This window comes from Streptomyces sp. MH60 (genome assembly GCF_002939385.1).
Classification (GTDB): Bacteria; Actinomycetota; Actinomycetes; order Streptomycetales; family Streptomycetaceae; genus Streptomyces.
This window is the reverse complement of sequence record NZ_MULI01000009.1, coordinates 1-56,443: the sequence shown is the minus strand read 5'-3', so window position 1 is coordinate 56,443 and position 56,443 is coordinate 1. Positions and strand designations below refer to the sequence as shown.

At 72.0% G+C, this 56,443-nt stretch carries 50 protein-coding genes and 1 pseudogene (1 of these 51 cut by a window edge); 23 read left to right on the top strand and 28 right to left on the bottom strand.

What is annotated here, in order from left to right; translation table 11 throughout:
* Positions 1–2,538, top strand: the 3' portion of a protein-coding gene (locus BZZ08_RS09230; RefSeq protein ID WP_104631675.1) for an ATP-binding protein. Its footprint begins 87 nt before the window's first position; the window shows 2,538 of its 2,625 coding nt (coding positions 88–2,625); the start codon falls outside the window, past its left edge; the stop codon is at positions 2,536–2,538.
* An 82-nt stretch (positions 2,539–2,620) separates the two neighbouring features.
* Here the strand turns inward: BZZ08_RS09230 and nucS are convergent, their stop codons facing one another.
* Positions 2,621–3,292 (bottom strand): endonuclease NucS, encoded by a 672-nt coding sequence (gene nucS, locus BZZ08_RS09225; protein WP_059301477.1) that lies wholly within the window; start codon positions 3,290–3,292, stop codon positions 2,621–2,623.
* Between the two features lie 279 nt (positions 3,293–3,571).
* Between nucS and BZZ08_RS09220 the strand changes: the two genes are divergently transcribed.
* Positions 3,572–3,964 (top strand): SCO5389 family protein, encoded by a 393-nt coding sequence (locus BZZ08_RS09220; protein ID WP_030187319.1) that lies wholly within the window; start codon positions 3,572–3,574, stop codon positions 3,962–3,964.
* 82 nt (positions 3,965–4,046) lie between these two features.
* Here BZZ08_RS09220 and BZZ08_RS09215 read toward each other — a convergent pair whose 3' ends face one another.
* Positions 4,047–5,075, bottom strand: coding sequence for an LLM class flavin-dependent oxidoreductase (locus BZZ08_RS09215; RefSeq protein ID WP_104631673.1), 1,029 nt, complete (start codon positions 5,073–5,075; stop codon positions 4,047–4,049).
* A gap of 255 nt (positions 5,076–5,330) precedes the next feature.
* Between BZZ08_RS09215 and BZZ08_RS09210 the strand changes: the two genes are divergently transcribed.
* Positions 5,331–5,663 (top strand): ATP/GTP-binding protein, encoded by a 333-nt coding sequence (locus tag BZZ08_RS09210; protein ID WP_104631672.1) that lies wholly within the window; start codon positions 5,331–5,333, stop codon positions 5,661–5,663.
* 7 nt (positions 5,664–5,670) lie between these two features.
* Here BZZ08_RS09210 and BZZ08_RS09205 read toward each other — a convergent pair whose 3' ends face one another.
* The 7 genes from BZZ08_RS09205 to mce form a co-directional block, all read right to left on the bottom strand.
* Positions 5,671–6,540: an ABC transporter permease gene (locus tag BZZ08_RS09205; RefSeq protein ID WP_104631671.1), complete on the bottom strand. Its 870-nt coding sequence runs from the start codon at positions 6,538–6,540 to the stop codon at positions 5,671–5,673.
* Positions 6,537–7,790 carry an ABC transporter ATP-binding protein gene (locus BZZ08_RS09200; protein ID WP_104631670.1) on the bottom strand — a complete coding sequence of 418 codons (1,254 nt, stop codon included), beginning with the start codon at positions 7,788–7,790 and terminating at the stop codon, positions 6,537–6,539. Before BZZ08_RS09200 ends, BZZ08_RS09205 begins: the two co-directional genes overlap by 4 nt.
* 134 nt (positions 7,791–7,924) lie before the next feature.
* Complete coding sequence (locus tag BZZ08_RS09195) at positions 7,925–8,695, bottom strand: ABC transporter permease (protein ID WP_198601372.1); 771 nt, start codon at positions 8,693–8,695, stop codon at positions 7,925–7,927.
* Between the two features lie 2 nt (positions 8,696–8,697).
* Entirely contained in the window at positions 8,698–9,690 is a 993-nt protein-coding gene (locus BZZ08_RS09190) for an ABC transporter ATP-binding protein (protein ID WP_198601371.1), read from the bottom strand.
* A 109-nt stretch (positions 9,691–9,799) separates the two neighbouring features.
* Positions 9,800–10,732, bottom strand: coding sequence for a cellulose-binding protein (locus BZZ08_RS09185; protein WP_052840645.1), 933 nt, complete (start codon positions 10,730–10,732; stop codon positions 9,800–9,802).
* Between the two features lie 207 nt (positions 10,733–10,939).
* Positions 10,940–14,920 (bottom strand): polarized growth protein Scy, encoded by a 3,981-nt coding sequence (gene scy / locus BZZ08_RS09180; protein WP_104631669.1) that lies wholly within the window; start codon positions 14,918–14,920, stop codon positions 10,940–10,942.
* A 234-nt stretch (positions 14,921–15,154) separates the two neighbouring features.
* Positions 15,155–15,595, bottom strand: coding sequence for a methylmalonyl-CoA epimerase (gene mce, locus BZZ08_RS09175; RefSeq protein ID WP_104631668.1), 441 nt, complete (start codon positions 15,593–15,595; stop codon positions 15,155–15,157).
* A gap of 149 nt (positions 15,596–15,744) precedes the next feature.
* Between mce and BZZ08_RS09170 the strand changes: the two genes are divergently transcribed.
* From BZZ08_RS09170 to BZZ08_RS09160, 3 genes are all read left to right on the top strand, one after another.
* Positions 15,745–16,950: an acetyl-CoA C-acetyltransferase gene (locus BZZ08_RS09170; RefSeq protein ID WP_104631667.1), complete on the top strand. Its 1,206-nt coding sequence runs from the start codon at positions 15,745–15,747 to the stop codon at positions 16,948–16,950.
* Positions 16,951–16,993: 43 nt separating this feature from the next.
* A complete protein-coding gene (gene meaB / locus BZZ08_RS09165; RefSeq protein ID WP_104631666.1) occupies positions 16,994–17,950 on the top strand; it encodes a methylmalonyl Co-A mutase-associated GTPase MeaB in 957 nt (318 codons plus the stop codon).
* Between the two features lie 255 nt (positions 17,951–18,205).
* Complete coding sequence (locus tag BZZ08_RS09160; RefSeq protein WP_104631665.1) at positions 18,206–19,525, top strand: MFS transporter; 1,320 nt, start codon at positions 18,206–18,208, stop codon at positions 19,523–19,525.
* Here the strand turns inward: BZZ08_RS09160 and BZZ08_RS09155 are convergent.
* Positions 19,434–20,177, bottom strand: coding sequence for a PepSY domain-containing protein (locus BZZ08_RS09155; RefSeq protein WP_104631664.1), 744 nt, complete (start codon positions 20,175–20,177; stop codon positions 19,434–19,436). The two genes, BZZ08_RS09160 and BZZ08_RS09155, sit on opposite strands and share 92 nt — an antisense overlap.
* A gap of 124 nt (positions 20,178–20,301) precedes the next feature.
* Between BZZ08_RS09155 and BZZ08_RS09150 the strand changes: the two genes are divergently transcribed.
* Positions 20,302–20,970 carry a response regulator transcription factor gene (locus tag BZZ08_RS09150; RefSeq protein ID WP_104631663.1) on the top strand — a complete coding sequence of 223 codons (669 nt, stop codon included), beginning with the start codon at positions 20,302–20,304 and terminating at the stop codon, positions 20,968–20,970.
* Complete coding sequence (locus BZZ08_RS09145; RefSeq protein ID WP_104631662.1) at positions 20,967–22,382, top strand: sensor histidine kinase; 1,416 nt, start codon at positions 20,967–20,969, stop codon at positions 22,380–22,382. Before BZZ08_RS09150 ends, BZZ08_RS09145 begins: the two co-directional genes overlap by 4 nt.
* A gap of 25 nt (positions 22,383–22,407) precedes the next feature.
* On the opposite strand, the gene BZZ08_RS09140 is transcribed toward BZZ08_RS09145, so the two are convergent.
* The 4 genes from BZZ08_RS09140 to BZZ08_RS09125 form a co-directional block, all read right to left on the bottom strand.
* A complete protein-coding gene (locus BZZ08_RS09140) occupies positions 22,408–22,884 on the bottom strand; it encodes a MarR family winged helix-turn-helix transcriptional regulator (RefSeq protein WP_003973592.1) in 477 nt (158 codons plus the stop codon).
* Between the two features lie 101 nt (positions 22,885–22,985).
* A complete protein-coding gene (locus BZZ08_RS09135) occupies positions 22,986–23,762 on the bottom strand; it encodes an AIM24 family protein (RefSeq protein WP_104631661.1) in 777 nt (258 codons plus the stop codon).
* Entirely contained in the window at positions 23,759–24,409 is a 651-nt protein-coding gene (locus BZZ08_RS09130) for an AIM24 family protein (protein ID WP_104631660.1), read from the bottom strand. Before BZZ08_RS09130 ends, BZZ08_RS09135 begins: the two co-directional genes overlap by 4 nt.
* Position 24,410: 1 nt before the next feature.
* On the bottom strand, positions 24,411–25,043 hold the full coding sequence (locus BZZ08_RS09125) for an AIM24 family protein (protein WP_104631659.1): 633 nt from the start codon (positions 25,041–25,043) through the stop codon (positions 24,411–24,413).
* 184 nt (positions 25,044–25,227) lie between these two features.
* Between BZZ08_RS09125 and BZZ08_RS09120 the strand changes: the two genes are divergently transcribed.
* From BZZ08_RS09120 to BZZ08_RS09100, 5 genes and pseudogenes are all read left to right on the top strand, one after another.
* Positions 25,228–25,572 carry a DUF3817 domain-containing protein gene (locus tag BZZ08_RS09120; RefSeq protein WP_104631658.1) on the top strand — a complete coding sequence of 115 codons (345 nt, stop codon included), beginning with the start codon at positions 25,228–25,230 and terminating at the stop codon, positions 25,570–25,572.
* Positions 25,569–25,862 (top strand): MTH1187 family thiamine-binding protein, encoded by a 294-nt coding sequence (locus tag BZZ08_RS09115; RefSeq protein WP_030402694.1) that lies wholly within the window; start codon positions 25,569–25,571, stop codon positions 25,860–25,862. Before BZZ08_RS09120 ends, BZZ08_RS09115 begins: the two co-directional genes overlap by 4 nt.
* An 88-nt stretch (positions 25,863–25,950) precedes the next feature.
* Positions 25,951–26,460 (top strand): MarR family winged helix-turn-helix transcriptional regulator, encoded by a 510-nt coding sequence (locus BZZ08_RS09110; protein WP_104631657.1) that lies wholly within the window; start codon positions 25,951–25,953, stop codon positions 26,458–26,460.
* A gap of 88 nt (positions 26,461–26,548) precedes the next feature.
* A complete protein-coding gene (locus BZZ08_RS09105; RefSeq protein ID WP_059301499.1) occupies positions 26,549–26,890 on the top strand; it encodes a DUF3817 domain-containing protein in 342 nt (113 codons plus the stop codon).
* 12 nt (positions 26,891–26,902) lie between these two features.
* Positions 26,903–28,549, top strand: a pseudogene (locus BZZ08_RS09100) (acyl-CoA mutase large subunit family protein); the annotation flags it as partial.
* Positions 28,550–28,634: 85 nt separating this feature from the next.
* On the opposite strand, the gene BZZ08_RS09095 reads toward BZZ08_RS09100, so the two are convergent.
* Positions 28,635–29,291: a TetR/AcrR family transcriptional regulator gene (locus tag BZZ08_RS09095; RefSeq protein ID WP_104631656.1), complete on the bottom strand. Its 657-nt coding sequence runs from the start codon at positions 29,289–29,291 to the stop codon at positions 28,635–28,637.
* A gap of 253 nt (positions 29,292–29,544) precedes the next feature.
* On the opposite strand from BZZ08_RS09095, the gene BZZ08_RS09090 reads away from it, so the two are divergent.
* The 4 genes from BZZ08_RS09090 to BZZ08_RS09075 all read left to right on the top strand — a co-directional run bounded on the left by BZZ08_RS09090 (position 29,545) and on the right by BZZ08_RS09075 (position 33,949).
* Positions 29,545–30,522 carry a tetratricopeptide repeat protein gene (locus BZZ08_RS09090; RefSeq protein WP_198601369.1) on the top strand — a complete coding sequence of 326 codons (978 nt, stop codon included), beginning with the start codon at positions 29,545–29,547 and terminating at the stop codon, positions 30,520–30,522.
* Between the two features lie 639 nt (positions 30,523–31,161).
* Complete coding sequence (locus tag BZZ08_RS09085; protein WP_104631654.1) at positions 31,162–31,794, top strand: DUF6230 family protein; 633 nt, start codon at positions 31,162–31,164, stop codon at positions 31,792–31,794.
* A gap of 117 nt (positions 31,795–31,911) precedes the next feature.
* A complete protein-coding gene (locus tag BZZ08_RS09080) occupies positions 31,912–32,565 on the top strand; it encodes a DUF6114 domain-containing protein (protein ID WP_104631653.1) in 654 nt (217 codons plus the stop codon).
* Positions 32,555–33,949 (top strand): hypothetical protein, encoded by a 1,395-nt coding sequence (locus BZZ08_RS09075; protein ID WP_198601368.1) that lies wholly within the window; start codon positions 32,555–32,557, stop codon positions 33,947–33,949. The genes BZZ08_RS09080 and BZZ08_RS09075 overlap by 11 nt, the downstream gene beginning before the upstream one ends.
* A gap of 76 nt (positions 33,950–34,025) precedes the next feature.
* Here the strand turns inward: BZZ08_RS09075 and pyk are convergent, their stop codons facing one another.
* From pyk to pta, 3 genes are all read right to left on the bottom strand, one after another.
* Positions 34,026–35,456: a pyruvate kinase gene (gene pyk, locus BZZ08_RS09070; RefSeq protein ID WP_104631652.1), complete on the bottom strand. Its 1,431-nt coding sequence runs from the start codon at positions 35,454–35,456 to the stop codon at positions 34,026–34,028.
* Positions 35,457–35,530: 74 nt separating this feature from the next.
* Positions 35,531–36,751 carry an acetate kinase gene (locus BZZ08_RS09065; protein ID WP_104631651.1) on the bottom strand — a complete coding sequence of 407 codons (1,221 nt, stop codon included), beginning with the start codon at positions 36,749–36,751 and terminating at the stop codon, positions 35,531–35,533.
* Positions 36,748–38,841 carry a phosphate acetyltransferase gene (pta, locus tag BZZ08_RS09060; RefSeq protein WP_104631650.1) on the bottom strand — a complete coding sequence of 698 codons (2,094 nt, stop codon included), beginning with the start codon at positions 38,839–38,841 and terminating at the stop codon, positions 36,748–36,750. Before pta ends, BZZ08_RS09065 begins: the two co-directional genes overlap by 4 nt.
* A gap of 177 nt (positions 38,842–39,018) precedes the next feature.
* Here pta and BZZ08_RS09055 point away from each other — a divergent pair, with 177 nt between their 5' ends.
* On the top strand, positions 39,019–40,044 hold the full coding sequence (locus tag BZZ08_RS09055) for an ATP-dependent 6-phosphofructokinase (RefSeq protein WP_052840620.1): 1,026 nt from the start codon (positions 39,019–39,021) through the stop codon (positions 40,042–40,044).
* 78 nt (positions 40,045–40,122) lie between these two features.
* Here the strand turns inward: BZZ08_RS09055 and BZZ08_RS09050 are convergent, their stop codons facing one another.
* From BZZ08_RS09050 to BZZ08_RS09030, 5 genes are all read right to left on the bottom strand, one after another.
* On the bottom strand, positions 40,123–40,836 hold the full coding sequence (locus BZZ08_RS09050; protein WP_104631649.1) for a helix-turn-helix domain-containing protein: 714 nt from the start codon (positions 40,834–40,836) through the stop codon (positions 40,123–40,125).
* Positions 40,837–40,916: 80 nt separating this feature from the next.
* Positions 40,917–41,783 (bottom strand): carbohydrate ABC transporter permease, encoded by an 867-nt coding sequence (locus tag BZZ08_RS09045; RefSeq protein WP_104631648.1) that lies wholly within the window; start codon positions 41,781–41,783, stop codon positions 40,917–40,919.
* Position 41,784: 1 nt separating this feature from the next.
* The gene (locus tag BZZ08_RS09040; RefSeq protein ID WP_104631647.1) at positions 41,785–42,729 is read right to left on the bottom strand and encodes a carbohydrate ABC transporter permease; all 945 of its coding nucleotides are present in this window, start codon (positions 42,727–42,729) and stop codon (positions 41,785–41,787) included.
* Complete coding sequence (locus BZZ08_RS09035) at positions 42,726–44,102, bottom strand: extracellular solute-binding protein (protein ID WP_198601367.1); 1,377 nt, start codon at positions 44,100–44,102, stop codon at positions 42,726–42,728. Before BZZ08_RS09035 ends, BZZ08_RS09040 begins: the two co-directional genes overlap by 4 nt.
* A 98-nt stretch (positions 44,103–44,200) precedes the next feature.
* Positions 44,201–44,419 (bottom strand): hypothetical protein, encoded by a 219-nt coding sequence (locus BZZ08_RS09030; RefSeq protein WP_104631646.1) that lies wholly within the window; start codon positions 44,417–44,419, stop codon positions 44,201–44,203.
* Between the two features lie 20 nt (positions 44,420–44,439).
* Here BZZ08_RS09030 and BZZ08_RS09025 point away from each other — a divergent pair, with 20 nt between their 5' ends.
* The gene (locus BZZ08_RS09025) at positions 44,440–44,979 is read left to right on the top strand and encodes a hypothetical protein (RefSeq protein ID WP_104631645.1); all 540 of its coding nucleotides are present in this window, start codon (positions 44,440–44,442) and stop codon (positions 44,977–44,979) included.
* A gap of 40 nt (positions 44,980–45,019) precedes the next feature.
* Here BZZ08_RS09025 and BZZ08_RS09020 read toward each other — a convergent pair whose 3' ends face one another.
* A complete protein-coding gene (locus BZZ08_RS09020) occupies positions 45,020–45,709 on the bottom strand; it encodes a response regulator (RefSeq protein WP_104631644.1) in 690 nt (229 codons plus the stop codon).
* Complete coding sequence (locus BZZ08_RS09015) at positions 45,706–47,376, bottom strand: sensor histidine kinase (RefSeq protein WP_104631643.1); 1,671 nt, start codon at positions 47,374–47,376, stop codon at positions 45,706–45,708. Before BZZ08_RS09015 ends, BZZ08_RS09020 begins: the two co-directional genes overlap by 4 nt.
* Positions 47,377–47,531: 155 nt before the next feature.
* Here BZZ08_RS09015 and BZZ08_RS09010 point away from each other — a divergent pair, with 155 nt between their 5' ends.
* The 4 genes from BZZ08_RS09010 (at position 47,532) to BZZ08_RS08995 (ending at position 52,217) form a co-directional block, all read left to right on the top strand.
* Entirely contained in the window at positions 47,532–48,926 is a 1,395-nt protein-coding gene (locus BZZ08_RS09010) for a cation:dicarboxylate symporter family transporter (protein ID WP_104631642.1), read from the top strand.
* A 168-nt stretch (positions 48,927–49,094) separates the two neighbouring features.
* On the top strand, positions 49,095–49,493 hold the full coding sequence (locus tag BZZ08_RS09005; protein ID WP_104631641.1) for a MerR family transcriptional regulator: 399 nt from the start codon (positions 49,095–49,097) through the stop codon (positions 49,491–49,493).
* Between the two features lie 11 nt (positions 49,494–49,504).
* A complete protein-coding gene (locus BZZ08_RS09000) occupies positions 49,505–49,819 on the top strand; it encodes a thioredoxin (RefSeq protein ID WP_104631750.1) in 315 nt (104 codons plus the stop codon).
* Between the two features lie 121 nt (positions 49,820–49,940).
* Positions 49,941–52,217, top strand: a complete 2,277-nt coding sequence (locus BZZ08_RS08995) for a HelD family protein (RefSeq protein WP_104631640.1) — start codon at positions 49,941–49,943, stop codon at positions 52,215–52,217.
* Between the two features lie 3 nt (positions 52,218–52,220).
* On the opposite strand, the gene glgB is transcribed toward BZZ08_RS08995, so the two are convergent.
* The 3 genes from glgB to BZZ08_RS08980 all read right to left on the bottom strand — a co-directional run.
* Complete coding sequence (gene glgB, locus BZZ08_RS08990) at positions 52,221–54,662, bottom strand: 1,4-alpha-glucan branching enzyme (RefSeq protein ID WP_198601366.1); 2,442 nt, start codon at positions 54,660–54,662, stop codon at positions 52,221–52,223.
* Between the two features lie 40 nt (positions 54,663–54,702).
* Complete coding sequence (locus tag BZZ08_RS08985; RefSeq protein WP_104631639.1) at positions 54,703–56,022, bottom strand: maltokinase N-terminal cap-like domain-containing protein; 1,320 nt, start codon at positions 56,020–56,022, stop codon at positions 54,703–54,705.
* Between the two features lie 97 nt (positions 56,023–56,119).
* Positions 56,120–56,443, bottom strand: a 324-nt coding sequence (locus tag BZZ08_RS08980) for an alpha-glucosidase C-terminal domain-containing protein (protein ID WP_198601365.1), incomplete at its 5' end; no start/stop codon positions are given.

Genomic DNA, 56,443 nt, shown 5'->3' with positions numbered 1-56,443 from the left:
ACCTCCGACTTCGGACAGCACGCGCCCGCGCTCGCCCGCACGGTGCAGCTGGTGTCCGGCGACTTCCTGCTCACCGTCAACCCCGTCGACGGCAGCGAGATCGAGGTCTGCCCGCCCGCCGAGCGGCCCGCCCGGCCCGAGAAGCTCACCGCGGCCGAACGCGCCGAGGCGGAGCGCGCCGCGCGGCCGCCCGTACCCCCGGGACCGGTCCGCACCGTCCTGGGCCTGCTGGCCCGCGAGGACGAACGCGAACGCCTGGTGCGGCTGCTCGCCCGCGGCCGCTCCGTCCGCCTCACCGGCCCCGCCGGCTCCGGCCGCACCAGCCTCCTCGACCTCGTCGCCGAGGACTGCGCGGGCCTCGCGCCCGACGGCGTCGTCCGGCTCAACGGCCACCACCGCACCGCCGACGACCTGCTCCACGACCTCTTCTACGCCGTCCACCGCGCATCCCTGCACCGTCCGGGCCGCACCGAACTCCTCGGGTACCTCCGCGAGGTGGGCGCGGTCGTCGTCCTGGACGACATCGAGTTCGGCGGCACCGCCCTCGACGAGCTCCTCGACGCCACCCCCGAGTGCGCGTACCTCTTCGGCGCGACCCCGGAGGTGGCCGCACCCTCCGCCGACTCGGCCGTCGAGGAGGTCTTCCTCGCCGGCCTGGACCGCTCGGACGGCGTGGAGCTGCTGGAGCGCGCCGCCGGGCGCCCCCTCACCGAGGAGGAGGCCAACTGGGCCGGCGACCTCTGGTTCGAGTCCGAGGGCCTGCCGCTGCGCTTCGTCCAGGCCGGTGCCCTGCTGCGCCGCCGGGACCGTGAGCGGGCCGGTGCCGACGCCGTCGACGAGTTCGGCGTCTTCGCCGACGCCCGCCCGGCCGACGACACCCCCTACGAGGCCACCGAGGCCGACGACGTGCCCCTGCCGTCCCTCGGCGAGGCCGCCGCGCCCGCACCGCTGCTCGCCTCCCGGCTGAGCGCCTCCGCCCGCGCCACCCTGGAGTTCGCCGTCGCGCTCGGCGGCGAGGTGCCGCACCAGGCGCACCTGCCCGCCCTGGTCGGCGACACCCACGCGGACGCCGCCCTCGGCGAGCTGACCGACTGCGGACTGGTCTCCCCGGTCGGCTCCCGCTACCGGCTGGCCGCCGGGGTGCTCACCCAGCTGGAGAGCGCCGGGTACACCGACGCCGTACGGGAGCGGGCACTGGCCGCCGCCCAGCACTACGCCTGGTGGGCCGGGCACCCCTCGGTCACCCCGGAGCGGGTCTGCGCCGAGGCCGACGCCGTCCTGGCCGCCCTCGCCGTGCTGGTGCCGACGACGACCCCGCCCGCGGACGACGCGGAGAGCCCCGCCGTCCAGCTGGCCCGCACCGCGGCGCCCGCGTTCGCCGCCGGACTGCACTGGAGCGCCTGGCAGCGGGCGCTGCGCTCCGGCACCGAGGCCTCCCGGCTCGCCGGTGACGTCGCCGAACAGGCCTACTTCCACCACGAGCTGGGCGTCCTCGCGCTGTGCGAGGACCGGCTGGACCGGGCGCGCGCCGAGCTGGAGGCCTCCATCGGGCTGCGCGGCGCGCTCTCCGACAAGCGCGGCGCCGTGGCGGGCCGCCGCGCCCTCGCGCTGGTCGCCGACCGCACCGGGGACACCCCGGGCCTGGGCAGCGGCGCGGGCGCGTTCGGCGCGGCGGCGCCCGTCGCCGGGTTCGGTGTCGTCGGCGCCGGGCTCGGTCCGACGGTGGGGGAGGAGGTGCCCGACGCCCGCAACGAGGAGTCGGTGTCGCCGTCCGCGGGTGTCCCCGCGCCCTTCCCGCCGCTCCAGCCGCCTCCCCAGTCCCCGACCCTCGTCACCCGCCGGGAACCGGAGGAGGAGCCGTCCCGCACGGTCGCGGGCGGCATCAAGGGCTTCGCCCGGCGGAACCTGGTGGCCGCGGGCGCGGGCGCCCTGCTCGTCGCCGTGCTCGGCACGGTGGTGACCCTGGGGGCCACGTCGGAGAACGACCCCGGTGACCCCTCCAACGAGGTCGGCGTCAACCCGTCGGCGAGCCAGGGCATCGACGACGGCAGCCTGGGCGCGGACCGGCCCTCGGACGACGGCAAGGACCGGGAGACGCCCGGCGGCCCGGCCGACTCGGGCCCGGACGGCACCCCGGGCACGTCGGACGACCCGACACCGACCGAGTCGGGGCGGCCCTCCGGCGGGCCCAGCGGCACCGGCGACACCACCGACCCCGGTGACGACGAGAGCCCGGACGACCCCGGGTCGCCGGACGAGCCCAGCAAGTCGCCGAGCGCGCCGACGACGAAGCCGACGTCGCCGAAGCCGACCGACACCGAGCCGACGGACCCCGGGACGCCCACCGAGTCCGACGACCCCACCACACCCGCCCCCACCGACACGGACACGCTGCCGCCCTCGACTCCGGAGACCTCCGACACGGCGAGCCGGGAGTCGACCCCCACCGCCGCCGGTTCCCCCGCGGACACCGCGACCGCCTCGCAGAGCGGCGCGGCGACCGGCGGACCGGGCACGGTGACGGGCCCGGTCATCTGACCCCGCGGGACGGGCGGCAGCGCGAAAGGGCCGGGTCCGCCGCACGGACCCGGCCCTCCTCCGCGTCGTACCCGACGCCCGCTCAGAACAGCCGCAGCTTGTCGTCCTCGATGCCCCGCAGGGCGTTGTAGTCCAGCACCTGGCAGCCGATGCCGCGGTCCGTGGCCAGCACGCGGGCCTGCGGCTTGATCTCCTGGGCGGCGAACACGCCGCGCACCGGGGCGAGATGCGGGTCGCGGTTCAACAGCTCCAGGTAGCGCGTGAGTTGCTCCACGCCGTCGATCTCGCCGCGCCGCTTGATCTCGACCGCGACGGTCCCGCCCTGGGCGTCCCGGCACAGGATGTCGACCGGGCCGATGGCGGTCATGTACTCACGGCGGATCAGGGTGTAGCCCTCGCCCAGGGTGTCGATGCGGTCGGCCAGCAGCTCCTGGAGGTGTGCTTCCACGCCGTCCTTGATCAGGCCGGGATCGACGCCCAGTTCGTGCGAGGAGTCGTGGAGGATCTCCTCCATCGTGATGATGAGCTTCTCGCCCGCCTTGTTGACGACCGTCCAGACGCCCTCCTCCTCGCCCGTGCCCTCCTTCAGGGTGCAGGGCGGCGACATCCAGTTGAGGGGCTTGTAGGCCCGGTCGTCGGCGTGGATCGAGACGCTGCCGTCCGCCTTGACCAGGATCAGCCGGGGGGCCGAGGGCAGGTGGGCGGTGAGCCGTCCCGCGTAGTCGACGGAGCAGCGGGCAATGACGAGACGCATGGTCGGCAACGCTACTCGACGGGCCCGGCCCGACGCGATTCGCCCGGACCCGGTCGCCGCGCACGCTGTCCCACTTCTCCCATTGGCCCCGTCTTGCGCACTGGCCGATTGTGGGCCTACCGGATGGTGTCCATCTGGGCATTCTCCTGGTGCGGTCACGATCGGTTGCTTACGGTATTGAACGGGAGGTCGCGAACTGTATACGCAGCGTGTTCGGAATCGCGCACTCCCTTCACTGTCCGGCAACCCCTGCTGGTCGGGGGTGCGAGAGGAGAACCCATGTCGCTCGACGTCTCACCGGCCCTACTCGAACAGGCCGAGCGAGGCGAGGTCGACGAAGCAGAATTCGTCGACTGCGTCCGGACCTCCCTGCCCTACGCATGGGAGATGGTCAGCTCCCTGGTGGCACAGCTGAAGGTCGACGGCGGAGCGTTCGCCGACAACCAGACGCCCCCGCCGGACGAGCAGGCGCGCGGTCAGCTCCTGCGTGCGCTCGCGAGTGACGCCATACGCGGTGCACTGCAGCGGCACTTCGGGGTGCGGCTGGCCTTCCAGAACTGCCACCGGGTGGCGGTGTTCCCGTTGGACTCCTCTGTCGACGAGACGCTGACCAAGTTCACGTCGGTGCGCAGCCAGTTGCTGAACCAGTCGCCGGAACTGCGCGACTGCTGACGGCCCCTAGAGCGCCCGCTTGCCGCTCCGTACGCGGGAGGTGCAGTTCTGTACCGGAGCGGCAAGCTCCCCGCCCGCCGGCTCAGCGGAGCTGGGGGAGTACCTCGGCCCCGAGCCGGCGTACGTTCTCCTCGGTCGCCGCCAGGTCTCCGGAGCCCTCGACGAGCAGGGCGAAGCGCGAGACGCCGGTCCGCTCGCCGGTCGCCGCGAGCCGGTCCGCGCACAGCCGGGGCGTGCCCACCGGGTGCAGCCCGCAGAGCAGTTCGGTGTACGCGTGCGGGTCGCGCATCCGCCGGGCCCGGCCGTCCACCGTGACATGGGCGCCCAGGCCCTGCCGCAGCCACCCCGGCATCGCCTTGAGCAGGGTCTCCGCCGCGTCCGTGCGCCGGTCCGCGATCTGGCAGACGCCGGCCGAGACGTGCGCCGCGCCGTGGACCTCCGCGGCCGCGCGTCCGGCCGCGCGGGCGTGCCGGCGCCACAGGGCGACCATCTCCGCCTTCTCCTCGTCGCCGACGTGCATCCCGAGGAGCATCGGCAGTCCCCGCTCGGCCGCCAGGCGCACACTCGACGGCGAGGTGCAGGCGACGACGACCTCCGGGCCCGGCTCCTCGGAGAGGGACTCCGAGGGCCGCGGCACGACCGGCACCTCGCGGAAGCGGTAGCGGTCCCCCGAGGCGCCGACGGCCGGTTCGCGCAGCCAGCGCAGCAGCAGGTCGAGCGACTCCGGAAAACCCTTCTCGTACGCCTCCAGACCCGCGCCGAACACCTCCAGGTCCACCCACGGACCGCCGCGCCCCACGCCCAGCGAGAAACGGCCGCCGCTCGTGACGTGCAGCAGCGCGGCCTGCTCGGCGAGCGCCACGGGGTGGACGGTGGGCAGCACACTGACCGCGGTGCCGACCCGCAGGCGCCGGGTGCGGCCCAGCAGCAGGGCGGCCAGGGTCACCGCCGACGGACACGTGCCGTACGGCACGAAGTGGTGTTCGGCCAGCCAGGCGGTGTCGAGCCCGGCCTCCTCGGCGACCTCGGCCGAGCGGACCGCGCGGTGCAGCGCTTCCCCCTGGCCCTGGCCCGGGAACTGGGCCCCCAACACGAAACTTCCTACGCGCATTGCCTTTTCCTGCTTCCTCGGCCCCGACGTGGAGCTCCCCCTGCCCGGCATAACCGCCTGACACGTGCCGAGGACACGGCCGGACGGAGGGATTTGCGGATTGTCTGCAGAATCGGCCGTTGTGGGGCGGCGCACGGGCCCGGACGGGAACCCCGCGCGGGGGACTTGCGGTGTTCCGCGCCGTACGCGTACCCGTGTCCGTGCCGCGTAGGCTGGATGCCGCCCTGCTTCCTGTATAGCTCCGTGAGGTGTCCCGTGTCCCCGCGTCGCAACCGACCCAAGGGAGCCGGTCCGTCCGGCCGGAGCGCCGAGGAGGACGGTTCCGGCCGTTACGGCGGCTGGCAGTCCTCGGAGAGCTGGCAGGGCGAGGAGTGGAGCGTACGGCACGTGGCGGGCGCGAGCGCGCAGGGCAAGTCGTACCGCTGCCCGGGGTGCGACCAGCTCATTCCCGACGGCGTCCCGCACGTGGTGTCCTGGCCCGCCCACTCGGGCGTCGACGACCGCCGGCACTGGCACAAGGCGTGCTGGAACGCGAAGGACCGCCGCACCACGCGGGTGCAGCGGTCCCGTAACGCGCCGAGGTTCTGACCGCCCTCTACACGTCCCGCTTCTCCAGCAGGGTGAAGGCGGCGGCGAGCGCGGCCGCGGTCACGCCGAGCACGATCCACAGCGGGTCCCAGCCCGAGGGCCCGGACTCGGAGAGCGAGTTGGCGTAGAAGATGCTCATCTGGTTCGGGATCGAGTACTCGAACAGCGCCTGCTGCACGTCCTTGAGCGACTCCGAGAACATGAACAGCGCGATCACCAGCGGCGCGAGCAGGATGCCGATCATGATGGTGATGGCGCCCGCCGAGTGCCGGATGATCGAGCCCATGGCCAGCGAGAGCAGCCCGAGCAGCGCGATGTAGAGCGAGACCCCGACGGTGCCCTTCAGCCACTCCGCGCCGGTCGGGTTCTGCGCGCCGTTGCCCTCCAGCATGGACACGTGGGCCAGCCCGACCAGCGTCGCGGAGACCAGCGTCACCACGAACGCCACCAGGAAGAACACGATGCCCTTGGCCGCCAGCACCCGGCCGCGGCTGGGGCAGGCGGTCATCGTCGTGCGGATCATGCCCGTGCCGTACTCCGAGGCGGTGGTCAGCACGCCGAGCGTGATCACGCACATGCTGCCGAGCAGCAGCCCGAAGAAGCCGAGGCTCAGCGCGCTCTCGCCGGCCAGGTCGGAGTCCGAGCCGGCCACCACCGCGCCGGTCAGCAGCCCGATGCCGAGGACCAGCAGGACGAACACGCCCAGCGTCCACATCGTCGAGCGCACCGACTTGATCTTCGTCCACTCCGAGGCCAGCGCGTGCACGAGGGTCGTGCGCACCACCGGGATCGGCGACGTGTAGGTCGGGTACGGCGAACCGGGCGCCGCGTGCCAGTCGGGCGCGGCCTGCTGCGTCGGGGGCTGGGGCGTGCTCATCGGGCGTCCTCGGGCTTGGTCGGGTCGGTGACGGGCGCGGCCGCGGGCGGCGCCGGTGCCGCGGCGGGCGCCTGGGGCACCGGCGGGGCCTGGGGCGCCTGCCGCGCCGCGTACGGGTTGGCCGGCGGACCGCCCGGCACCGTCCCGGGCGCCGCCGGTGCGCCGTACGGGCCCGCGGCGGCCTGACCCGGCGCGCCCTGCGACGCGGCGAAGGGCTGACCGCCCTGCTGGGGCGGCGGCGGGGCGTACCACCCGGGCTGGCCCTGTCCCGGTACCGGCATCCGCGGCTGCGCGCCGGGCGGCAGGGGCTGCTGGAGCCCGGCCTTCTGGTCGGCGGTCGACCGGTAGTCCACGGCGCCCTGCGTCATCCGCATGTACGCCTCCTCCAGCGAGGCCCGGTGCGGCGACAGCTCCCACAGCCGTACGCCGGTGTCGTGCGCGATGTCGCTGATCCGGGGGAGGGCGAGCCCGGTCACGCGCAGCGCGCCGTCCTGCTCGGGCATCACGTGCCCGCCCGCCTCGGTCAGCGCCGAGGTCAGCTTCTCGCGCAGCTGCGGATCGGTGTCCGGCGTCCGCACGCGGGCGAAGTCGGCGGAGTTGGCCGAGATGAAGTCCGTCACGCTCATGTCGGCGAGCAGCTGGCCGCGTCCGATGACGATCAGGTGGTCGGCGGTCAGCGCCATCTCGCTCATCAGGTGCGAGGAGACGAAGACGGTGCGGCCCTCCGCCGCGAGCGCCTTCATCAGGTTGCGCACCCAGTGGATGCCCTCCGGGTCGAGGCCGTTGACCGGCTCGTCGAAGAGCAGCACCTGGGGGTCGCCGAGGAGCGCGGCGGCGATGCCGAGCCGCTGGCCCATGCCGAGCGAGAAGCCCTTGGAGCGCCGCCTGGCCACGTCCTGGAGGCCCACCACGCCGAGCACCTCGTCCACCCGGCGGGCCGGGATCCCGGACAGCTGGGCGAGGCTCAGCAGATGGTTGCGGGCGGCCCGGCCGCCGTGCACCGCCTTGGCGTCGAGCAGCGCGCCGACGTGCCGCGCGGCGTTCGGCAGCCTGCGGTACGGGTGGCCGCCGATCGTCACGTGCCCCGCGGTGGGGTTGTCCAGGCCGAGGATCATCCGCATCGTCGTCGACTTGCCGGAGCCGTTCGGCCCCAGGAAGCCGGTGACGGCACCGGGCCGCACCTGGAAGGAGAGGTTGTACACGGCGGTCTTGTCGCCGTATCGCTTGGTCAGGCCGACAGCCTCGATCATGCTCCGCACCCATCGGAAGGTTCAGGGACAGCAGGGCACACGCCCCCGTAAGGGTTAGGAGGATATCCAGGCGCTGACGGTTCCGTTCAAGCGCGGGCAAAAAACGACGCCGTACGAAGACCGGACGGAGGGGGTCAGGCGTCCCTCCGCTTCAGCACCGCGTACCCGCCCACGAGCGCCGCGATCACCCACAGTGCCATGATCCCGAGGCCGCCCCACGGTCCGTACGGGACGTCGTCGTCGATCGGCGTGACCACCTGCATGATCTTGCTGCCGGCCTGGTCCGGCAGGAACCGGCCGACCTTCTCCGTCGCGGGGACGTTGCCCAGGATGTTGGAGATGAGGAAGAAGAACGGCATCAGGATGCCCAGCGACAGCATCGGTGAGCGCAGCATCGCCGCGACGCCCATCGAGAACATCGCGATGAGGGTCATGTAGAGGCCGCCGCCGAACACCGCGCGCAGCACGCCCGGGTCGCCGATCGACGCCTTGAGGTCGCCGAGCATCGCCTGGCCCAGGAAGAACGTGGCGAAACTGGTGACCATGGCCACCACGAGTGCGAGGGCGGTGGCCACCGCGATCTTGCTGAACAGGAAGGTGCCGCGCCGCGGCACGGCGGCCAGCGAGGTGCGGATCATCCCGGAGCTGTACTCGTTGCCCACGACCAGCACCCCGAACACGATCATCGCCAGCTGGCCGAGGCTGGTGCCGGCGAAGCTGATGAAGGTCGGGTCGAAGGAGAGCTGGTCCCGCCGGCTCATGTCGCCGAACTCGTTCTTCGACAGGGCCGAGATCAGCATGCCGAGGGCGATGGTGACGACCACGGCGAGGCCCAGCGTCCACACCGTGGACGCGACCGACCGGATCTTGGTCCACTCGGACCGGACGACCTGTGTCGCCGCCATGCTCAACCCCTCTTCCAGTCGCTGCCCCACGGCTGCTGCGGAGGCTGCCCCGATGGCTGTTGCTGCTGCGGAACCGCGCCGGGCGGCTGCCCGTCGTGCGCGTGGTACTCCACGGACTCCGCGGTCAGCTGCATGAACGCCTCCTCCAGGGAGGCGCGCTGCGGGCTCAGCTCGTGCAGCACGATCTGCTGTCGCGCCGCCAGCTCGCCGACCGCCTCCGACTTGTCGCCGTCCACTTCCAGGGCCCCGTCGCCCGCCTCGACGACCGCGACCCCGGCACCGTGCAGCGCGTCGAGCAGCTGCTCGCGCTGCGGGGTGCGGATCCGGACGTAGCTGCGCGAGTTCTCCGCGATGAACTCGGCCATCGAGGTGTCCGCCAGCAGCCTGCCCTGCCCGATGACCACCAGATGGTCGGCGGTCAGCGCCATCTCGCTCATCAGGTGCGAGGAGACGAAGACCGTACGGCCCTGGGAGGCCAGGGTCTTCATCAGATTGCGGATCCAGTGGATGCCCTCGGGGTCCAGACCGTTGACCGGCTCGTCGAACATCAGGATCCGCGGGTCGCCGAGCAGCGCGCCGGCGATGCCGAGCCGCTGCCCCATGCCGAGGGAGAAGCCCTTGGTCTTCTTCTTGGCGACCGCCGAGAGCCCGACCGTGTCCAGGACCTCGCGCACCCGGCTCGCCGGGATGCCGTTGCTCTGCGCGAGGCACAGCAGGTGGTTGTAGGCGCTGCGCCCACCGTGCCAGGCCTTGGCCTCGAGGAGCGCGCCGATGTACGTCAGCGGGTCCTTCAGCTGCTCGTAGTGCTTGCCGTCGATCCGCACGTCCCCGGCGGTCGGCCGGTCCAGGCCCAGCACCATCCGCATGGTCGTCGACTTGCCCGCACCGTTGGGGCCGAGGAAGCCCGTGATGATGCCGGGTCTGACGGTGAATGAGAGATTGTTGACCGCCACCTTCTCGCCGTACCGCTTGGTCAGCCCCTCAAGCTCGATCATGGCGCCCACGCTAGAACGGGACGAGGCCCACTGCCACCCCAGTGGCAGAAGGCCTCGTCCTGTTCGTACGTATTCAGCAGGTGCGCGCCCCCGTGCGGGCCGAGCCGCCTCAGCGGGACTGCTGGGCCGGCACCCCGCGGGAGACCGACTCGTCCTCGACCGACGGAGCGGCGGCCACCGCGGCACCCGTGAGGGACGCCAGCATCTCGCGCACATTGGTCAGCTGCGCGTTGATGGAGTCGCGGCGGTTGGTCAGGGCGGCCAGCTCGCGCTCCGACTCCGAACGGATCCGGTCGGCCTTGGCGTTGGCGTCGGCCACGATGTCCTCGGACTGGCGCTGCGCCGTCTCCACGGTCTGCCGGGCCCGGCGCTCGGCGTCCGTGCGCAGCTTCTCCGCCTCCAGGCGCAGCTGCTCCGCGCGGTGCTCGATCTCCGCGAGCCGCTTCTCGGCCTTGGCCTGACGGGAGGCCAGGTCCCGCTCGGACTGCTCGCGGCGCTTGGCGAGGTTCGTCTCGAAGTCGGCGGCGGCCTGCGCGGCCTTGGCGCGGGTCTCCTCGAAGAGGGCGTCGGCCTCGTCGCGCTTGGACTGCGCGTCCTTCTGCGCCTCGGAGCGCAGCTGGGAGGCGTCGCTCTTGGCCTTCTCGACGATCCGGACGCCCTCGTCCTCGGCCTTGGCCTTGCGCTCGGCGGCGTACGACTCCGCGTCGTTGCGCACCTGCTGGGCGGCCGACTCGGCCAGCTCGCGGTGCTGCTCGGCCGCGCGCCGGGCCTCCTCGCGCAGGTCCTTCGCCTCTTCCTCGGCGAGCCGCAGGATCTTCTCGACCCGGGCACCGAGACCGGCGTACGACGGCTCGGCGTCGTTGACCTGGGCCTGGGCGTTCTGAGTCTCGAGGTGGAGCTCCTCGATGCGCTTTTCCAGAGCGGTGATGCGGGCGAGAGCGCTGTCACGGTCGGAGACGAGCTTGGAGATACGTTCGTCCACCTGAGCGCGGTCGTACCCACGCCGCACAAGCTCGAAGCCGTAGGGGGAAGTGTCGCTCATGGGGTTCCTGTCGAAAGAGACCGGGTGAGGTGATAGAGGGAATCCTAGGCGCCAATGCGGTGTGTCATCGAGCGGATGCACGTTTGATACGGAGAATGACACCTCTTTTGAGTGGCTGACCCTCGGATGGCTTGCCAAAGCCTCGGGCAGGGGTCCCGTCGGGACTCGGCCAAAGATCTCCAGCAGACACCCAAACCACCCCGAATGCTAGCCGTCTGACGACTTGCCACCCGAACGTGGGGCGCCCACCGTCGCACCGGCCTTCACCCCGTTGTCCTTCGCGCCCCCGGGCGCCTCGAACGACTCCAGTGCCTCCAGCACGTCCTGCACCCGGGAGATCTCCGCGTTGATGTCCTCGCGGCGCCGGACCAGCACCTCCAGCTCGCGTTTGCCCTCGTCGACCGTGCGCCGGGCCTCGCGGACCGCCTCGGCCTTCAGCTCCTCGGCCTCGCGGACCAGGGTGGCCTTCTTCTGCTCGGCCTCCTTGAGCAGCCCCTCGGCCTTCTTGACGGCCGCGATGCGCACCTTGCCCGCCTCGGAGTTGGCCTCCGACACCAGCTCCTTGGCCTTCGCCTCCGCCTTGGCCAGCTGCTCCTCGGCGGCCTTGATGAGCGCGTCGCAGCGGTCGCCGGCCGACTTCATCGTCTCGGCGGCCTCGCGGCGGGCCCGCTCGTGCAGCTCCTCGATCTCGGAGGTGAGGCGCTCGCGCAGCTCCTCCGCGCGCTCCCTGATGGCGGTCGCGTCCCGACGGGCGCCGACCAGCAGCTCGTCCGCGTCCGTACGGGCCTTCTCCACCCGGGTGTTGCCCTCGACGGTCGCCTCCTGGACGATCCGGTCGGCCTCCGTGCGGGCCGCGCCGACCATCGTGTCGGCCTGCGACTCGGCGTCCGCGGTGGTCTTCTGCGCCTGCTGCTGCGCCTCGGTGAGCAGCTTGTCGGCCTCGGCGGTGGTCTCCGTGATGAGCGTGTCGACCTGCTCGGCGGCCTCCGAGCGCCGCTTGTTGGCGTCCTTGCGGGCCTCGTCGAGGGTCCGCTCGGCCTCCTCGCGGGCCGCCGTGGTGACCCGCTCGGCCTCCGCGGCCGCCTCGCGGCGGACCCGGTCCGCCTCGGTGCGGATCCGCTCGGCGTGCTGCTGCGCGGAGCCGACGGTGTCGGCGGCCTCGGCCCGCAGCCGCTCCGCCTCCCCGGTGGCGTCCGAGACCAGCTGCTCGGCCCGGGCGCTCGCCTCGCCCCGTACCCGCTCGGCCTCGGCGATCGTCTCGGTGCGCAGCCGCTCCGCCTCGGTGGCCGCCTCGGTCCTGACCCGCTCGGCCTCGCTCGCCGCCTCGACGGTGACGCGCTCCGCCTCCGCGAGCGTCTGGGTCCGGATCCGGTCGGTCTCGGCCGCCGTCTCGGTGGTGAGCCGCTCCGCCTCGGAACGCGCCTCGGTGATCAGGGTGTCCGCCTGCGTCGCCGCGTCGGACCGGATGCGGTTGGCGTCCTCGCGGGCGTCCGCCCGGGTGCGGGACGCGGACTGCTCGGCCTCGGCGATGGCGTCGGAGGCCTCGGTGCGCACCCGCTGGGCGTGCTCGGAGACGTCCGCGCGGATCCGGTCGGCCTCCGTGATGGCCTCGGACACGGTCCGCTCGGCCAGCGTCTTGGCGGCCTCGGTCTCCTCCTGCGCCTCGCGCCTGAGCCGTCCGGCGTCCTCGCTGGCCCGCTCGCGCTCGGCGTAGGCGTCGGCGCGGACCCGGTCCGCCTCCTCCTGGGCCTCGTGCCGGGTGCGCTCGGCGGCGTGCTCGGCGGCGCTGCGCAGCCCGGTGATCTCCTCCTGGGCCTGCTCGTGCAGCCCGGCGACCGACTCGCGCACCTGCGTCGCGTGCTGCTCGGCGGCCGACACCATCTCGGTGGCGCGCCGGTCGGCCTCCTCGACCAGCCGGACCGCCTCGGCCTGGGCCTCCTCCACGCGGTTGCGCGCCGAGGCCAGCAGCTCCTCGCTCTGCTCGCGGGCCCGCTCGCGCTCCTGGTCGGCCTCCTGCCGGGCGGACCCGAGCAGTTCCTCCGCCTCGCGGCGGCGCCGGGCGGCCTCCTCCTGGGCGGCGGCCAGCGCCTCCGACGCCTCGGCCGCGATGCGCTCGGCGGCGGTCTGCGCCTCCGCCCGCACCCGGTCGGCGCTCTCCTGCGCCTCCGACTTCAGCCGCTCCGCCTCGCTCGCGGCCTCGGTGCGCAGCCGTACGGCGACGGCCTCGCCCTCCGCGCGGGAGGCGGACGCGTCCGCGGCGGCCTCGGTGCGCAGCCGCTCGGCCTCCGTCTCGGCCTGCTGCTGGAGCGTACGGATGCGCTCCGCGGCCTCGGTGCGCAGCCGCTCGCTCTCCTCGGCGGCCTCGCGGCGGATCCGCTCGCCCTCCTCGCGGGCCTCGCTCAGCGCCTCCTCGGCGGCGGTGCGGCGCTCCTCGGCCTCGGTGTGCAGCCGCGTCAGCTCCTCGGCGGCCTCCGCCTGCCGGGCCTCGACGGCGCGCTCGGTCTCCTCGCGCAGCTCGCGGGCGGCCCGCTCGGCCTCCGCTTGGAGCTCCGCCACCCGCTCGGCGGCCTCCGCGCGGTGCCGCTCGGCCTCCGCGCGGGTGCGCTCCAGGGTCTCCTCGGCCTGCCGGCGCAGGGTCGTCGCCCGCTCGATGGCCTCGGTGCGGACCTTCTCGCTGTCCGCCGTCGCGGACTGCCGCAGCTCGTCCGCGTCCGCCTTGGCCTTGGCGAGCAGCTCCTCGGCGGTCTTCGCCGCCTCCTCGATCTGCGCCACGGCCTCCTTGCGGGCCTCGGCGCGGATCTTCTCGCCCTCGGCGACCGCGTCCGCCCGCAGCTGCTCGGCCTCGCCGCGCAGCCGGCGCGCCTCCTCCTGCAGCTCGACGGTCTTGGCGCGGTACTCCTTGGTGTCGTCCTTCGCCGCACCCTTGAGCTGCTCGGCGATGTCGTGCGCCTCGGCGCGCAGCCGGTCCGCCTCGGCCTCGGCCTCGGTGCGGATCCGCTCGGCCTCCTCGGTGGCGGCCTTCGTGGTGCGCTTGGCGTCCTCGGACGCCTTGTTCAGCACGTCCTCGGCGGTCTTGGCCGCCTTGGACAGCTGGGTGGCCGACTCCTCGGCGGTGATCGTGCGGGCCTTCTCGGCCGCCTCGGCGACGATCCGCTCGGCCTCGGCACGGGCGTCCGCGACCACCTGCTCGGCCTCGGACCTGGTGCTCTCCGCGTCCTTGGTGGCCTCGCCGACCAGCCGGGCGACCTGCTCCTTGGCGGTACGGGTGCGCTGCTCGTTGGTGGCCTCGGCGCTCGACAGCGCCTTGGCCGCGGCCTCCTCGGCCTCGGCGACCACCTTCTCGGCCTCGGCCTGCGCCTTGCGCAGCGCCTCCTCGGCCTGCGACATGCGCTGCTCGGCGGCCCGGCTCAGCTCCTGGACCTCGCGGCGGGTGGACTCCGACTCGCTGGCGGTGGAGCTGCGCAGCTGCTCGGCGTGCTCGGTGGCCTCCTGCGCCTGCGTGGAGGCGGCGTTCAGCAGCCGCTCGGCGTCGGTACGGGCCCGGCGCAGGATCTGCTCGGCCTCGGCACGCGCGCTCTCCGCGTCGCTGCGCAGCCGCTGACGGGCCTCGGCGGTCAGCCGCTCCGCCTCCGCGCGGGCCGCGGCCATCGCCTGCTCGGCCTCGGCACGGGACTCGTCGAGCAGGCGCCGGGCCTGCTGCTCGGTACGGGCGCGCAGCTGCTCGGCCCAGGCCACGTTCTCGTTGACGTGCGACTCGACGGTCTGCCGGCGCTCGGCCAGCTCCTGGTCCAGCTGCTGGCGGCGGGTCACCGCCTCCTGGTGCAGCTCCGCCTGGAGCCGGGCGGCCTGCTCGGCGTGCTCCTGGAGGATCCGCTGGGTCTGCGCCCGCGCCTGGCTCAGCTCCCGCTCCGCGTCGGCGCGCAGCTGGTCGGCCTGCGTCTGCGCGTTGCGCAGCAACTGCTCGGCCTGGTACCCGATGTCGCCGCCGTCGAAGGCGGGCCGGGACATGATGGTGCGCCGCGCCTCGTGCAGCTTGGCGCGCAGCACCTCGACCTGGTAGCCGAGGTCCTCGGCGTGCTGGATCGCCTTTTCCCGCTCGGTCTTCAGCCGCTTCATCTCGGCCTCGAACCGAGAGAGGTGGTCGACGTCAGCCGCCGGCTCTCGCTCCTGGCTCTCGTAGCCCCGCACTGCGCGGTCCCATCCGTCCCCTGGTCGCAAATCTTCCCGAACGGGCTCCGTCCGTCCGCCGGACGGGGCCCCCGGGGAATGGTGTCAGATCAACGGCGGAGCATGTGCTGCTGCCCCGTCGCCGACCCCCCGAAACACGACCCCGGCGGTCCCGTCGTCGCACGATGACAGGACCGGGTCACCCTGGACTGAGCGGCGACCGCACCCAACCCTACCGGCCCCTATGTACGAGGGTCAGTGCTCAGGTGACTCAACGGCCGCCGATGTGACCAGTTCTGTCAGAACGCCATGGCAGTCCTTGGGGTGCAGGAAGGTGATCCGCGACCCCATGCTTCCGCGCCGGGGCTCGTCGTACAGCACGCGTACGCCCTTGCCCCGGATGTCCGCGGCGTCCGCGTCCACGTCCGCCGTACCGAAGGCGATGTGGTGGACGCCCTCGCCGTTCTTGGCGAGCCACTTGCCGACCGCGGAGTCCTCGCGGGTGGGCTCCAGGAGCTGGAGGTACGAGGCGCCCCCGTCCGACGTATCGTTGATCTTGAGCATGGCCTCGCGCACCCCCTGTTCGTCGTTGACCTCGGTGTGGAACACCTCGAAGCCGTAGGTGGCACGGTAGAACTCGACGGTCGCGTCGAGGTCGTGGCAGGCGATTCCGATGTGGTCGATTCGCGTCAGCATGATTTCAGTGCAGCGCTCCGGAGGTGGTTACGCAACGTGCGCGCGATCACACCGACAGCCCGGTGACGGGCGGGATACCGCTCAGTACATTCGAGTAAACCCTCGTTCACTCCTCGGCCTGTGCGGGCCGGAAAAGGGGATCGCAGCCCATGTCTTCTGCATCGAACGGCACGACTTCCGTCATCGTCGCGGGTGCCCGCACCCCGATGGGGCGGCTGCTCGGCTCCCTGAAGTCCTTCTCCGGGGCCGACCTCGGCGGATTCGCGATCAAGGCCGCCCTCGACCGCGCGGGGATCGGCGGCGACCAGGTCCAGTACGTGATCATGGGGCAGGTGCTCCAGGCCGGCGCCGGGCAGATCCCCGCCCGCCAGGCCGCCGTCAAGGCCGGCATCCCCATGAGCGTCCCGGCGCTCACGGTCAACAAGGTCTGCCTCTCCGGCCTCGACGCCATCGCACTCGCCGACCAGCTCATTCGCGCGGGTGAATTCGACGTGATCGTCGCCGGCGGCCAGGAGTCCATGACCAACGCCCCGCACCTGCTGCCCAAGTCCCGCGAGGGCTACAAGTACGGCGCGGTCCAGATGATCGACGCCATGGCCCACGACGGTCTGACCGACTCCTTCGAGAACATCGCCATGGGCGAGTCCACGGAGAAGCACAACACCCGGCTCGGCATCGAGCGCGCCGCCCAGGACGAGATCGCCGCCCTGTCCCACCAGCGCGCCGCCGCCGCCCAGAAGAACGGCGTCTTCGACGCCGAGATCACCCCGGTCGAGATCCCGCAGCGCAAGGGCGACCCGGTGCTGTTCGGCAGGGACGAGGGCATCCGCGGCGACACCACCGCCGAGTCGCTCGGCAGGCTCCGTCCGGCCTTCGCCAAGGACGGCACCATCACCGCCGGCTCCTCCTCGCAGATCTCCGACGGCGCGGCGGCCGTGGTCGTGATGAGCAGGGCCAAGGCCGAGGAGCTGGGCCTGGAGTGGATCGCGGAGATCGGCGCCCACGGCAATGTCGCGGGCCCGGACAACTCTTTGCAGTCGCAGCCGTCGAACGCCATCCGGCACGCCCTGAAGAAGGAGGGCCTGGAGGTCGGCGACCTGGACCTCATCGAGATCAACGAGGCCTTCGCGGCCGTCGCCGTCCAGTCAATGAAGGACCTCGGCGTGTCCACCGAAAAGGTGAACGTCAACGGTGGTGCCATCGCCCTGGGGCACCCGATCGGCATGTCCGGCGCCCGGCTGGTGCTGCACCTCGCCCTGGAACTGAAGCGGCGCGGCGGCGGGATCGGCGCGGCGGCGCTGTGCGGCGGCGGCGGTCAGGGCGACGCGCTGATCGTGCGGGTGCCCGGGGCCTGACCCCGCGGCCACGACCTTCCGAACGGAGCTGAACGGAGCTGTGATGCAGGACGTCTCCTCACTGGTGGCCCAGGCCCGAGAAGGCCGGCCGCGGGCCGTGGCCCGGCTGATCTCCCTGGTGGAGGGGGCGTCCCCGCAGCTCAGGGAGGTCATGGAGGCGCTCGCGCCGCTCACGGGCAACGCCTACGTGGTCGGTCTGACCGGCTCCCCGGGCGTCGGCAAGTCGACGTCCACCTCGGCGCTGGTGACGGCGTACCGCAAGCAGGGCAAGCGGGTCGCCGTGCTCGCCGTCGACCCGTCCTCCCCCTTCTCCGGCGGTGCCCTGCTCGGCGACCGGGTGCGGATGTCGGAGCACGCCTCCGACCCGGGCGTCTACATCCGCTCGATGGCGACCCGCGGTCACCTCGGCGGCCTCGCCTGGGCCGCGCCGCAGGCCATCCGCGTGCTGGACGCGGCCGGCTGCGACGTGATCCTGGTCGAGACGGTGGGCGTCGGCCAGTCGGAGGTCGAGATCGCCTCCCAGGCCGACACCTCCGTCGTCCTGCTCGCCCCCGGCATGGGCGACGGCATCCAGGCGGCCAAGGCCGGAATCCTGGAGATCGGCGACGTCTACGTCGTCAACAAGGCCGACCGCGACGGCGCCGACGCGACCGCCCGCGAGCTGAACCACATGCTGGGTCTCGGCGAGGCACGCGCCGCCGGAGACTGGCGCCCGCCCATCGTCAAGACGGTCGCCGCCCGCGGCGAGGGCGTCGACGAGGTCGTCGAGGCGTTGGAGAAGCACCGCGCGTGGATGGAGGAGCGGGACGTCCTCGGCGAACGCCGTCGCGTCCGCGCCGCCCGCGAGGTCGAGACGATCGCCGTCACGACCCTGCGCGAACGCATCGGCGACCTGCACGGCGACCGGCGGCTGGGCGCCCTGGCGGAGCGCATCGTCGCCGGGGAGCTGGACCCGTACCGGGCGGCGGACGAGTTGGTGGCGGGGCTGACGGAGGGCTGAGTGGGCGCGGGGGGCGGCTTTCCGGCGTGCAGCCTCTTTCGCCCCCGCCGCCCCTTCCCTTCCCGTCCCTGGGGGCTGCGCCCCCAACCCCCCCTTTTTTCGGCCCGAACGGCCCCGTCCTCAAACGCCGGACGGGCTAGAATCCCCCGCGTGTTCCTCCTCTTGGCATAGGGCCCGCCCCGCACGCGACCGCCGCATCCGGCCGTCGCGCGCATCGGCGTCCCCCGGTCACCTTCCTGCTGAGGAACCCTTCGCGTGTCCACGCCCCTTTCGCGGCCCTCGTACGCCGCCGTACTCCGCGTCCCCCATGCCCGCCGCACCTTCGCGGCCGCCCTCGTCGGGCGGCTGTCGTACGGCACGGTCTCCCTGGCCCTGATGCTCTCCCTGACCCGGTCCACCGGGTCGTACGCCGTGGCCGGGCTGGTCATGGCGCTCTTCGGTGCCACGAGCGTCTTCCTGTCCCCCTACCGTGCCTCCCTCGTCGACCGGCACGGTCCGCGCCGGGCCCTGCTGCCCATGGCCCTGCTCTACGCCGTCCTGCTCTGTGTGCTGGCGGCGGTCTGCCGGCGTCCGGGCACCTCCGAGGCCGTCCTCGCGGTGACCGCCGCGTTCGCGGGCGCCTGCACGCCCCCGCTCGGTCCCACGATGCGCGCGGTATGGGCCCAACTGCTGTCCGACCGGGCCCTGGTGCAGCGCGCCTACAGCCTGGACGGCGTCGCCGAGGAACTGCTCTTCGTCTCCGGCCCGCTCCTGGTCGGCGGCATCGTCGCCGTCGCCCCACCGGTGGTCGGCGTCCTGCTCAGCGCGGTGCTGGTGGCGGTCGGCACCCTCGCCTTCGTCACCTCACCGGCGACCGCCGTGCCGCGTCCGGCGGGGCGGGAGGAGAACACCGGCCCCGCACCCGGGGCCGACGCCACCGGACAGGTCCGGGCCCTGGTGCAGCCCGTCGTCGTCGCGGCGGCCGTCGGTGTCTCGGTGAGCGCCGTCGACCTTCTCGTCGTGGCCTTCGCGGGGGAGCACGGCCTCGGGGACGGCGCGGTCGCCTGGGTGCTCGCGGCGCTGTCGGTGGGCAGCGCGGTCGGCGGTCTCGTCAACGGCGCCGTCGCCTGGGGTTCGCCCACCCGGGCGCGGCTCCCGTTCTTCGCGGCCGGTGTCGGCCTCTGCCTCGCCGCCGCGGGCCTCGCGCCCGGACTCGGCACGCTGGTCCCGGCCGTCATGTGCGCGGGGCTGTTCGTGGCCCCGGCGCTGACCACGGCGTACCTGATCGCCGACGAGAGCGCGGCACCCGGGTTCCGGGTCCGGGCGGGCGCCTGGTGCAACACCGCCGTGAACGCCGGGATGTCGGTCGGCGCCGCCGCGGTGGGTCTGCTGGTGGAACGGCTGCCGCTGCCGGTGTGCTTCGCGGTGTCCGGCGCGGTCGCCGCGGCGGCGGCCCTGGTGCCGGGGCACCGCCGCGGTGGTTCCGCCCGGTGGGCGGGGCCGATCAGTCGTCGTCGGAGTCGTGCGCGTCGTCCGAGTCGTGGGAGTCGTGCGAGTCGTCGGCGTCGTCCGAGTCGTGCGAGCGGTCGGCCGTGACCTTGCCGGTCTTCGGGTCGACCCGCCAGTCCTGCCCGCCCTTGCCGGAGGTGTGCGTCTCGACCTCCCAGGCGGGCTTGCCGTCGCCGTGGTAGCCGTCCTCGTCCAGCTCGACGGAGGTGACGGTGCCGTGGCCCGCCGCCGCCTTCGCCGCCTCGGCGGCGTCGACGGAGGTCCCCTTGAGGGCCGTGCGCACCTCGGCGGTGTCGTCCTCGTCGTCGTCCCGCTCCGAGCCCAGCACCTTGCCGGTGGCCGGGTCGACCCGGACGCTGTGCCAGGTGCCGTCGCCGGAGAGGACGTCGACCTCCCAGGCCGCGCGCTCCCGGCGGTCGTCGCCGTCGTCCCCGGAGTCGTCCCCGTCGTCGTCCTCGTCGTCCAGTTCGGCGGAGACGGCGGTGCCCGGGGTGTCCGCGAGGGCGGAGGCGACGGCGTCGGCCGCCGTCACCTTCGCGGAGGCGGCTCCGGAGTCGCCGTCGGGGGCGTCGTCCCGGTCGTCGGCCTCGTCCCGTACGCCGCCGTCGTCCGACACGCTCACGTCCGCGCGGGGCGCCGTGCCCCGGTCGTCGTCCCCCGTCGTCGCCAGGGCCGTCGCCGTACCGCCCCCGACCAGTGCGGCGGCGGTGACGACGGCGATCACGATGTTGCGCTTCATCAGGTTTCCTCCGAGTCGTCCACAGTCCAGCGGTTTTCGGTGACTTCACTGTCGCGGACCGACGCTGAGGCCAGGCTGAAGCCGCCTGAAGGGATCTTCAGCTCGCCTTTGCCACTCTTTACGCATGCGCCTGTTGATCGTGGAGGACGAGAAGCGCCTCGCCGTGTCGCTCGCCAAGGGCCTCACCGCGGAGGGATACGCCGTGGACGTCGTCCACGACGGCCTGGAGGGACTGCACAGGGCGGGCGAGGGCGTGTACGACCTCGTCATCCTCGACATCATGCTGCCCGGCCTCAACGGCTACCGGGTCTGCGCCGCCCTGCGCGCCGCCGGGCACGACGTGCCGATCCTGATGCTCACCGCCAAGGACGGCGAGTACGACGAGGCCGAGGGACTGGACACCGGTGCGGACGACTACCTCACCAAGCCCTTCTCGTACGTCGTCCTGGTCGCCCGCGTGAAGGCCCTGCTGCGGCGCCGGGGACAGGGCGCCGGCGCCTCTCCCGTGCACGTCCACGGCGACCTCAGGGTCGACACCGCCGCCCGCCGGGTCTTCCTCGGCGAGGACGAGGCCACCCTCACCGCCAAGGAGTTCGCCGTCCTGGAGCAGTTCGTGATGCGGGCCGGGGAGGTGGTGTCCAAGGCGGAGATCCTGGAGCACGTCTGGGACTTCGCCTACGACGGCGACCCGAACATCGTCGAGGTGTACGTCAGCGCGCTGCGGCGCAAGCTGCGCGCCGGGCTCATCCGGACCGTGCGCGGCGCCGGCTACCGGCTGGAGACCGGGCGGTGAGCCGCCTCTTCGGCTCGGTGCGGGCCCGCGCCACGCTTGCCGCGACCCTGGTGGTCGCCGTCGCCCTCGTCGCGGCCGGCACCGCCGTCCTGCTGTCCCTGCGCTCCAACCTGCTCGGCGAGGCGGGCACCCAGGCGGAGCGCTCGGCGCGGGAGGTGGCGACGGAGCTGGCCGTCGGGACGCCGTACGCGGACCTGTCGCTGGACGTGGACGACCGGCCGGTGCAGGTCGTCGACGACGACGGTGTGCTGGTCGCCGCGAGCGAGGACCTGGAAAGGATCAGCGGCACCGGCGTCGGCACGGTGAAGCCGCGGCCCGCCGCCTCCCCGGGCGGGGAGGACCAGGACACCGACGACGATGACGACTCGGGCGAGTCTCTCGACCCCGGGGAGATCGGCGGCCGGATCACCGTCAGCGACGGCTCGGCGACCATCGACGGGGACACGGAGGACTACCGTTTCGCGGCCGTCCCGGTGAAGACCGACGACCGGGGCACGCTCACCGTCTACGCCGGTGCCCCGCTCTCCGCCGAACACGGCGCCGTGAACACCGCGCTGACCGTGATGCTGATCGGCTTCCCGCTGCTGCTCGCGGTCGTGGCGTGGGTGACCTGGCTGGTCACCCGGCGCGCGCTGCGCCCGGTGGAGGGCATCCGGCGCGAGATGGCCGCGATCACCGCCAGCGAGGACCTGGCCCGCCGCGTCCCGGTGCCGGACACCCACGACGAGGTGGCCAGGCTCGCCTCGACCACCAACGAGACGCTGGCCGCGCTGGAGTCCTCGGTGGAGCGGCAGCGCGGCTTCGTCGCGGACGCCTCGCACGAGCTGCGTAGCCCGATCGCGTCGCTGCGCACCCAGCTGGAGGTGGCCGCCGCCCATCCGGAACTGCTGGACCTGGACGGCGCCGTGGCGGACACCGTACGGCTCCAGCGCCTCGCCGCCGACCTGTTGCTGCTGGCCAGGCTGGACGCGGGGGAGCGGCCCGCGGAGGCCCGGGTCGACCTCGCGGCGCTCGCGCGGGAGGCGGCCGAGGGCCGGACCGGGGTGAGCGTGCGGGGCGAGGGCGCGGTGCGGGTGGCCGGATCGCGGGGGCAGCTGGGGCGGGTACTGGCCAATCTGCTGGACAACGCCCAGCGGCACGCCCGCGCGGCGGTGGAGGTGTCCGTGCGGCGGGACGGGACCACGGCGGTGGTCGCCGTGGCCGATGACGGCGAGGGCGTGCCGGCGGCCGACCGGGAGCGGATCTTCGAGCGCTTCGTACGGCTCGACGCCGCCCGCAGCCGTGACGACGGCGGCGCCGGCCTCGGGCTGGCCATCGCCCGCGACGTCGCCGTACGGCACGGCGGCACGCTCACGGTGCACGACGCGCCGGCAGGCGGCGCCCTGTTCGAGCTCCGCCTGCCGGGTGCCTAGGCCGTCGCGGCCGTCGGGAACGAGATCAGGGACGTCCCCGCTGCCCGCGCAGGTGTTCCGCGATGGGCTTGAGGGCCTTGTCCAGCTCGGTCAGGTCCTCCGGGGCCAGCAGGTCGATGAAGTGCCTGCGGACGGAGGCCACGTGGTGCGGCGCGACCTTCCGCATCGTCTCCAGGCCGTGCTCGGTGAGGACGGCGAAGAGCCCGCGCCGGTCGGACTCGCAGTTCTCCCGCCGGACCAGGTTCGCGTTCTCCATGCGGGTGATCTGGTGGGAGAGGCGGCTCTTGGACTGCATCGTGGCGGTGGCCAGATCGCTCATCCGCATGCGGTCGCCCTCCGACTCGGAGAGGTTCACCAGGATCTCGTAGTCGTTCATTGTCAGGCCGAACGGCTGCAGGTCCTTCTCGAGCTGGTGCGTCAACAGCCTGTTGACCTCCAGGTGGGTGCGCCAAGCACACTGCTCCGTATCGGTCAGCCAGCGAGTGGCCGTCTCGGTCTCCATGAATGAAGTCTACCTAAAAGGTTGAAAGGCGAACTAGTGAGGGGTTGTCCGTGACGGTGACGGTGCGCACGCGTTCGATGTCACACTCCGCAGATTACCGCTCACAGCCCGAAGCGGCGCTGGAGGTCCCCCAGCTGTCCGGGAAGCCCCGGTACCCCTGACCGGCCTCCCGGCGCTCCGGAGGCACCGCCGCCGGGCACCCCCGCCTGCTGCGGAGGAGCCCCCACGGCCTGCTCCGCCATCAGCGCCTCGCTCGACTGCAGCAGCACCGTGCCGGCCCCCACGAACTCGAACTGGTGCTCCTCCCCGGAGGCCCCGCCGAGCCCCGTCATCGCACGTAGACCGCCCAGTAGGCCCGTCATGTACCCGTGGTCGTAGTGGTGGCACGGGGACGGGCAGTCGGCCCAGCCGACCAGGGCCTGCGGGTCGACCCGGACCGGCGGTTCGACGAACACCACCGGGCCGTTCGACGCGGCCACGAACTTTCCGGTTCCGATCAGCGTCAGGAAGCCCGGCACGATCGACTGCTTGAGCGCGAGGCTTGGCTGAAAAGCGAGCAGGTTGCCCGAGCGAATGGTCAGGTTGCCGTCTTCCAGATCGTATGAATTCACGTCGAAGGCCCGGTCGGCGAGGAGCATCTTGCCCGAGCCCTCCGCCACGACCCAGTCGCTCGCGTGCAGAGGCGAATGGAACGACGTCCGCACCAGACGGTCCAGCCGGCCGTGCCCGATGCCGTTGAAATCGATCGTCCCGTAGTAGGCGATCATCTTCCCCTTCTGCAGGAACCACTGGCTCCCCTTGAGCTCCACGCAGAAGGTGTACGCGTTGACGTTGTCGTCGGCCGGCAGTGACGCCGGGTCGTGGTGGACCGTGCTCACAGCTTCTCCTCCGACGCCTGGACGAACACCGTGCCGCTGCCGCTCAGCTCCAGCTGGAACGCCTCGCCGGAGCCGCGTCCCACCATGTCCCGCCAGCCCAGGGCCGTGGACAGCTTGTTGCGCACGTCGCCGTGGTGGGCGACGTAGGCCTGCGGGTCGACGCGCACCGGGCGCTGCGGGGTGATGGGCACCTCGAAGACACCGCCGTGGGCCATCACCGCCACCGAGCCGTGGCCCTTGAGGGACGTGGTGAACAGCCCCTGCCCGCTCACCTGGCCCCGCACCATGCCCATGACGCCGCCCTGCGAGCCGAGGAACACCGTGCTCTGCTCCAGGGTGCCCTCGAAGGCGAGGAGGCGGTCCGCCTCGACGTACAGGGTGTCGCCCGCGAGGTTGATCACCTGGACGTGGTGGCCGCCGTGCCCGAAGAACACGGTGCCGCTGCCCTCGACGGTCATCAGCGGCGTGTCCTCGTTGGCCACCCGGCGTCCGATCATCGACATGACCCCGCCCTGGCCGCCGCGGAGATTCGGGGTGAAGGACACCTCGCCCCGGTAGGCGAGCATGGCACCGCGCTGACTGAACAGCCGCTGCCCGGGTGCGACGGTCGCCTGGACCATCTTGGAGTTGATCTCCTGGAAGGCCATCTCAGACATCCCCCGCGATCGTGTTCCGCTCGCTCGGCTGCACGTACACCAGACCGTCGCCCTCGAAGCGGATCTGGAAGGCCTCACCGCCGCCCTCCCCGAGCAGCGTGCGGAAGGTCACACCCGACTGGAAGGACTGCCGCAGGTTCCCCTGGTGCGCCACGTACGCCCCCGGGTCCACGGTCAGCGGGTACTGCGCGCTGACCCGCAGCACCACCGCGGGACCGTCGGACATGATCGCCGCCTGCCCGTGCCCCTCGATCGTGGTGGTGAACAGCCCGTTGCCCTGGGAGGCGCCGCGGGTGCCCGTGAAACTGGTGCCGGTGCGCAGCCCGGCGTCGGCCGCCAGGAAGTTGCTCGACTCGACGTACAGCTTGTCGCCCCGGAGACCCACCAGGGTGATCTCCGAGGCCCGGTCCGCGAACCAGCAGGTCCCCTGCCCCCTCACCTCCATCACCGTCATCTGCTCGCCGGTGATCCGCCGGGTCACCATCCCCCGGATGCCCTCACCGCCGCCGCTCAGCTTCTTGAAGGCCATCTCCCCGTCGTACGCGACCATCGAGCCGTTCTTCGCCTTGACGGCGTCTGAGGTCATGTCGACGGCGAGGACCTTGCTGCTTTGAAGTCGGAACATCGCCACGCTGCGAAAGTAGCCCCGCCACGGGTGGACAGAACAGGGCCCACGGGTGGAGACCGACCCTGAGTCCATCCCTTGGGGCATTGTTTGCCACAATGGGCGAACGATTGTGCTTCCGTTCACAAGGCGGAGCGCACGCCGCCCGCGCCGTCAGCGACTCTCTCCCTCCCGAAGGTGACCCGTGGACCTCAAGACCGCCACCGCCCTCCGCCGCCTCCGCCTGGTCTCGGCCCCCGAGGCGATCTCGTTCCTCCTCCTGCTCGTCTGCTCCGTCCTGAAGCGGACCACCGACTTCAACGCGGTGCCGGCGATGGGCATGATCCACGGTGTCCTCTTCGTGCTGTACGTGATCTTCTGGGCGGACGCCTGGAACCGCGCCAAGTGGCCGCTGAAGACCGCCGCCCTCTACTTCGTCCTCTCGGTCCTGCCGACCGGCGGCTTCTTCGCCGAGCGCAAGCTCAAGCGCGAGGCCGAGACCGCGGTCATCGCCTCCCGCGCCCGCCAGGAAGGGATCGTCAACGCATGATCGTCGCCTTCTCCGTGACGCCGCTCGGCGTCGGCGAGGACGTGGGGGAGTACGTCGCCGACGCCGTCCGGGTGGTCCGCGAGTCCGGGCTGCCGAACCGCACCGACGCCATGTTCACCTCCGTCGAGGGCGAGTGGGACGAGGTCATGGACGTCGTCCGGCGGGCCGTGGCCGCCGTCGAGGCCCGGGCGCCGCGGGTCTCCCTGGTCCTCAAGGCGGACCTCCGCCCCGGTGTGACGGACGGCCTCACGTCGAAGGTCGAGACGGTCGAGCGCCACCTCGCCGGATGAACCCCGGCGAGCGCCCCCGCGCGGGCGGTGGTATCGAAAGGCGAGACGGAGCTGACCGGCATGTGACCGGCCGGTAAGGTCTCGTGCCGTGCCGAAGCCCCTCAGTCTCTCCTTCGATCCCATCGCCCGAGCCGACGAACTCTGGGAACAGCGCTGGGGCGGTGTGCCCTCGATGGCCGCGATCACCTCGATCATGCGGGCCCAGCAGATCCTGCTGGGCGAGGTCGACGCCGTGGTCAAGCCGTACGGGCTGACGTTCGCCCGGTACGAGGCGCTGGTGCTGCTCACCTTCTCCAAGTCGGGCGAACTGCCGATGTCCAAGATCGGCGAGCGTCTGATGGTGCACCCCACCTCCGTGACGAACACCGTCGACCGGCTGGTGCGCTCCGGCCTGGTGGCCAAGCGCCCCAACCCCAACGACGGACGCGGCACGCTGGCCACCATCACCGACAAGGGCCGCGAGGTCGTCGAGGCGGCCACCCGCGACCTGATGGCGATGGACTTCGGCCTGGGCGCGTACGACGCCGAGGAGTGCGGCGAGATCTTCGCGATGCTCCGCCCGCTGCGGGTCGCCGCGGGCGATTTCGAGGAGGACTGAGCGAGGGGGACCGGGCGGGCCGGCCGAGCCCGGCGAGTCGCCCGACCCGGTCGAAGATCGCGCGAAACGGGCGGTTACGCTCGGAGCCATGAAAAAGAGCGTGCTGACCCGCTACCGGGTCATGGCGTACGTCACCGGAGTGCTGCTGATCGCGCTGTGCCTCGGCATGATCGCGAAGTACGTCCTGGATCTGGGCGGCGCCGCCGACTTCACCCAGGTCGTCAGCATCGCCCACGGCTGGCTGTACGTCATCTACCTCGTCTTCGCCTTCGACCTCGGGTCCAAGGCGAAGTGGCCGGTGAAGAAGCAGCTCTGGGTGCTGCTCGCCGGGACCGTGCCGACGGCCGCCTTCTTCGTGGAGCGACGGATCAGCCGGGAGCTGGACGCGAAGGTCGCGGCCACCGAGGCGCCCGCCCCCGTCAAGGCGTAACCGGCTTCTCACGCGGCGCGCAAGCGCGACGCGGACTTCACCACGCTCTCCGGAGACCCCGTGGAGCCGGTGTACGGGCCCCGGCCGGGGGACGAGTACGAGGGCTTCGAGCGGATCGGCTGGCCGGGCGAGTACCCCTTCACCCGCGGCCTGTATCCGACCGGGTACCGGGGGCGTACGTGGACCATCCGGCAGTTCGCCGGGTTCGGCAACGCCGAGCAGACCAACGAGCGCTACAAGATGATCCTCCGCAACGGCGGCGGCGGGCTCTCGGTCGCCTTCGACATGCCGACGCTGATGGGCCGCGACTCCGACGACCCGCGCTCGCTGGGCGAGGTCGGGCACTGCGGGGTGGCCATCGACTCGGCCGCCGACATGGAGGTCCTGTTCAGGGACATCCCGCTCGGTGACGTGACGACCTCCATGACGATCAGCGGGCCCGCCGTGCCCGTGTTCTGCATGTACCTGGTCGCCGCCGAGCGGCAGGGCGTCGACGCGTCCGTGCTCAACGGCACGCTGCAGACCGACATCTTCAAGGAGTACATCGCGCAGAAGGAGTGGCTCTTCCAGCCGGAGCCCCACCTGCGCCTGATCGGCGACCTGATGGAGTACTGCGCGGCCGGCATCCCCGCGTACAAGCCGCTGTCGGTCTCCGGCTACCACATCCGCGAGGCCGGGGCGACGGCCGCGCAGGAGCTGGCGTACACGCTGGCCGACGGCTTCGGGTACGTGGAGCTGGGGCTCAGCCGCGGCCTCGACGTGGACGTGTTCGCGCCCGGCCTCTCCTTCTTCTTCGACGCGCACCTCGACTTCTTCGAGGAGATCGCCAAGTTCCGCGCCGCGCGCAGGATCTGGGCCCGCTGGATGCGGGACGTGTACGGGGCGCAGACCGACAAGGCGCAGTGGCTGCGGTTCCACACCCAGACCGCCGGTGTCTCGCTGACCGCGCAGCAGCCGTACAACAACGTCGTACGGACCGCCGTGGAGGCGTTGGCCGCCGTGCTGGGCGGGACCAACTCGCTGCACACCAACGCGCTCGACGAGACCCTCGCCCTGCCCAGCGAGCAGGCCGCCGAGATCGCCCTGCGCACCCAGCAGGTGCTGATGGAGGAGACCGGCGTCGCCAACGTCGCCGACCCGCTGGGCGGTTCCTGGTTCATCGAGCAGCTGACGGACCGCATCGAGGCCGACGCGGAGAAGATCTTCGAGCAGATCAAGGAGCGGGGGCTGCGGGCCCACCCGGACGGGCAGCACCCCGTCGGCCCGATCACCTCCGGCCTCCTGCGCGGTATCGAGGACGGCTGGTTCACCGGGGAGATCGCCGAGTCGGCCTTCCGCTACCAGCAGTCTCTGGAGAAGGACGACAAGAAGGTGGTCGGCGTCAACGTCCACACCGGCTCCGTCACCGGCGACCTGGAGATCCTGCGGGTCAGCCACGAGGTCGAGCGCGAGCAGGTGCGGGTCCTGGGCGAGCGCAAGGCCGCCCGCGACGACGCGGCCGTGCGCGGGGCGCTGGACGCGATGCTCGCCGCGGCGCGCTCCGGCGGGAACATGATCGAGCCGATGCTGGACGCGGTGCGGGCGGAGGCGACGCTGGGGGAGATCTGCGGGGTGCTGCGGGACGAGTGGGGGGTGTACACGGAGCCCGCGGGGTTCTAGCGCCCGGTGCCGGTGCGGGCGTCTCCAGGGGGTCCGCCCCCTGGGGACCCGGGCCTATGCCCACCCACGACCCGACTCGGTCGGTCTAGAGGTCACCCGCCACCCGCCACCCGCCGTCCGGCTCCGGCGGCCTTGAGGCGAGCCCCCACAGCAATACCTGGGTGAAGCCGTGTACCCAGTCCGCGTTGGCGGCCTGCGCGCTGACCAGGGTGCGGTGCACCACCGCTCCCGCGACCATGTCGAAGATCAGGTCCACGGTGCGGGCCGCCTCCGCGGCGTCCGGCTCCGGCGGCAGCTCGCCCCGGGTCTGGGCCCGCGCCCTGCCCTCCAGCACCAGGCGCTTCTGCCGCTCGACGATCGAGGTGCGGATGCGCTCGCGCAGCGCGTCGTCCCGCGTGGATTCCGCGACCACCGCCATCAGGCCGCTCCGGGCCTCCGGGCGGGCCAGGATCGCCGCGAACTGGAGCACCACGCCCTCGATGTCGGCGGCGAGGGAGCCGCGGTCGGGCAGTTCCAGCTCGTCGAAGAGCTCCGCCACCGCGTCCACGACCAGCTCGTTCTTCCCCGCCCAGCGACGGTAGAGCGTCGTCTTGGCAACCCCGGCCCGCGTGGCGACGTCTCCCAGGGTGAGCTTCGACCAGCCGAGGTCGACCAGCGCGGCCCGCGTCGCGGCCAGGATCGCGGTGTCCGCCGCGGCACTGCGCGGGCGCCCGGCACGGCCGGCGGGGGTGCTGCTCTGCATCCCCCGACCTTAACCGGCGGGTAACACGCGGTCGGTCGTGAGACAGATCACCGCGGCGGGGTGTTCCGGCGGGCCGTCCTGGCATTACGCTACGAGGCGTAGCGAAAGCGCGGGTCCGCCCGCGCCCCAGCGACGACCACGGGCGTGGGGTGGGGACCCGGCGCCGAACAGGCCACACACCGAACAGCACACATCCGGGCGGGCTTTCGACCCGGTTTTCACACGCGCGCGCCGTACGGGGGAGGATAGACCCATGCAGCCACGGAACATGTCCATGAGCGGGGTCGTCGACCTCGCCGCGGTGAAGCAGGCCCAGGAGGCCAAGGCGAAGGCGGAGCAGGCGCGCGCCCAGGCGGCCCGTCAGGGCGGTACGGGAGCCGTCTCCCCGGCCGACCTCGTCATCGACGTCGACGAGGCCGGTTTCGGGAGCGAGGTCCTGCAGCGGTCCACCGAGGTCCCGGTCGTCATCGACTTCTGGGCCGAGTGGTGCGAGCCCTGCAAGCAGTTGAGCCCGGTCCTGGAACGGCTCGCCGTCGAGTACAACGGGCGCTTCCTCCTCGCCAAGATCGACGTCGACGCCAACCAGATGCTGATGCAGCAGTTCGGCGTCCAGGGCATCCCCGCCGTGTTCGCGGTCGTCGCCGGACAGGCCCTGCCGCTCTTCCAGGGGGCCGCCGGTGAGGCGCAGATCCGCCAGACCCTGGACCAGCTGGTGCAGGTCGGCGAGGAGCGCTTCGGCCTGACCGGTCTCGTCGTCGACCCCGAGGCGGAGCCGGGTGCCGAGCGGCCCGCCGCCCCCGAGCGCCCCGCCGGGCCGCACGACGCGGCCCTCGATGCCGCCGTGCAGGCGATGGACGCGGGCGACCTGGGCGGTGCTGTCCAGGCGTACAAGAACGTGCTGGCCGAGGAGCCGGGCAACACCGAGGCCAAACTGGGCCTGGCCCAGGCCGAGTTGCTCCAGCGGGTACAGGACGCCGATCCGCAGAAGGTCCGTCAGGAAGCGGCCGACAAGCCGGGCGACGCCCAGGCGCAGATCGCCGCCGCCGACCTGGATCTGGTGGGCGGTCACGTGGAGGACGCCTTCGGTCGCCTCATCGACACGGTGCGCGTCACGGCCGGCGACGACCGGGACGCCGTACGGCTGCGGCTGCTGGAGCTGTTCGAGGTGGTCGGTGCCGACGACCCGCGGGTGACCGCGGCGCGCCGGGCACTCGCCCGCGCTCTGTTCTAGTCCGCGCCGGGGTCGGCGTTCTAAACGCCACCGACGTGTGGCGCGTGTGAAGGACCTGTCGAAGAGGCGTCACTGCGGCCGCGCTTTACCAAAACTTGGTAATCGCGGCCGCTGTTACTGCCAGTAAGTCAGCGGCGTCGATCTGTCGGACTCTGTCCATCGATCAATAGTTTTGTTCTGCCCCCATGACACACCCAGCGTCGCCGTTCGGGACCGGTGTGTCGTCCCGCGGTCACCCGGCCGCTACTAGCCAGTAACGAACCCCCTTGTGTCGACGGCGAGAATGCACCACGATCGGCGACGCTCGGTCCATTCCCGTACCCCGACAGCCGGTCGGGTGGCGGGGGTTCCTGGGTCCCCACCGAGCAGGGTCGGCGGCAGTGACGTCGGCCCTTGGGCAGGGGGGTCTTCGCTCATCCGGCGAAGCCTGTCCAGCAGGGTTGTGCGTGATGCGTGTCAGGCGCGACCAGTGGTTGTCGCTCGGGGGTGATCGCCGGTTATTCGGGCGCGTTGTACGTGCCGCCGAGTGCGGGCGCTCTCCTTCCCGAGGACGTAGCACTTCTCCCATCCCTGCCAGACCGCGCCGCCGAACCGGCGGCCGGCCGAGGCCAGGAGATGTACGTCCGAGAAGGAGGAAATATGGAGTCCCAGGTGCGTGGCGGGACCAGATGGAAGCGGTTCGCTGTGGTCATGGTGCCCAGCGTTGCCGCCACGGCTGCGATAGGTGTCGCCCTCGCGCAGGGCGCTCTCGCCGCGTCGTTCAGCGTTTCCGGCCAGTCGTTCAAGGTGACGGCGGACCAGCTCGACGGCACGGGCTTCTCCCAGTACGGGGCGATCGATTCGGGCTACACGCTGAAGGGCGAGAAGACGGCTCACCCCGTCGCGGTCTCGGCGTTCAAGTCCGCGTCGATCAAGAACATGTGCCAGTCCGTGGTCACCCCGGACATCCCGCTCATCGGCTCGGTCAGCCTCATGCTGAAGGCGGGCGGCGGTGAGAAGCCGGTCGAGGCCGAGAACCTGTACATCGACGTCGAGGACCTCGAGGCCGATGCCACGTTCCGCGGCATCGACATCGGTGTGGCGGCCAAGGACGCCAGCAAGGGTCCCGGCATCAAGAAGGGCGACACGGCGAACCCGTACGGGTTCGCGCAGCAGGCCGACTCGGCCACGCTGAAGAACGTGAAGCAGACGGCGTGGGCGACCACCGCCGGAACCTTCAAGCTCAGCGGTCTGAAGATGTCGCTGTCCAAGGGTGTCAAGGAGTGCTACTAAGCACTCGCTGACGGGCGGGGGAGCCGGTGGCGCCCCCGCCCGTCCACTCTCCGGCCGTGTCGTCACGCGCGGCCCACATCTCCACCACAGCAAAGCCGTACCAGGGAGCTGTTTTCCATGAGCGCCGAGACTCCTGCAGCAGCCGGCCAGTTCACCCGCCGTAGGCTGCAGTTCCGTGCCTGGCGAGGCGGGCGGCCGTTCTGGGCCGGCCTGTTCATCGCGCTCGGCGGACTCCCCATCGCCTACTTCCCGTACGCGAACCTCCAGATCGGTCACCTGACCCTCGCGATGGCCACCACCGCGGGCTCCGGGTCCCTGATCATCGGTGTGCTGCTGGTCGTCCTGGGCGTCAGCCTGTGGTTCCAGAAGCACATCCGCGTCTTCGCGGGTGTGGCGGCGATCCTGCTGGCGCTGGTCTCCATCCCCGTGTCCAACCTCGGCGGCTTCCTCATCGGCTTCCTGCTCGCGCTGGTCGGCGGAGCGATGGCCGTGTCGTGGGTGCCGGGCGAGCCGCCGCAGTCCGAGCCGCCGCTGGAGGGCAAGGGCACGGACGGCGCGCCCGAGGGCGCGGTCCCCGGTACCGCGGCCGACGACACCGCGTTCCCCGGCTTCCCGGGGCCCGGGACCCAGGCGTCCGGCCCCGCGGTGCCGGGGCCGCGGGGCGGGGTGGACGACGGGGAGCCCTCCCAGGCCTTCAGGGCGCCGGGGGCGCACGATCTGTCAGGAACGAGCCCGGCCAACGGGGCGAACGGGAGGCACAGTGCCGGCTGACGAGGTGACCCGCGGGACTGACGTGGAGTCGTCCCGTGTGAGAACCGGGCCGCGCCACGCGGCACCCAAGAAGCCGTTGTTCACCAGGTTCCACATGCCGGCCGGCAAGGCGATAGCCATCGCGGCGATGCCCACGGCCGTCCTCATGGGGATGGGGTTCACGCCGACGCTCGCCCTCGCCGACGGCAACGACGCGGCGCCGCCCTCCAACAGCCTGACGGCCGACGAGTACAAGGACTGCGTGGCGGCCCTGGAGGACGCCGAGAAGGACCCGTCCGCCTCGCCCACCCCCTCGCCCTCGGCGACCGACGGGGCCGACGACGGCAAGGACGACGCGAAGGAGCCCGACCCCTCGGCCTCCACCGGGGACCAGGGCACGGACGCCGGTTCGGACAAGGACGACCCCTCTTCGCCGGATTCAGGTTCCGACGACAAGGGCGCCAAGGACGAGCAGGACGCCCCCGCCCCGAGCCCCTCCGCGTCGCAGAGCCAGGAGGCGTCCGGCTCGACCGCCGCGCCGTCCCCCTCCGAGTCGGAGGAGAAGGGCGGTCTGCTGGAGGGCCTCGGCGACACCATCGAGGACATCTTCACCGGCGGCAAGAAGGCCGAGGAGAGCCCGAGCCCCACGCCGACCCCGTCGGCGTCCGAGGGTGCGGGCGACGCGTCCGACGCGCTGAAGGACACGACCGACGCGGTCACCGACACCGCGAAGGACACCGTCGAGGGCGCGACCGACACGGCGTCGAAGGCGGCCGAGGACACCGCGGACACGGTGGACAAGGCGGCCGAGGCGGCCAAGAAGGCGGCGGAGAAGGCCAAGGAGGACGCGGAGAAGGCCAAGGAGGACGCGACCGCCACGCCCAGCCCCAGCGCCTCCGAGAGCGCCGACGAGGCCGGCAAGGACGCCGAGGACTGCCCGGTCGCCACCGACGCGGAGGGCGGCGTCGACAACAAGGCGCCGCTGCCCGACGACCCGTGGTACCTCAACGCCAGCTCGCTGCTGCTGAAGGGCGCCTCCTACAAGGGCGTCGTCGAGGTGCGGACGGCCAACGGCACCACCAAGAAGGTGCTGAAGTACGTCATCTCCAACGGCACCGACATCGGCGACCTGCACCAGACGGTGAAGGACGAGCAGGCCGGCAAGACCTACCACGTGCAGGCGGCCAAGGGCTCCACGTCCACGATCCGCGACGGCGAGACGGTGATGTACACCGAGAGCATCTCGGGCAACCTGCTCGGGCTGATCCCGATCACCTTCGACCCGGAGAACCCGCCGCCGCTGGACATCCCGCTGATCTACTTCACCAAGGTGACGGTCGTCCAGGCCGGCCAGTTCGGCGGCACGCTGCACATCCCGGGGCTGCACCAGTACACGACCGACTGAGCACGCCCGCACCACGCCCGAGGGCGCCCCCTGCGACAGGGGGCGCCCTCGGTGCGTACGCCGGGTGAGGGCGCGGTCAGCCGCGCCGCGTCTCGCCCAGGTGCAGGACCCGGACCATGTTGGTGGTGCCGGGCACGCCGGGGGGCGAACCGGCGGTGATCACGACGACGTCGCCGTCGTTGAACCGGCCGAGGCGGGCCGTCTCCTGGTCCACCAGGTCGACCATCTCGTCGGTGCTGTTCACGAACGGCACCACGTGCGGCTCCACGCCCCAGCTGAGGGCCAGCTGGTTGCGGGTGGACTCGTCGGTGGTGAAGGCGAGGATCGGCTGGCAGGCGCGGTAGCGCGAGAGCCGGCGGGCGGTGTCGCCGGACTGGGTGAAGGCCACCAGGCCCTTGCCGCCGAGGAAGTCGGCGATCTCGGCCGCGGCCCGGGCCACCGAACCGCCCTGCGTGCGCGGCTTCTTGCCCGGCACCAGCGGCTGGAGGCCCTTGGAGAGCAGCTCCTGCTCGGCGGCGGTGACGATCTTCGACATCGTCTTGACGGTCTCGACCGGGTACGCGCCCACGCTCGACTCGGCGGACAGCATGACCGCGTCGGCGCCGTCCAGGATCGCGTTGGCCACGTCGGAGGCCTCGGCGCGGGTCGGACGGGAGTTGGTGATCATCGACTCCATCATCTGGGTCGCCACGATCACCGGCTTGGCGTTGCGCCGGCACAGCTCGATGAGGCGCTTCTGCACCATGGGGACCTTCTCGAGCGGGTACTCGACGGCCAGGTCGCCACGGGCGACCATCACGCCGTCGAACGCCATCACGACGTCCTCCATGTTCTCGACCGCCTGGGGCTTCTCCACCTTGGCGATCACCGGGACGCGGCGGCCCTCCTCGTCCATGACGCGGTGCACGTCGGCGACGTCCTTGGCGTCCCGGACGAAGGAGAGGGCGACCAGGTCGCAGCCCATGCGCAGCGCGAAGCGGAGGTCCTCGACGTCCTTCTCGCTCAGCGCGGGGACGTTGACCGCCGTGCCGGGCAGGTTGATGCCCTTGTGGTCGGAGATGACGCCGCCCTCGATGACGATCGCCTTCACCCGGGGGCCCTCGACCTCGGTGACCTTCAGCTCGACGTTGCCGTCGTTGATGAGCACCTGGTCGCCCTTGGCGACGTCACCGGGCAGGCCCTTGTACGTCGTGCCGCAGATCGTCCGGTCGCCGGGGACGTCGTCGGTGGTGATGGTGAACTCGTCACCGCGCACCAGCTCGACGGGGCCCTCCGCGAAGGTCTCCAGGCGGATCTTCGGGCCCTGGAGGTCGGCGAGGACACCGATGGCCCGGCCCGTCTCCTTGGCGGCGGCCCGCACCCGGTCGTAACGACCCTGGTGCTCGGCGTGGGTGCCGTGGCTGAAGTTGAAGCGGGCCACGTTCATTCCGGCTTCGATCAGCGTGACGAGCTGCTCGTGGGAGTCGACCGCGGGGCCGAGAGTACAGACGATTTTCGAACGGCGCATGGGTGCCATCCTATCGGTTTGTTTCGGCGCGGAATATTCCGTCTGGCGGAAAATACAAAAGGGCGGGATGCCGCTCAGGTGAGACGGGGATTCCCCGATTCATTTACCAGCGCGTAGGTCTGTGCCGCGATCTCCATTTCCTCGTCCGTCGGTACCACCGCCACCGCCACCCGCGCCCCCGCGGGCGAGATCAGCCGGGCCTCGTCGCCGCGTACGGCGTTCAGCTCGCCGTCGACCGCCAGGCCGAGCCCCTCCAGGCCCGCCACGGCCGCCTCCCGCACCGGCGCCGAGTTCTCCCCGACCCCGGCCGTGAACGCCACGGCGTCCACGCGTCCGAGAACGGCGTAATAGGCGCCGATGTACTTCTTGAGCCGGTGAATGTAGATGTCGAAGGCCAGCCGCGCCCGCTCGTCACCGGCGTCGACACGGCGGCGGATCTCCCGCATGTCGTTGTCTCCGCACAGTCCGATCAGACCGCTCCTCTTGTTGAGGAGAGTGTCGATCTCGTCGGCGGACATTTCCCCAACACGCATCAAATGGAAGATGACGGCCGGGTCCATGTCTCCCGAGCGCGTACCCATCACGAGCCCCTCCAAAGGCGTGAGTCCCATGGAGGTGTCCACGCACCGCCCGCCCCGCACCGCCGAGGCGGACGCCCCGTTGCCCAGGTGCAGCACGATGACGTTCACGTCCTCGGGCGCCTTGCCCAGCAGCCGCGCGGTCTCGCGGGAGACGTACGCGTGCGAGGTGCCGTGGAAGCCGTAGCGCCTGATGCGGTGCGCGTCGGCGGTCTCGACGTCGATCGCGTAGCGGGCCGCGGACTCCGGCATCGTCGTGTGGAAGGCCGTGTCGAAGACGGCGACCTGCGGCAGGTCGGGGCGCAGCGCCTGCGCGGTCCGGATGCCGGTGAGGTTGGCCGGGTTGTGCAGCGGGGCGACCGGGATGAGCCGCTCGATCTCGGCGAGCACGGCGTCGTCGATCACCGTCGGCTCGGTGAAGTGCTTGCCGCCGTGCACCACCCGGTGCCCGATCGCGGCCAGCTCCGGCGAGTCCAGCCCCAGCCCGTCCTTGGCCAGCTCGGCCGCCACGGCCTTCAGCGCCGCCTCGTGGTCCGGGACGGCCCCGCTCCACTCACGGCCGCCGCCACCGGCCGGCGTGTGCTTCAGCCGGGAGGTCTCCTCGCCGATCCGCTCGACGAGGCCCACGGCGAGGCGCTCGCCGCCACGCATGTCGATCAGCTGGTACTTCACCGACGACGAGCCGGAGTTGAGAACGAGGACACGGGTGCCGGTCACAGGTCGGACGCCTTCTCACTGGGGGACTGCTGGGCCTGGATCGCCGTGATGGCGACGGTGTTGACGATGTCCTGCACGAGCGCGCCCCGGGACAGGTCGTTGACCGGCTTGCGCAGGCCCTGGAGGACCGGGCCGACCGCGATGGCGCCGGCCGAGCGCTGCACCGCCTTGTAGGTGTTGTTGCCGGTGTTCAGGTCGGGGAAGATCAGCACGCTGGCCTGCCCCGCGACCGCCGAGCCGGGCAGCTTGGTCGCGGCCACCGACGGCTCGACCGCGGCGTCGTACTGGATCGGGCCCTCGATGCTGAGGTCCGGACGGCGCGAGCGGACCAGCTCGGTGGCCTCGCGCACCTTGTCGACGTCCGCGCCGGAACCGGACGTGCCCGTCGAGTACGACAGCATCGCGATCCGGGGCTCCACGCCGAACTGCGCCGCCGTCGACGCGGACTGGGCGGCGATGTCGGCGAGCTGCTCGGCGTCCGGATCCGGATTGACCGCGCAGTCGCCGTAGACCAGCACCTTGTCGGCCAGGCACATGAAGAAGACGGAGGAGACGATGGCGGCGTCCGGCTTGGTCTTGATGATCTCGAAGGCCGGGCGGATGGTCGCCGCCGTCGAGTGCACGGACCCCGACACCATGCCGTCGGCGAACCCTTCCTGCACCATCAGCGTCCCGAAGTAGTTCACGTCGGCGACCACGTCGTGGGCCAGCTCCACCGTCACGCCCTTGTGGGCGCGCAGGGCGGCGTACTTCTCGGCGAAGGAGTCGCGCAGCTCGCTGGCGGCCGGGTCGATCAGCTCGGCGCCGCCGAGGTCGATGCCGAGGTCGGCGGCCTTCTTGCGGATCTGCTCCACCGGGCCGAGCAGTGTCAGCTCGCACACGCCCCGGCGCAGCAGCACCTCCGCCGCGTGCAGCACCCGCTCCTCGGTGCCCTCGGGCAGGACGACCCGGCGCAGGTCGGAGCGGGCCTGTTCGAGCAGCTTGTGCTCGAACATCATCGGCGTGACGCGGTCGCTGCTGGGGGCGGAGACCCGCCGGTTCAGCTCGGCGGTGTCCACGTACCGCTCGAAGAGGCCGAGGGCGGTCTCCGCCTTGCGCGGGGAGGCCGCGCTCAGCTTGCCCTCCAGGGAGAACAGCCGCTCGGCGGTGGGGAAGCTGTTGCCGGTCACCGACAGCACCGGCGTGCCGGGGGCCAGCCGCGCCGCGAGGGTGAGGATCCCCTCGCCCGGCACCTCGTTCAGGGTCAGCAGGACGCCGGCTATCGGCGGGGTGCCGGCGCTGTGCGCGGCCAGCGTGCCGATCACCAGGTCGGCGCGGTCGCCGGGCGTGATCACCAGGCAGCCCGGGGTCAGCGCGGCCAGCAGGTTGGGCAGCATGGCCCCGCCGAAGACGAAGTCCAGCGCGTCGCGGGCGAGCCCGGAGTCGTCGCCGAGGACCACCCGGGCGCCCAGGGCGTGCGCGATCTGGGAGACCGTCGGCGCGGACAGGGCGGGCTCGTCCGGCACCACCCAGCACGGCACCGGCAGCCGGTGCGCGAGCCGCTCGGCGATCTCGTCCCGGTCCTCGCGCGCCACCCGGTTGGTCACCATGGCCAGCACGTCGCAGCCGAGGCCGTCGTAGGCGCGGAAGGCGTTGTGGGTCTCCGCGAGCACGGACTCGGCGCTCTGCCTGCGGCCGCCGACGACGGGGAGGACCGAGGCGCCGAACTCGTTGGCGAGCCGTGCGTTCAGCGACAGCTCGTCCGGGAACTGGGTGTCGGCGTAGTCGGTGCCGAGGACGAGCACGACGTCGTAGTCCCGCGCGACCAGGTGGAAGCGGTCGACCAGCGCGGAGACCAGCTCGTCCACGCCCTGTTCGGCCTGGAGGAGGGAGGCCTCCTGGTAGTCCATGCCGTAGACCGTGGCGGGGTCCTGCGCGAGCCGGTAGCGGGCGCGCAGCAGCTCGAAGAGCCGGTCGGGCCCGTCGTGCACCAGGGGACGGAAGACGCCGACCCGGTCGACCTGCCGGGTCAGGAGCTCCATGACCCCCAGCTCGACGACCTGGCGGCCGTCGCCGCGGTCGATACCGGTCACGTACACGCTGCGCGTCACGCGTGCTCTCCGTTTCGTCGGGGTGAGCGTTTCTCGTCGGGCTGAGCGGGTGGGCGGAACCGTCTTGACAGTACCTCTGGCGACGGTTAAGGCGCCCGTCAGCGTCCACCGCCGTCCGGGCCGTGAAACAATTGCATCGGCTCACCGGTGTCAACAGCGAGCAGGAGACACAGCACGATGCGTATCGGAGTTCTCACCGCAGGCGGCGACTGCCCCGGCCTGAACGCAGTGATCCGGTCGGTCGTGCACCGAGCGGTCGACAACTACGGCGACGAGGTCATCGGCTTCGAGGACGGCTACGCCGGACTGCTGGACGGCCGGTACCGCACCCTCGACCTCAACGCGGTCAGCGGCATCCTGGCCCGCGGCGGCACCATCCTCGGCTCCTCCCGCCTGGAGCGCGACCGGCTCCGCGAGGCCTGTGAGAACGCCTCGGACATGATCCAGAACTTCGGCATCGACGCCCTGATCCCGATCGGCGGCGAGGGCACGCTCACGGCCGCCCGGATGCTGTCCGACGCGGGCCTCCCGGTCGTCGGCGTGCCGAAGACCATCGACAACGACATCTCCTCCACCGACCGCACCTTCGGCTTCGACACGGCGGTCGGCGTCGCGACCGAGGCGATGGACCGCCTCAAGACCACCGCCGAGTCCCACCAGCGCGTGATGGTCGTCGAGGTCATGGGCCGGCACGCCGGCTGGATCGCCCTGGAGTCCGGCATGGCGGCCGGCGCCCACGGCATCTGCCTGCCCGAGCGCCCCTTCGACCCCGCCGACCTGGTCAAGATGGTCGAGGAGCGCTTCGCCCGCGGCAAGAAGTTCGCCGTCGTCTGCGTCGCCGAGGGCGCCCACCCCGCCGAGGGCTCCATGGACTACGGCAAGGGCGCCATCGACAAGTTCGGCCACGAGCGCTTCCAGGGCATCGGCACCGCGCTCGCCTTCGAACTGGAGCGCAGGCTCGGCAAGGAGGCCAAGCCGGTCATCCTCGGCCACGTCCAGCGCGGCGGCGTGCCCACCGCGTACGACCGGGTGCTCGCCACCCGCTTCGGCTGGCACGCGGTGGAGGCCGCGCACCGGGGCGACTTCGGCCGGATGACGGCGCTGCGCGGCACGGACGTCGTGATGGTGCCGCTGGCGGAGGCGGTCACCGAGCTGAAGACGGTCCCGAAGGACCGGATGGACGAGGCGGAGTCGGTCTTCTAGACCCCGGCCAGACCCCGGCCGTCCTCCCGCCGGTCGTGCCTGCGGGTGCCTGCGGGTGCCTGCGGGTGCCTACGGGTGCTACGGATGCTTCTCGACCGCCGACCAGAAGTGCTCCACGATCCGGTCCAGGAAGTCCCGGCCCCCGGCACTCGAGTCGGGGGCGCCGCCGCCCCAGCTGAGGGTGGCGGTCATGCGCCCCTGATAGTCCTGGTGCAGCACCTGGAGGACGTTCTCCAGCACGCGCCGGTCCAGCGGCGTCAGCTTGGCGATCGGGCGCACACAGCCCTGCCAGCGGGTGGTCACCGCGCTCGTCAGCAGCTCGGCCAGCTTCTCCTCGCGCCCCGTGACGGTCACGAAGTCGGGCAGCGAGAGACCGAGCACGTCGGCGAGCTGGGCCGACTGACGGTCGGTGCCGCGCCAGTCGTCCGCCTCCTCCATCCGCAGGTAGGCCGGGAGCCCGAGCCCGACCGCACGTGCCACGTCCTCGGGCGCCAGAGCGCGGGCGACGCGGTGCTCGCGCAGGGACTGCGGCCGGCCGATCAGCTCACCGGGCGAGCACCACAGCACCCCGGCGAGCGCGGTCAGCTCGGGGCCTTCGGGGGACGCCGTCCCCCGCTCCCAGGCGATGACGAGGTCGGGGCCGACGTACGGCAGGCCGTACGAGACCCGTATGCCGTGGGCGACGTGCTCGGGCCCCATGTTGAGGGCGGCACGCAGCCGACGGGCGGCGAGGGCGTTGAACGGGGGGCCCGACTGGCTCGGGCCGGGTGAGGGTCGGCGCACGCGCCACACCGTAGGGGTCCGCGGCGGTGCTGACTACGGGCTGTTCGGCCAGCGATACGGATTGTAGGAACGTACGGACCGAGGAGCGCTCACCCCTTCACCGCCCCGCCCAGCGCGAACCCGCCGCCCAGCCGCCGGGAGATCAGCACGTAGAGCAGCACCACCGGCGTCGAGTAGACGATCGAGAACGCGGCCAGCTGCCCGTACGCCACCATGCCCCGGTTGCCGAAGAAGTCGTTGATGCTGACCGAGGCCGGCATCTGGTCCGGGGAGAGCAGCAGCATGAAGGGGACGAAGAAGTTCCCCCACATCATCACGAACGAGAACACCGTCACCACCGCCACCCCGGGTCCCATCAGCGGCAGCACGATCCGCAGCAGCGACTGGAACGACGACGCCCCGTCCGTCCACGCCGCCTCCTCCAGTTCCTTCGGCACGCCGTCCATGAAGTTCTTCATGAGCCAGATCGCGAACGGCAGCTGCGAGGCGGCGAAGAAGAAGATCGTCCCCTGCATGGTGTCGATCATGTTGACCCGCACGAACAGGGCGTAGACGGGCACCATGATCGCCGTGATGGGGAGGCTGGTCGCGAACAGGATCCCGAGCAGGAACGGCCGGTTCAGCCGGGACCGGAAACGGGAGAGCGGATACGCCGCGAGCGCCGCGCACACCACCGTCAGCAGGGTCGCGCCGCCGCACAGGACCAGGCTGTTGAGCAGCGGGGTGAAAGTGATCTCCGGGGTGAGGATCGCGTCGAAGTTCTCCAGCGTGACCCCGTCGGGCACCTTCACGCGCAGGCTCGCGTGCGGGTCGAGGGCGGACAGCACCACCCAGGCCAGCGGCAGCACGAAGGCCGCAGCCACCACCAGCAGCCCGGCGTCGGCGGCCGCCCGCCGCCGGTTGCGCCGGGAGGAGGGGGTGCGGCGGGCTGTACGGGACGTGACCGTGGACGCCATGTCAGACCTCCGTGCGCAGCAGGCGCAGGTACACGACCGAGAACAGCGAGCCGATCAGCAACAGCAGCAGCGCGACCGCCGTGCCGTACCCGATCAGGCTGTTCTGGAAGGCCTGCTCGTACATGAACAGCGGCAGCGTCTGGCTCTTGCCGCTCGGCCCGCCCCGCGTCATCACCCAGATCAGCCCGAAGACCGACAGGGTCTGCAGGGTGTTGAGCATGAGGTTGGTGCCGATGGAGCGCCGGATCATCGGCAGCGTGATGTGCCACATCCGGCGCCAGCCGCTCGCGCCGTCGACCTCGGCGGCCTCGGTGACCTCCTTGGGGATCTCGTTCAGCGCGGCCGAGTACACCAGCATCGAGAACGCGGTTCCCCGCCACACGTTGGCGAAGGACACCGCCAGGATCGGCAGCGTGAACAGCCAGTTCTGCGAGGGCAGATGGAGCCAGTCCAGGATGGCGTTGAGGGTGCCCTCGCGCCGGAAGAAGGCGTAGAGCAGGAAGCCCGCCACCACCTCCGGCAGCACCCAGGCCGTGACAACGATGCCACCGGTGAGCGTGCGGACCGGCTTCGAGGCCCGCTGCATCAGCGAGGCCAGGGCGAGCCCCAGGGTGTTCTGCCCGATCAGCGAGGACAGCACCGTGAACACCAGGGTCAGCCATACGGCGTTGAGGAACGCCTCGTCCTTGAAGGCACGGGTGAAGTTGTCGAAGCCGACGAAGGACTCCTGGGCCTGACCGGTGAGCTGGAGGTCGGTGAAGGCGATGACGACGCAGTAGACGATCGGGCCGGCGAGGAAGAGCAGCAGCAGGACGACGGCGGGGGAGAGGGGCAGGGCGCGGAAGAGGGAGCGGCGGACGCTGCCGGACCGGCCGCCGGAGACGGCCGGGGAGGCAGGACCCTTACGGACCTCGGGCCCCGCGTGCTCCGGCGCGGCCGCCGTCACTTGCTCACCACCTGGTTGTCGGTGGCCTCCTTGAGCGCCTCGTCGTAGCCGCGTGCCGCCTCCTCGACCGACTTGTCGCCGGTCGTCACGCCCTCCATCGCCTCCTGGATGGCGACGGACACCTTCGGGTACGCCGGGTAGGCGGGCCGGTAGTGGGTGTCGGCGACGAGGTCGGTGAAGAACTTGATGCCGGGCTGGGCGTTGACGTAGGCGGGGTCGTTGGCGACGTCCTCGCGGACCGAGATGCCGGAGTTGGCGACGTACCACTTCTGCGCGTTGGCCTTGGTCTGCATCGTCTTGATGAAGTCGAAGGCCAGGTCGGGGTTGCCCGCCTTGGCCGGGACGGCCCAGGTCCACCCGCCGGACATGCTCACCCTGCCGGGAGCCTGCCCGTTCTGCGTGGGCATGGCGGCGAGCCCCAGCTCCTTCGACCACTCGGGCCACTCGTGCCCGCTGCCCTCCAGCCAGTCCTGCGGCAGCCAGGAGCCGTCGAGCGCGATCCCGAGCTTGCCCTGCGGCAGCAGCTCACCGCGCACCTTGGTGCCGAAGTTGGGGTCGAGTGCGTCGGAGACCTCGGGACCGAGCTTCTCCTTGTACACGGTCTCGACGAAGGAGAGGGAGTCCTCGAACCCCTGGCCCGCCGTGATCCACTTCTTGCTCCCCTTGTCGTACAGCGGGTCGGCGCCACCGTTCCCCGTGCCGTACAACAGCATCTCGAAGCCCTGCATGGTGGCCGCCTCGCCGGCGGGCTTGCCCGTGTAGACGTTGAGCGGCGTGACGCCGGGGACCTTCTCCTTGATGGTGCGGGCGGCGTCGAGGACCTCGTCCCAGGTCCTCGGCTGCCAGTCGGCGGGCAGCCCGGCCTTGGCGAAGACGTCCTTGCTGAACCACAGGCCCCGGGTGTCCGTCCCGTCCGGAACGCCGTACGTCTTCCCGTCCTCGCCCTTCGCGGCGGCCTTCGCCGTGTCGATGAACTGGTCCCAGTCCTTCCACTTGGCCAGGTAGTCGTCGAGCGGCTTCAGATACCCGCTGGTGATGTCCGAGTTGATGAGGAACGTGTCCTCGTAGACCAGGTCGGGGGCGGTCTTGGGAGAGCGGAGCATCTGCTGGAGCTTGGTGTAGTACTCCGAGTCCGGCGCCTTGATCGGCACCAGCTCGACCTTCTTCCCCGGGTTGGCCTTCTCGAACTGCTTCTTGATGGCGCCGAGGTAGGTGTCCATCACCTTGATGGAGTTGTCCGTCGACTGCTTGAAAGAGACCTTCACCGTGTCCGGATCACTGCCGGAGCCGCTCCCGCAGGCGGCGAGCGAGGTGGAGGCGAGCGCGGTGAGGGTGAACAGGGCGGTGAACCGGACGGTGGGGCGCACGGGCATGACCTCCTACGGGCACACGACGCTGTGGCCTGGACGGCTGCGTGGCGAACGTAAGAGGAGTGGTCTAGTCAGGTCAATGCGTGTGCGCAGGATTGGCCCTACAGGAGGTGATCGGCCTTGCCGGCCTTGATGCCGCGGATGAGGGCGCGGAGCGCGTCGCGGGGGTCGGTGAGGCAGCGGTCCTCCTGGCCGGGGACGGCGATGCAGGCGTTGCCGTCCGGGTCGGTGCCAATGCGGGAGCAGTTGTGGGCTGGCCGGGGCCGAATCCGGCCGGAACGGGAACGGAGTTCCGGACGTCCGGCATAGTCAGGAGCCACCGCCGGGAGAAGGGAATCGCGTGCCGGAACAGGACGTCACGGTGGGGCAGTTGCTGCTCGCCGAGTACGAGAGCGTGAAGAGCGAGCAGAGGGCGAGGATCGGGTTCCGGGACAACCTCCTCTACGTGACGCTCGCCGTCGTGGCCGCCGTCATCGCCGCCACGGCACAGGCGGAGCAGCCCTCGATGCTCCTCGCGCTGCCGCCGGTGTGCCTCGTCCTCGGGTGGACCTACCTCGTCAACGACGAGAAGATCTCGGCGATCGGGCTCTACGTCCGGGACGACCTGGGGCCCAAGCTGGCCGAACTCGCCGCGCCCGGGCCCGGCTTCGCGACCTTCGGGTGGGAGGCGTACCACCGGACCGACACCCGGCGCCGGTCCCGCAAGACGATCCAGACCGTGATCGACCTGACGGCGTTCTGCGCGGTACCCCTGGCGGCGCTGGTCGTCTTCTGGGCGAACGGGGACGCCTCCCGGCTGCTCGTCGCCCTCTCGGTGCTGGAGGCGCTGGCCGTGGCGGGGCTCGCCTCGCAGGTCGTGTGGTACGCGAAGGCGGCGTGAGCGCCCCGCGGGCCGCACCACCGGCGCGGGGCCGCGCGGCTCACCGGCGCCGTGCCCACCGGTACACCAACTCCGGGCGCCCCACCTGCCCGTACTGCGGGCTCCGGCCCGCCCGGCCCGCGTCCACCAGGTGCTCCAGGTAACGACGGGCCGTGATCCGGGAGATGCCCACCGCCTCGGCGACCCCGGCCGCCGTGAGGCCCTCGGCCGAGCCGCGCAGCGCGCCGGTCACCCGTTCCAGGGTCGGGCCGCTCAGGCCCTTGGGCAGGGCCGCCGGGCCGGGGGCGCGCAGGGTGGCCAGCGCGCGGTCCACCTCGTCCTGCCCGCTGGCCTCTCCGGCCGTGCCCCGGAACTCCGCGTAGCGCACCAGCCGGTCGCGCAGGGTGGCGAAGGTGAACGGCTTCAGCACGTACTGGACGACGCCCAGCGACACCCCCTCGCGCACCATCGTCAGGTCCCGCGCCGACGTCACCGCTATCACGTCGGTGTGATGCCCCGCCGCCCGCAGCGAACGGGCCAGCTGGAGTCCGTGCACGTCCGGCAGGTGCAGGTCGAGCAGGAGCAGGTCCACCGGCGTACGGTCCAGCATCCGCCGCGCCTCCGCGCCCGTGTGGGCCTTGCCGACGGCGACGAACCCGGGCACCCGGCCGACGTACATGACGTGCGCGTCCGCGGCGACCGGGTCGTCCTCGACGACCAGGACCCGGATGGGCTGCCCGGCGGTGCTCATACGGCACCCCCGGCACCCGGTCTGCCCGCCGTGGTGGCCGGTGTCGCCCCGCGGCCCCCGGCGTCGCCCAGCGGCAGCCGGGCCTCGAAGCGGGCGCCGCCGCCCTCCGCCTCCGTCACGGTCAGGCTGCCGCCGTGCCGCCGTACCGCCTGCCGGACCAGCGCGAGGCCCAGGCCGCGTCCGCCCTCGCCGGCCGGCTTGGTCGAGAAGCCCCGCTGGAAGACCAGGTCGGCATGGGCCGGGTCGACCCCGGCGCCGGTGTCCGACACCCGCAGCACCAGCTCGGAGCCGCCGGCACCGCGACCCTCCGTGTACGCCGCCACCGTCACCCGCGACGGCACCGCTCCCTGCGCCGCGTCCACCGCGTTGTCCACCAGGTTGCCCAGGATCGTCACCAGGTCCCGGGCGGGCAGCGACGGCGGCAGCAGTCCGTCGTCCAGTCGGCTGTCCTGCGACACCACCAGCTCCACTCCCCGCTCGTTGGCCTGCGCCGTCTTGCCCAGCAGCAGCGCCGCGAGCACCGGCTCGCTCACCGCCGCCACCACCTGGTCGGTGAGGGCCTGCGCCAGCTCCAGCTCGGCCGTCGCGAACTCCACGGCCTCCTCCGCCCGCCCCAGCTCGATCAGCGAGACGACCGTGTGCAGCCGGTTCGCCGCCTCGTGCGCCTGGGACCGCAGCGCCTGTGTGAAACCGCGCTCCGAGTTCAGCTCGCCCGTCAGCGACTGCAACTCGGTCACGTCCCGCAGCGTCACCACCGTGCCCCGGTGCTCACCGCCGGAGACCGGCGAGGTGTTCACCACCAGCACCCGCTCCGCCGCCAGGTGCACCTCGTCCACCCGGGGCTCCGACGCCAGCAGCGCCCCCGTCAGCTGCGAGGGCAGCCCCAGGTCCGCGACCGAGGCGCCGACCACGTCACCGCGCACGCCGAGCAACTCCCGTCCGCCGTCGTTGATCAGCGCGACCCGGTACTGCCCGTCCAGCATCAGCAGCCCCTCCCGCACCGCGTGCAGCGCCGCCTGATGGTAGTCGTGCATCCGGCTCAGCTCGTCCGCGTTCATCCCGTGCGTGTGCCGGCGCAGCCGCGCGTTGATCACGTACGTACCGACCGCGCCGAGCAGCAGCGCCCCGGCCGCCACCCCCGTCAGGGCCGTGAGCTGCTCCCGCGCCCGCTTGCTGATCTCCTCGACCTTGATCCCGGCGGAGACGAGGCCGACGATCCGGCCGTCGTCCGTGATCGGTGCGACCGCCCGTACCGAGGGGCCGAGCGTGCCCGTGTAGGTCTCGGTGAAGGTCTCGCCCCGCTGCGCGCGCTCGATGTGGCCCTGGAAGGGATGGCCGATTTCGGTCGGTTCGGGGTGGGTCCAGCGGATGCCCCGCGGGTTCATGATCGTCACGAAGTCCACGTCGGTGTCCCGCATGACCCGCACCGCGTACGGCTGGAGGCGCGCGGTCGGGTCCGGGGTGCGGATCGCCTCCGCCACGGACGGCGAGTCGGCGATCGCCAGCGACACCGCCCTGGCCTGGCGCCCGGCCGCCTCCTCCGCCTGCCCCCGGTCGCTGAGGTAGGTGAACAGCGCGTACCCGACCACCACGACCGCTATCAGTACGGCCTGCATGGCGAAGAGCTGCCCGGCCAGGCTCCGGGGTCTCGGGACACGGAGGTGCATGCCGCCAGTCTCCCTCGTGGCTGGATTGTGAACTAAATGAACGCAAGGGTGACCGCGCTCACATGCCGGGAGATAGTCACCGCATCCCCGATACAAACCCCCGGACGTGAGCCGCACGCCGGTGAGTACCGACGACGCCGTCAAGGAGGGCAGCCGTGACCAGCAACGCCGCTACGGCACCTGCCGCACCCAAAGCCAAGCGCGACCGCACGCACTATCTCTACATCGCCGTGATCATCGCGGTCGCCCTCGGTATCGCCGTCGGTCTGATCGCCCCGGACTTCGCCACCGAGCTGAAGCCGCTCGGCACCGGCTTCGTGAACCTGATCAAGATGATGATCTCGCCGATCATCTTCTGCACGATCGTGCTGGGCATCGGCTCGGTCCGCAAGGCCGCCAAGGTCGGCGCGGTCGGCGGCATCGCCCTGGTCTACTTCTTCGTGATGTCGCTGGTGGCGCTCGCCATCGGCCTGATCGTCGGCAACATCCTGGACCCCGGCACGGGCCTCGCGCTCACGGACGCCGTCAAGGAGACCGGCCAGGCACAGGTCGACGCGGAGGCCAAGGGCACCGTCGACTTCCTGATGGGCATCATCCCGACGACGATCGTCTCGGCGTTCACCGCGGGCGAGGTCCTGCAGACCCTGCTGATCGCCCTGCTCTGCGGCTTCGCGCTGCAGGCCATGGGCAACGCCGGCCAGCCCGTTCTGCGCGGCATCGAGCACATCCAGCGGCTGGTCTTCCGCGTCCTGGCGATGATCATGTGGGCGGCCCCGGTCGGTGCCTTCGGCGCCATCGCCGCTGTCACCGGCTCGGCGGGCGTCGACGCGCTCAAGAGCCTGGCCGTGCTGATGCTCGGCTTCTACGTCACCTGCTTCCTCTTCCTCTTCCTGGTGCTGGGCACGGTGCTGCGCGTCGTGGCCGGGATCAACGTCTTCTCGCTCTTCAAGTACCTGGGCCGCGAGTTCCTGCTGATCCTGTCCACCTCCTCGTCGGAGTCGGCGCTGCCGCGCCTCATCGCGAAGATGGAGCACCTGGGCGTCAGCAAGCCGGTGGTCGGCATCACCGTCCCGACCGGCTACTCGTTCAACCTCGACGGCACCATGATCTACATGACCATGGCCTCGCTGTTCATCTCGGACGCCATGGGTACGCCGATGTCGATCGGCGAGCAGATCCCGCTGCTGCTCTTCCTGCTGGTGGCCTCCAAGGGCGCCGCCGGTGTCTCCGGCGCCGGTCTCGCCACGCTGGCCGGCGGCCTGCAGTCGCACAAGCCCGCCCTGGTGGACGGCATCGGCCTGATCGTCGGCATCGACCGCTTCATGAGCGAGGCCCGCGCGCTGACCAACTTCGGCGGCAACGCCGTCGCCACCGTCCTCATCGGCACCTGGACCAAGGAGATCGACAAGGACCGGGTGAACGAGGTGCTGGCCGGCCGGGCCCCGTTCGACGAGAAGACGCTGCTCGACGACGGCCACGGCACCGCCGACCGCGAGGACACGCCGGACCTGCCCGAGCAGGGCGGCGAGAAGGAGCTGGCGAAGGCCTGACGGCCGTACGGCGCCCCCCCGCGTGCCGGGGCGGCTCCCGCACACCCCGGGCGGCTGAGGTGCTCCCCCCGTTGCTCAGCCGCCCGGCCCCCCGAAGAAGCCCCGCGCCCTCCCCCCGGCGCGGGGCTTCTTGCCTTGACGTCCGGGTCAAGGCTTACGTTCGTCGGCATGCGAATCGGCGAGCTGGCCGCACGGGCCGGGACCACCACGCGGACGCTGCGGTACTACGAGTCGCGGGGCCTGCTGCCCGCGCGGCGGCGCGACAACGGCTACCGCACCTACGACGAGGACGACCTGAAGCTGCTGCGGCAGATCAGGACCCTCCAGGACTTCGGGTTCGACCTGGAGGAGACCCGCCCCTTCGTGGAGTGCCTGCGCGCCGGGCACCCCGAGGGCGACTCCTGCCCGGCGTCCCTGGTGGTCTACCGGCGCAAGCTGGGCGAGCTGGACACGCTGATCGAGCAGCTCACGTCGGTGCGCGCGCAGGTCGCCGCGCAGCTGACGCGGGCCGAGGCGGCGGCTCCGGGGGGCCCGGAGCCCAAGTGCGAACTGGGAGGACACGGATGAGGACCAGCGGCGTGCCCGAGGTGACGGACGCGGACTTCGCGACGGAGGTGATCGGGTCGGACCTGCCCGTGCTGGTGGAGTTCACCGCCGACTGGTGCCCGCCCTGCCGGCAGATGGCGCCGGTGCTCGGCGCGCTGGCCGAGGAGGAGGGCGACCGGCTGAGGGTGGTGCAGCTGAACGTCGACCGGAACCCGGCGACCACGAACGCGTACAAGGTGCTGTCGATGCCGACGTTCATGGTGTTCCGCGGAGGCGAGCCGGTGAAGTCGATGGTCGGCTCCCGGCCCAAGCGGCGGCTCCTGGAGGAACTGGCCGACGTGCTCTGACCGGGCCCGGCACACGAAAAAATCCCCCGAGCAATTGCGCTCGGGGGATTTCTCTGCGTATATTCGTTGATTCGTGACTTCAGGAAAATGAGGTCGCGAAGAAGTTCAGTAGGCACAGTATATGCGGCCGGGAGTGGAATTGTCAAACACCGAATTTCCGGACGATGAATTGCTGCACGAGCAGGAATTCATCGACGGACTGTACGCGCGGGTGGACGCGCTGCGCGGCGACGCCGAGGACTCCGTCACCGACGCGCTCGCGCAGGGCAACACCCCCCAGCAGGCCCGCCTGGAGCGGGACATCCTGGTCGCCGAGCGCTCCGGGCTGCTCGCCGCGCTCAACGCGGTGGACGGCTCCCTCTGCTTCGGCCGGATCGACCTCACCTCCGGGCAGGCCCACCACATCGGCCGCATCGGGCTCCGCGCCGACGACGCCGAACGCACCCCCGTCCTCATCGACTGGCGGGCCGGTGTCGCCCGCCCCTTCTACCTGGCCACCGGCCACACCCCGATGGGGCTGCGCCGCCGCCGGCACCTCACCAGCGAGGGCCGTACGGTCACCGCGCTGCACGACGAGATCCTCGACCTCGGCGACGAGACCCGAACCGGCCACGAGGACCCCTCCGGCGACGCCGTGCTGCTCGCCGCGCTGAACTCCGCGCGCACCGGCCGCATGGGCGACATCGTGCAGACCATCCAGGCCGACCAGGACCGCATCATCCGCGCCCCGCACCGCGGTGTCCTGGTCGTCGAGGGCGGCCCCGGCACCGGCAAGACCGCCGTCGCCCTGCACCGCGCCGCCTACCTCCTCTACGAGCACCGCGAACTGCTCGCCAAGCGCGCTGTCCTCATCGTCGGCCCCAACCCGGCCTTCCTCGGCTACATCGGCGAGGTGCTGCCCTCGCTCGGCGAGACCGGCGTGCTCCTCGCCACCGTCGGCGAGCTGTTCCCCGGCGTGCGGGCCACCGCCGCGGACACCCCCGAGGCGGCGGCCGTGAAGGGCCGGGCCGGCATGGCCGACGTGCTCGCCGAGGCGGTCCGGGACCGGCAGGCGCTGCCCGACCCGGTGATCGCGATCGAGCACGACCGCGACGTCCTCATGCTCGACGACGACCTGGTCAACGTCGCCCGCGAGCGCACCCGCGCCGCGAAGCTGCCGCACAACGCGGCCCGCGAGCACTTCGAGGGCCACATCCTCAACACCCTGACCGACATGGTCGCGGAGCGCATCGGCACCGACCCCTACGACGGCAGCAACCTCCTCGACCCCAGCGACATCACCCAGATCCGCGACGAACTGGCCGAGAACCCCGAGGTCTGGTCCGCCATCGACCAGCTGTGGCCCCGGCTCACCCCGCAGCGCCTGGTCGCCGACTTCCTCGCCGCCCCCGAGGGCCTCCTGCCCGCCGAGGACGCCGCCGCCGTCCGCCGCCCGGTCACCCGGCGCTGGACCGTCGCCGACGTGCCCCTGCTGGACGAGGCGGCCGAACTGCTCGGCGTGGACGACCGGATCGCCCGCTCCCGCGCCGAACGCGAGCGCGAGGAGCAGATCGCCTACGCGCAGGGCGTGCTGGACGTGTCGTACGCGTCCCGGACCTACGAGTTCGAGGACAAGGACGAGGAGGACGCCGAGGTCCTGTCCGCGCACGACATCATCGACGCCGAGCGGTTCGCCGAACGCCAGGAGGAGGACGACCACCGCAGCGCCGCCGAACGCGCGGCGGCCGACCGCACCTGGGCCTTCGGGCACATCATCGTGGACGAGGCGCAGGAGCTGTCCCCGATGGCCTGGCGGCTGCTGATGCGCCGCTGCCCGACCCGCTCGATGACCCTGGTCGGCGACCCGGCGCAGACCGCGGAGGCGGCCGGTGTCGGTTCCTGGTCGAAGATCCTCGCCCCCTACGTCGAGGACCGCTGGGAACACACCCGCCTGGGCGTCAACTACCGCACCCCGGCCGAGATCATGGACCTGGCGGCGGCCGTGGTCCGGGCCGAGGACCCGGAGTTCACGCCGCCGAGTTCGGTGCGCTCGACGGGCGTACGCCCCTGGATCCGGGCCACCGGCGACCTCCCGGCCGCCGTCGCCGAGGCCGCCCGGGAACTGACCCCCGAGGAGGGCCGCCTCGCCGTCATCGCCCCGCGCGAGCTGCACCGGGTGCTCGCGGCCCGGCTCGACGGCGTGACGGCGGGCGCCGAGCCGGATCTGACGCGGAAGACGGTCCTCCTGGACCCGCGCCAGTCCAAGGGCCTGGAGTTCGACTCCGTCCTGGTCGTCGAGCCCGGCCGCTACGGCACCAGCGACCTGTACGTCGCCCTCACCCGCGCCACCCAGCGCCTCGCCGTCCTGCACAGCGAGCCGCTGCCGAAGGGGCTGGTGGACGCGGGCGACGCGGGCTGACGGTCAGGCCGGGCGCAGCCATACCGTCGCCAGGGGTGGCAGGGTCAGGCGGATGCTCGCCGGGCGGCCGTGCCACCCCCGCGCCTCCGGCTTGACCGGGTCCGGGGTGACCACGTCGCCGCCGCCGTACCGGGCGGCGTCGGTGTTGAGCACCTCGTGCCAGGCCGGGACGTCGTCGGGAACGCCGAGGCGGTAGCCGGAGCGGACCACCGGGGCGAAGTTCGACACCGCGAGCAGCGGGGTGCCGTCGGCGTCCAGGCGCAGGAAGGCCAGCACGTCGTCCTCGGCGGCGTCCCCGACCACCCAGGCGAACCCGGAGGGATGGGTGTCGCGCCGCCACAGCGCGGGCGTGGCCCGGTAGACGGTGTTCAGGTCCCGCACCAGGTCGCGCACGCCCCGGTGGTCCGCCGCCGCCCCGTACTCCGGGTCCAGCAGCCACCAGTCGGGGCCGTGCGCCTCCGACCACTCCGCGCCCTGGGCGAACTCCTGGCCCATGAACAGCAGTTGCTTGCCGGGGTGGGCCCACATGTAGCCCAGGTACGCCCGTTCGTTGGCACGCTGCTGCCACCAGTCGCCGGGCATCTTCGACACCAGCGACTTCTTGCCGTGCACCACCTCGTCGTGCGATATCGGCAGCACGTAGTTCTCGCTGTACGCGTACACCATGGAGAAGGTCAGCTCGCCGTGGTGGTACTTGCGGTGCACCGGCTCGCGGCTCATGTACTCGAGGGAGTCGTGCATCCACCCCATGTTCCACTTCAGCCCGAAGCCCAGTCCGCCGAAGCCGCTCGGCCCCTGGTGGTGCGTGGCCCGGGTGACCCCGTCCCAGGCCGTCGACTCCTCCGCCACCGTCACGACGCCGGGCACCCGCCGGTACAGCGTCGCGTTCATCTCCTGGAGGAACGCCACCGCGTCCAGGTTCTCCCGGCCGCCGTGCTCGTTCGGCGTCCACTGGCCCGGCTCGCGCGAGTAGTCCAGGTACAGCATCGAGGCGACGGCGTCCACCCGCAGGCCGTCGATGTGGAACTCCTCGCACCAGTACACGGCGTTGGCCACCAGGAAGTTGCGCACCTCACGGCGGCCGAAGTCGAACTCCAGCGTCCCCCAGTCCGGATGCGCCGCCCGCAGCGGGTCGGAGTGCTCGTACAGCGGGCGCCCGTCGAACTCGGCCAGCGCCCAGTCGTCGCGCGGGAAGTGCGCCGGCACCCAGTCCATCAGCACACCGATCCCGGCCCGGTGCAGCCGGTCGACCAGGTACTTGAAGTCGTCGGGGCCGCCGAGCCGGGCCGTGGGCGCGTAGAAGCCGGTGACCTGGTAGCCCCACGAGCCGCCGAAGGGGTGCTCGGCGACCGGCATCAGCTCGATGTGGGTGAAGCCGAGGTCCGCCACGTAGGCGGGGAGCTGCTCCGCCAGCTCGCGGTAGGTCAGGCCGGGACGCCAGGACGGCAGGTGGACCTCGTACACCGACATCGGCGCCTCGTGCGCGGGCGCGTCCGCGCGGCGGGCCAGCCACTCCCCGTCGCCCCACGTGTAGTCCGAGGCGTGCACGACGGAGGACGTGGCGGGCGGCACCTCCGTACGGCGGGCCAGCGGGTCGGCGCGGAAGGTGCGGGAGCCGTCGGGCCGGGTGATCTCGAACTTGTACAGCTCGCCCGCGCCGACGCCGGGCAGGAACAGCTCCCACACCCCGGTCGACCCGAGGGAGCGCATCGGGTGGCCGGTGCCGTCCCAGAAGTTGAAGCCGCCGGCCACCCGGACCCCGCGCGCGTTCGGCGCCCACACCGCGAACCGGGTGCCCGCCACCCCGTCCCGCGTCGTCGGGTGCGCGCCGAGCGCCCGCCACAGCTGCTCGTGCCGCCCCTCGCCGATCAGGTGCAGGTCCAGCTCGCCCAGGGTGGGCAGGAAGCGGTACGGGTCCTCGGCCTCCTGGACCGTCCCCTCGTACGTCACGAGCAACCGGTGGACCGGGACCTCGCCCAGCGGCACGAGACCGGTGAAGAACCCGTCACCGTCGTCGTGCAGCTCGACCCGCAGCTCCCCGGACAGCACGGTCACCGCCAGGGCGTACGGCCGGAACGCGCGGAACGCGACCCCGCCGGGCACCCGGTGGGCGCCGAGCACCGAGTGCGGATCGTGGTGCGTGCCGGCGAGCAGCCGCTCCCGGTCGCCGGCGTCCAGCGCGGGGGAGACGGCGACCTCGGTCTCGGGGGAGGCGACGGTGGCTGCCGATCCCGCCCTGGGCGCGGTCTTCTTCGGGGCCGTCTTCTTGGCGGCCGTCTGCTTGGTGACGGCCTTCTTGGTGGCCGTCTGCTTGGTGACGGCCTTCTTCGCTACTGCCTTCTTCGCGGCCTTGGCCGTCTCCTTCCCGGCCGTCTCCTTCCCGGTTGTCTTCTTCCCGGTCGTCTTCTTCGGGTCGGGGCCGCTGGACGAGGGGCGGGGGGTCACGGGCGGGGCCTCCTGGGCGAAGTGGGAGCGGGCGTGGGCGTCATGCGGGCTCGGGCACGGACAGGCGGCGCACCGCCGCCAGGGGCACCGGGAGCCAGTCGGGACGGTGCCGGGCCTCGTACAGGACCTCGTAGACCGCCTTGTCCGTCTCGTAGGCGCGCAGCAGCACCGGATCGGTGCGCGGGTCCCGGCCGCCGGCCTGCGCGTACCCGGTGCAGTACGCGGCCCGGCAGGACTCGGCCCAGCCCGGCACGCGTACCTCGGCCGAGTGCGCGGCGTAGTCGAAGGAGCGCAGCATCCCGGCGACGTCCCGCACCGCCGGCTGCGGCAGCCGGCGCTCGGCCAGGGGTTTCGCCGGCTCCCCCTCGAAGTCGATCAGCGACCACTCCCCGTCGGGCGAGCGCAGGCACTGGCCGAGGTGCAGGTCGCCGTGGACGCGCTGCGCGGTCCAGGTGCGGCCCTCTGCGGCCAGGTCGGCCAGCGCCGTGAACGCCGTCCGCAGCGCCGGTGCGTACGACCGCAGCAGGGGTACCGCCTGCACGGCCTCCTCCAGCCGCTCGATCATGCCGTCGGCGAGCCGCCGCGCCTGGGTGTGGCCGAGGGTGACGGTCGGCAGCGCGCGGGCCAGCGCGGTGTGCACCTCGGCGGTGGCCCGCCCCAGCGCCCGGGCCTCGGCGACGAAGTCCTCGCCCTTGGCCAGCTCGCGCAGCGCCAGCTCCCAGCCGTCGGTCGCACCCTGCAGATAGGGCTGGAGCACGCCCAGCACCCAGGACCCGTCGGCCAGGTCGGCCATCATCCATCCCGCCGGGGCCGGCACCCGGGGGCAGCCCTCCCGGGCCAGGGCCAGCGGCAGCTCCAGGTCGGGATTGACGCCGGGCACGATCCGCCGCAGCAGCTTGAGAATGAACGTATCTCCATACACGATCGACGAGTTGGACTGCTCGGCGGTCATCAGCCGCGGCACCAGCCCGCCGCGTATCCCGCCGGTGCGTATCTCCTGGCCCGGCTCCGGCTCCCCGCGCTCGAAGCGCAGCCCGCCGATACGGGCCCGGGTGCGCAGCGCCTCCAGCAGCACCTCGGCGGGGCGCGTGCCGATCAGGAGCTGGTAGCAGTCGCCGGGCTCCTCGGCCGCGCCACCGGCCGGCGTGTGCCGCTGGTGGGCGCGGACCAGCACGTGGTGGAGGCCGAGGCGGGAGTCGGCCGGGAGCAGTTCGGTGGCCGCGACCAGCGAGAAGCCGGTGACCGGGCGCCCCTTGCCGGCGAACCAGCGCTGCCGCGGCAGCCACTCCCGCAGCAGTGGATCAAGTGACGCAAGGAGGCCCGGAGGGCTCGCATCGGTGCGTATGACGGCTTCCGACATGACGTCGCGTCCTTTCCCCGGGATCGTCGGGGTGGTTACTGATGCGTGCCCCGGGCGGAACGGTGGAAACCGCCTCGCCCGGGGACGGGGCCGGTATCTAGACGGCGTCCTTGCGCAGCCGGAACCAGTAGAAGCCGTGACCGCCCAGGGTCAGCAGGTACGGCAGGTCACCGACGGCCGGGAAACGGACCCCGCCGAACAGCTCGACCGGATGGCGTCCGCCGAAGGCGCTCAGGTCCAGCTCCGTGGGCTGCGCGAACCGCGAGAAGTTGTGGACGCACAGCACCAGGTCGTCCCCGTACTCCCGCAGGAAGGCGAGGACCGCCGGGTTGGAGGAGGGCAGCTCGGTGTAGGTGCCCAGGCCGAAGGCGGGGTTCTGCTTGCGGATCTCGATCATGCGGCGGGTCCAGTGCAGCAGGGA

Bases quoted from the DNA above. Each gene is read 5' to 3' on its own strand.
- BZZ08_RS09015 (WP_104631643.1), bottom strand. From the start codon at position 47,376: ATGCACCTCCGTGTCCCGAGACCCCGGAGCCTGGCCGGGCAGCTCTTC.
- BZZ08_RS09085 (WP_104631654.1), top strand. From the start codon at position 31,162: ATGGAGTCCCAGGTGCGTGGCGGGACCAGATGGAAGCGGTTCGCTGTG.
- BZZ08_RS09095 (WP_104631656.1), bottom strand. From the start codon at position 29,291: ATGCAGAGCAGCACCCCCGCCGGCCGTGCCGGGCGCCCGCGCAGTGCC.
- BZZ08_RS09045 (WP_104631648.1), bottom strand. From the start codon at position 41,783: ATGGCGTCCACGGTCACGTCCCGTACAGCCCGCCGCACCCCCTCCTCC.
- BZZ08_RS09090 (WP_198601369.1), top strand. From the start codon at position 29,545: ATGCAGCCACGGAACATGTCCATGAGCGGGGTCGTCGACCTCGCCGCG.
- nucS (WP_059301477.1), bottom strand. From the start codon at position 3,292: ATGCGTCTCGTCATTGCCCGCTGCTCCGTCGACTACGCGGGACGGCTC.
- BZZ08_RS09020 (WP_104631644.1), bottom strand. From the start codon at position 45,709: ATGAGCACCGCCGGGCAGCCCATCCGGGTCCTGGTCGTCGAGGACGAC.
- pyk (WP_104631652.1), bottom strand. From the start codon at position 35,456: ATGCGCCGTTCGAAAATCGTCTGTACTCTCGGCCCCGCGGTCGACTCC.
- BZZ08_RS08985 (WP_104631639.1), bottom strand. From the start codon at position 56,022: ATGTCGGAAGCCGTCATACGCACCGATGCGAGCCCTCCGGGCCTCCTT.
- BZZ08_RS09055 (WP_052840620.1), top strand. From the start codon at position 39,019: ATGCGTATCGGAGTTCTCACCGCAGGCGGCGACTGCCCCGGCCTGAAC.
- BZZ08_RS09035 (WP_198601367.1), bottom strand. From the start codon at position 44,102: ATGCCCGTGCGCCCCACCGTCCGGTTCACCGCCCTGTTCACCCTCACC.
- BZZ08_RS09190 (WP_198601371.1), bottom strand. From the start codon at position 9,690: ATGATCGAGCTTGAGGGGCTGACCAAGCGGTACGGCGAGAAGGTGGCG.
- BZZ08_RS09150 (WP_104631663.1), top strand. From the start codon at position 20,302: ATGCGCCTGTTGATCGTGGAGGACGAGAAGCGCCTCGCCGTGTCGCTC.
- BZZ08_RS09170 (WP_104631667.1), top strand. From the start codon at position 15,745: ATGTCTTCTGCATCGAACGGCACGACTTCCGTCATCGTCGCGGGTGCC.
- BZZ08_RS09220 (WP_030187319.1), top strand. From the start codon at position 3,572: ATGTCGCTCGACGTCTCACCGGCCCTACTCGAACAGGCCGAGCGAGGC.
- meaB (WP_104631666.1), top strand. From the start codon at position 16,994: ATGCAGGACGTCTCCTCACTGGTGGCCCAGGCCCGAGAAGGCCGGCCG.
- BZZ08_RS09005 (WP_104631641.1), top strand. From the start codon at position 49,095: ATGCGAATCGGCGAGCTGGCCGCACGGGCCGGGACCACCACGCGGACG.
- BZZ08_RS09080 (WP_104631653.1), top strand. From the start codon at position 31,912: ATGAGCGCCGAGACTCCTGCAGCAGCCGGCCAGTTCACCCGCCGTAGG.
- BZZ08_RS09140 (WP_003973592.1), bottom strand. From the start codon at position 22,884: ATGGAGACCGAGACGGCCACTCGCTGGCTGACCGATACGGAGCAGTGT.
- BZZ08_RS09125 (WP_104631659.1), bottom strand. From the start codon at position 25,043: ATGTTCCGACTTCAAAGCAGCAAGGTCCTCGCCGTCGACATGACCTCA.
- BZZ08_RS09115 (WP_030402694.1), top strand. From the start codon at position 25,569: ATGATCGTCGCCTTCTCCGTGACGCCGCTCGGCGTCGGCGAGGACGTG.
- BZZ08_RS09195 (WP_198601372.1), bottom strand. From the start codon at position 8,695: ATGGCGGCGACACAGGTCGTCCGGTCCGAGTGGACCAAGATCCGGTCG.
- BZZ08_RS09130 (WP_104631660.1), bottom strand. From the start codon at position 24,409: ATGGCCTTCCAGGAGATCAACTCCAAGATGGTCCAGGCGACCGTCGCA.
- BZZ08_RS09155 (WP_104631664.1), bottom strand. From the start codon at position 20,177: ATGAAGCGCAACATCGTGATCGCCGTCGTCACCGCCGCCGCACTGGTC.
- mce (WP_104631668.1), bottom strand. From the start codon at position 15,595: ATGCTGACGCGAATCGACCACATCGGAATCGCCTGCCACGACCTCGAC.
- BZZ08_RS08995 (WP_104631640.1), top strand. From the start codon at position 49,941: ATGCGGCCGGGAGTGGAATTGTCAAACACCGAATTTCCGGACGATGAA.
- BZZ08_RS09200 (WP_104631670.1), bottom strand. From the start codon at position 7,790: ATGATCGAGGCTGTCGGCCTGACCAAGCGATACGGCGACAAGACCGCC.
- BZZ08_RS09215 (WP_104631673.1), bottom strand. From the start codon at position 5,075: ATGCGCGTAGGAAGTTTCGTGTTGGGGGCCCAGTTCCCGGGCCAGGGC.
- BZZ08_RS09185 (WP_052840645.1), bottom strand. From the start codon at position 10,732: ATGAGCGACACTTCCCCCTACGGCTTCGAGCTTGTGCGGCGTGGGTAC.
- BZZ08_RS09105 (WP_059301499.1), top strand. From the start codon at position 26,549: ATGAAAAAGAGCGTGCTGACCCGCTACCGGGTCATGGCGTACGTCACC.
- BZZ08_RS09205 (WP_104631671.1), bottom strand. From the start codon at position 6,540: ATGAGCACGCCCCAGCCCCCGACGCAGCAGGCCGCGCCCGACTGGCAC.